The organism is Actinocrinis sp. (assembly GCF_035938995.1).
Classification (GTDB): Bacteria; Actinomycetota; Actinomycetes; order Streptomycetales; family Catenulisporaceae; genus DASZGI01.
The window spans coordinates 1-44,902 of record NZ_DASZGI010000228.1 but is presented as its reverse complement, the minus strand read 5'-3'; the positions used below and the strand labels follow the sequence as shown (position 1 = coordinate 44,902).

Sequence of the window (44,902 nt, the reverse complement as noted above, 5' to 3'; positions counted from 1 at the left end):
CCCTCCCACCACCACGGCGCCACGCACGCGCCCTCGCCGACACTGATGAGCGGCTGAACAGCCGCAGCGCTGGAAGCGGCGAGTAGCGGCGCCCCGAGAGCGACGGCCGTCACACCCGCGAACGCGAAGAACTTGCGCATCGGGAACCTCCTGGTTGAACCGGCTGGATGGGCCCGGCTCCCGCACAGCGGGGAGCGGCAGCAGGCCCGCGCTGTTCAACCACGCGAGGCGATATAAGTCACTCATCAGCCCCTATACGGAGCAATCAACACATATTTGCACTGATCGGCTCGCTTCGAATCGGGCGTGCCGGGGGAGGGAGTCCCGTCTAGAGGTCCATCATGCGGACGATAATGTTGGCGGCCACATCGGTGGTGACGTTGCGCCCGACCGTGCTGAGGATCGCCGCGGCGCCGCGCAGGCGCGACTGTATCTCCGGGTCGGACTCGCCGTCGGCCGCCCGTTCGAGGCCGAGAATCAGCTCACTGACGAACTGGTCCGCCTCCGGACCGCTCTGGGCGGCGTCCAACGTCTCGCTCGATTCGCTCATGATTCGACCCTAACGCCGTCACGCCGCCGCACAACAGGAGATCACGGCTCGCGCGTTGGATGAGATCCGCCGCATGTGACGATGGGGTAGTGACGGAGGCTCCCCCGCTGTTCGACCGGGCCTTCATCGATGATCCGTATCCGGCGTATACCTGCGGCGCCTCGTTTCCAAGGCCTTCACCCGCCGTGCGTCGCGGACTTTCGAGCCGCGCGTCGTCGAGATCGCCGATCGGTTGCTCGACGCGTTCGACACAGAACCCGTGGACCTGATTCGGGCGTACAGGTGACGTACGATCAAGGCTGGTGATCACGGCCGCCCACCAGTCCACACATACCAGAGCGCTGCCAAGCCAGGCCTCTCACCTGCGAATTGAGGATGGAAAGTTCTCTATCCGGCACGCTCTGTTAGTTTTGTCATGGAGGTGACTTCGGCTGTGGCATTGACTGCTTCTGAGCGTCTGCTGGTGGCGGCGGACCAGGTCTTCTATGCCGAAGGCATCCACAACGTCCCCGTCGACCGTGTCATCGCCGAAGCCGGCGTAACCCGGGCGACTTTCTACCGCCACTTCCCGGGGAAGGAAGACCTTGTCGTGGCATATCTGAAGCGACGCGACGAGCAGATCCGCGCAGCCGCCGCGCGGGAGGCCGACGACAGCGCCGGACCCAGGGATCTGCTCGCCGCCTTCGTTCAGGGCATCATCGACGACACCTGCCGACCAGGTTTCCGGGGCTGTCCGTTCATCAACGCCGCAGCGGAGTACCCCGACCCGGAACACCCGGTACGCATCGTGATCGCCGAACACCGCCGCTGGTTCCATGGCGCCCTCGTCGACCTCGCCACAGCCCTGCAACATCCCGATCCGCAAGGCGCCGCCGACGGCTTGGCCATGCTGCGCGATGGTGCGATGGTCGCGGGATACCTCAACGACGCCGACCAGCTGGGCAAGCGCCTGACCTCGGCGATGAACGACATCCTGAGCTGACTATGCGCTCGAGGCCGACGACTGCCGGGAGTCAGGGCCTCCTGTCCCGAAGCCGAGCGGGCGCTGTCGGCCTGTGATCAGCGTTCGGCGAGCCAGTTGAGGGCGTAGTCGGCGACTTCTTCCCAGCCGTCCTGATTACAGATGAAGTGCGAGCGGTTCTGGAAGGCTTTGAAGTCGGCGACGCCAGCACTCGTCTTGTAGGCCTTCGCGTTTCTCTTGACCAAGCCGAGCGGTGTCAGGTGGTCCCTGTCCGCGGCGATGAGCAGCAGCGGGACATGCGGCTTGGCGAAGTCGACTGCCCCCTGCCGGGTCAGAGTGCTGCGCGGAACGTTGCGGCTTTCCGGCACGGCATAGCGCTCGAACGCCTCGTCGCTGGCCTGTCGGCTCATGGTGTTGCAGAAGGTGTACTGGAAGCGCTTTGGGGTCATCCGGATCGGGCGGTTGCCCGCTAGCGGATTGGCGTGCGGGAAGTTGGCCCGCAGGAAATGCGGGCTCGCCGTGACTATGCCCCGTGGCGGCGCCGGGCTGATGGACACGCCGGCGGCGGCGTAGCCGTCGTTGACCAGCTTCTGCACCGCCAGGCCGCCGATCGAGTGCCCGATGAGGATCGGGCGCTCCGGCAACGTGTCGATGAACTGCTTCAGGTACCCGATGACGGCGCCGAAGGTCAGCGATCCCAGTGCCGGATCGACATCGGCGCGAAGAGCTGTCGGCGTGTCCTGGTGGTACGGCCACGACGGGGCGTGGCAGGTGAACCCGTCAGGCCTGAGCCGATCCAGCCACGGCTGCCAGCTGTCCCCGGTCATGTACATACCGTGGATGAACACGATCTGTTTCGAGGGCAACACGGTGCAGCTCCAAAGCGTGAGGTCGGATTCCATGTCGGACGCTCGGATGCTAGACGGAACGTTCTATCTCGTCAACTTTTCCGTATGGACCACAACCGTCGACAGTATCGGTAGTTTTGCCCAGAAGAATCCCTGGAAATCCTGTTCATCGAGCTTGCGACTTTCTTGTGCTGCTGGTCAAAGGGGGCAAAGACTGATAATAACCCCGTACACCGCCGTGTTCCTGTAAGCCTTCATTGACCTGCGACCTGACGCGGTAACTGATTCCTCGCCGATGCACGCACCGTGCCAAAGCATGAATTACCGCAGGATTTCCTCCGGCAAGCCTGGCCGGTCGGACCGCTCGGGTGGTCAGTACGGCCACCGCTCCTCGATGCGCTCCAGGTGCGCCCAAGTTCCGCCGTCGCAGGACTTACACCGTTCTGACGCGTGTGACGATGGGGTTGTGACGGAAGCTCTCCCGCTGTTCGACCGAGCCTTCATCGACGATCCGTATCCGGCGTACGCCTGGCTGCGGCAGCAATCGCCAGTGCACAAGACTCGACTGCCGAACGGCGTCGAGGCGTACCTGGTCACGCAGTACGAGGACGCAAAGGCGGTTCTCGCTGATCCGCGGCTGTCGAAGAATGCGGCGGTGTCCTATCCCGGTTGGCAGCCCGGGCGCACTGGCATTCCGGGGGAGCACCGATCGGGGATCGCGTCCCATCTGCTGAATCTTGATCCGCCGGACCACACTCGCCTGCGTCGCCTGGTTTCGAAGGCATTCACGCCCCGCCGTGTCGCCGACTTCGAACCGCGCGTGGCCGAGATCGCGGATCGGCTGCTCGACGCGTTCGGGGCCGAGCCGGTTGATCTGGTGCGCGCGTATGCATTCCCGCTGCCAGTCATCGTCATCTGCGAGATGTTGGGAGTGCCCGTCGAGGATCAGCCGATCTTCCACGAGTGGGCCGTGGGGATGATCGATCGGAGCGGGCCGCGCGGCGGGGTCGGCCGGTCCGTGAAGCGAGTACGCGGCTACCTGAAGGACCTCATCCACAAGAAGCGGCTTGCCCTGTCGGAAGACCTGGCGACGGATGACCTGTTGTCCGCGCTGGTCCGCGCCTCTGACCAGGGAGAGCACCTGAGCGAGGACGAGGCCGCCGCAATGGCCTTCATCCTGCTTTTCGCTGGGTTCGAGACGACGGTCAACCTGATCGGCAACGGGACGCTTGCCTTGCTCCGCCACCCGGATCAGCTTGCGAAGCTCAAGGCGGACCCCGCTCTGTTGGAGTCCGCCGTCGAGGAGCTACTTCGCTATGACGGGCCGGTCGAGTTCGGCACCTGGCGCTTCACCACGGAGCCGATCACGATCGGTAGAGTGGACATAGCGGCGGGGGAGCCGGTCTTGGCGGTACTGGCCGCGGCGGATCGTGATCCGGCTCGGTTTAGTGATCCGGATGTATTGGATCTGGCCCGGGACGAGGGTGGGAACCTGGCGCTTGGGCACGGGATCCACTTCTGCTTGGGCGCTCCGTTGGCGCGGCTGGAGGGGCGCATCGCGTTCTCGCGCCTCTTCACGCGGTTCCCCGATCTGGCGCTCGCCGTCCCGCCGGAGAGCCTGCGCTGGCACTCGGGTCTGATCATGCGTGGCCTGCACGAACTCCCGCTTCGAACCCAAGGCCCGGCCCACTAGTCTGGACCCGACATCCGAGAGGCTGAAGGAGCAACGTAGTGGCGTCCATCGAAGCAGTCGGCGCGCGGGAGATCCTCGACTCCCGCGGCAACCCCACCGTCGAGGTCGAGGTCGCCCTCGACGACGGAACCATCTCCCGCGCCGCGGTCCCCTCCGGTGCCTCCACCGGGGCGTTCGAGGCGGTCGAGCTGCGCGACGGAGACAAGGACCGGTACAACGGCAAGGGCGTCACCAAGGCCGTCCTCGCGGTGCTCGACGAGATCGGCCCGGCGTTGATCGGCTTCGACGCGCACGAGCAGCGCCTGGTCGACCAGGAGCTGATCGACCTGGACGGCACCCCGAACAAGTCGCGGGTCGGCGCCAACGCAATCCTCGGCGTCTCGCTCGCGGTCGCCAAGGCCGCCGCCGAGTCCGCCGAGCTGCCGCTGTTCCGCTACCTGGGCGGCCCGAACGCGCACATCCTGCCGGTGCCGATGATGAACATCATCAACGGCGGCGCGCACGCCGACTCGAACGTCGACATCCAGGAGTTCATGATCGCCCCGATCGGGGCCGAGACCTTCGGCGAGGCGCTGCGCTGGGGCGTGGAGACCTACCACTCGCTCAAGGCGGTGCTCAAGTCGCGCGGCCTGGGCACCGGCCTCGGCGACGAGGGCGGCTTCGCCCCGAACCTGGACTCCACCCAGGCGGCGCTCGACCTGATCCTCGAGGCGATCGACAAGGCCGGCTACACCGCGGGCACCGAGATCGCGCTGGCCCTCGACGTGGCCGCCACCGAGCTCTACAAGGACGGCGCCTACACCCTCGAGGGCAAGCAGCTCAGCGGCGCGGAGCTCAGCGAGTTCTACGCAGGCCTCGTCGCCAACTACCCGCTGGTGTCCATCGAGGACTCGCACAGCGAGGAGGACTGGGACGGCTGGAAGGCGGCCACCGACCTGCTCGGCGGCAAGGTCCAGCTGGTCGGCGACGACCTGTTCGTCACCAACCCCGAGCGCATCGCCCGCGGCATCGCCGGCGGCCAGGCGAACGCGCTGCTGGTGAAGGTCAACCAGATCGGCACGCTGACCGAGACCTTCGACGCCGTCTCGCTGGCGCACCGCTCCGGCTACCGCACCATGATGAGCCACCGCTCCGGCGAGACCGAGGACACCACCATCGCCGACCTCGCGGTCGCCGTGGGCAGCGGCCAGATCAAGACCGGCGCCCCGGCCCGGTCCGAGCGGGTGGCGAAGTTCAACCAGCTCCTGCGGATCGAGGAGGAGCTGGACGACGCGGCCCGCTACGCCGGGCGCTCAGCCTTCCCGCGCTTCAAGGGCTGACCGTTCTACTCTGGTGGCGCGCCTCGGCGGACCCGGGGCGCGCCATTCTGCATCTCGGGTCCCGGTAAGATCATGTGTTCCGGTGAGGGGGTGACGCGCCGATGGCGGGTTCCGGACCGGTGAAGCGAGACGGAGCCGGACGAGAAGGCGCGCGGCGTCCCGGGCTGCGGATCGCCGGGTCCCGGCTGACCGGCCGCGCGGGCATCCTCGCCCTCGCGCTGTGCGCCGTGATGGTGACGATCGCCTACCCTCTGCAGCAATACCTGGCGCAGCGTTCGCAGATCTCCGCGCTTAACGCGCACAACGCCGCCACCGCGCAGCAGGTGGCGCAGCTCCAAGCCGAGCTAGCCAAGTGGTCGGATCCGGCGTACGTCGCGATCCAGGCGCGCGAGCGGCTGCACTACGTGAAGCCGGGAGAGATCGGCTTCATCGTGCCGAACCCGTCCGCCGACAGCGAGCCGCTCGGCATGCCGACGCCCACCTCCAGCCAGCCCTGGTACGACCGCCTGTGGTCGACGGTCAAGTCGCCCTCCGCGACGCCGTCGCCTACGCAGTAGCAGGTAGCGTGTGAGGGTGAGCGTGCGAAACGAGGACGTCGAGGCGGTGAAAGCCCAGCTGGGCCGCGAACCGCGGGGCTTGCGCGCGGTGGCCCACCGGTGCCCGTGCGGCAACCCCGACGTGGTGGAGACCTCGCCGCGCCTACCCGATGGCACCCCGTTCCCGACGCTCTACTACCTCACCTGTCCGCGAGCCGCTTCAGCGATCGGAACGCTCGAAGGCAGCGGCGTCATGACTGAGATGACCGAGCGGCTGCAGAAGGATCAGGAGCTTGCGGCGGCGTATCGCGCCGCACACGAGGACTACCTGAAGCGCCGGGACGAAATCGAGGTGCTGGAAGGTTTTCCTAGCGCAGGCGGAATGCCTGACCGGGTCAAGTGCCTCCACGTGCTGGTCGCTCACGCACTTGCGGCCGGTCCCGGGGCCAATCCGCTCGGCGACGAAGCGTTGGCGATGCTCCCGGAGTGGTGGCGCAGCGGGCCGTGTGTGACCGTAGAGCCCTACAGCGCACCGGCTCCAGAGGACGGCGAGAAAGCATGACGAACAGCACAGGGACAGGATCAAACGCGGGCACGGTGCGCGTCGCGGCGATCGACTGCGGTACCAACTCGATCCGCCTCCTGATCACGGACGTCGACCCCGAGCGCGGCACCGCGTCGGAACTCGACCGCCGGATGGAGATCGTCCGCCTCGGACAAGGCGTGGACGCCACCGGTCAGTTCGCTCCTGAGGCACTACAGCGCACGTTCGCGGCCTGCGACCAGTACGCCGAGGCAATAAAGCAGCTGGGCGCCGAAAGGATCCGCTTCGTCGCCACCAGTGCCACCCGCGACGCCTCCAACCGCGACGAGTTCATCGCCGGAGTCCGCGCACGCTTCGGCGTCGATCCCGAGGTGGTCAGCGGTGACGAGGAGGCTCGCCTTTCGTTTGCCGGAGCTACTCAAGCCGTGACGTCGGACGGTGCGGGTCACCCGACGCCTTACCTCGTGGTGGACATCGGCGGCGGCTCGACCGAGTTCGTCCTCGGCGCCGGCTCGGTCGAGGCGGCCCGCTCGGTGGACATCGGCTGCGTGCGGCTGACTGAGCGTCACTTGACCGATGACCCGCCCACCGCGTCCCAGATCGCCGCCGCGACGCTGGACATCGACGCGGGGATCGACCTGGCCGCCAAGGCCGTCCCGCTCGAGAAGGCCAGAACGCTCGTCGGAGTCGCCGGATCGGTCACCACGGTCGCCGCGATCGCCCTCGGCCTCGAGGGATACGACCGCGATCGGGTGCATCTGTCCCGGATCTCGGCCGAGACCGTGCGCGCGGTCGCCGACGGCCTGTTGCGCTCGGATCACAGCGAGCGCGCGGCCAATCCGGTCATCCACCCCGGCCGGGTCGACGTCATCGGCGCCGGCGCGCTGATCCTGTCCCGGATCACGATCCGCTTGGGTCTGCCCGAGGTGGTCGTATCCGAGCACGACATCCTGGACGGGATCGCGCTCAGCCTGGTCTGAACGACCAGAAGCGGCACCTGGGCACATCCCCGGTCACCCGCCCATCGGCGTCCGGGCACGTAATGCCGTCCGCGTACTGTCGTTGGACTCGCGCATTCGCTTACGATGGGGTATCGGCCGCGGCGAGCCCATTCTGCCCGCCAGAGTGGATTGGCCGTCCACATTCGCTAAGTCGTCATGGATGTCAAGGAGCCGTTCCCAAAGTGCCTGCCCTCTTCGACAAGGTCCTGCGTGCAGGCGAGGGGAAGATCCTTCGCAAGCTCGCCAAGACGGCCGAGACGATCAATCTGCTCGAGGAAGACTATGTCGGCCTCTCCGACGCCGAACTGCGCGAGGAGACCGACAAGTTCAAGCAGCGCTACCAGGACGGCGAGACTCTCGACGACATCCTCTGGGAGGCCTTCGCGGTCGTCCGCGAGGCGGCGAAGCGGACCATCGGCCAGCGCCACTACGACGTCCAGCTCATGGGCGGCGCCGCGCTGCACTGGGCGAACATCGCCGAGATGCGCACCGGTGAGGGCAAGACCCTGGTCGGCACCCTGCCGGCGTACCTGAACGCCCTGGCCGGCAACGGTGTGCACCTGGTCACCACGAACGACTACCTGGCCGAGCGTGACGCCGAGTGGATGGGCCGCATCCACCGGTTCCTCGGCCTCGAGGTCGGCGTGATCCTGGCCAGCATGACCCCGGCCGAGCGGCGGGTCCAGTACGGCATGGACATCACCTACGGCACCAACAACGAGTTCGGCTTCGACTACCTGCGCGACAACATGGCGTGGTCGAAGGACGAGCTGGTGCAGCGCGGCCACAACTACGCGATCGTCGACGAGGTGGACTCGATCCTGATCGACGAGGCCCGTACCCCGCTGATCATCTCCGGCCCCTCGGACCAGGCCACCAAGTGGTACACCGACTTCGCCCGGATCGTGCAGCGGCTGGCCAAGGACAGTGACTACGAGGTCGACGAGAAGAAGAAGACCGTCGGCATCCTCGAGCGCGGCGTCGAGCGGGTGGAGGACCTGCTCGGCATCGACAACCTGTACGAGTCGGTGAACACCCCGCTGGTCGGCTACCTCAACAACGCGATCAAGGCCAAGGAGCTGTTCAAGAAGGACCGCGATTACGTGGTCATGAACGGCGAGGTGCTGATCGTCGACGAGCACACCGGCCGCATCCTGGCCGGGCGCCGGTACAACGAGGGCATGCACCAGGCGATCGAGGCCAAGGAGGGGGTGGTCATCCAGAACGAGAACCAGACCCTGGCCACGATCACCCTGCAGAACTACTTCCGGCTCTACAAGAAGCTGGCCGGGATGACCGGTACCGCGCTGACCGAGGCGGCCGAGTTCCACCAGATCTACAAGCTCGGCGTGGTCCCGATCCCCACCAACAAGCCGATGATCCGCGCGGACAAGCAGGACCTCATCTACATCTCGGAGGAGGCCAAGTTCCGCGCGGTGGTCGACGACATCGAGCACCGCTACGGCGCGGGCCAGCCGGTGCTGGTCGGCACGGTCTCGGTGGAGAAGTCCGAGTACCTCTCGCAGCAGCTGCGCAAGCGCGGCGTCCCGCATGAGGTGCTCAACGCGAAGTACCACGAGCGCGAGGCGCAGATCGTGGCGCAGGCCGGGCGCAAGGGCGCGGTCACCGTGGCCACCAACATGGCCGGCCGCGGCACCGACATCATGCTCGGCGGCAACCCGGAGAACCTGGCGATGGGCGAGCTGGCGCAGCGCGGCCTGAACCCGGGCGAGACCCCGGAGGAGTACGAGGGCGCCTGGCCCGCCGCGCTGGAGAAGGCGAAGAAGGCCGTCGCCGCCGAGCACGACGAGGTCGAGGAGCTCGGCGGGCTGTACGTGCTGGGTACCGAGCGGCACGAGTCCCGCCGGATCGACAACCAGCTGCGCGGACGTGCCGGCCGCCAGGGGGACCCCGGCGAGAGCCGGTTCTACCTGTCCCTCGGCGACGACTTGATGCGGCTGTTCAAGGCCAACATCGTGGAGCGGGTGCTCGCGGTGGCGAACGTCGGCGAGGACATCCCGATCGAGTCGAAGATGGTCACCCGGGCGATCCAGTCCGCGCAGACCCAGCTCGAGCAGCAGAACTTCGAGATCCGCAAGAACGTCCTCAAGTACGACGACGTGATCAACAAGCAGCGCGAGGTCATCTACGCGGAGCGGCGCCGCGTGCTCGACGGCGAGGACCTGCGCGACCACGTGCGCCACATGATGGAGGACACGGTCCAGGCCTACGTGGACGCGGCGACCGCCGAGAGCTACGCCGAGGAGTGGGACCTGGACAAGCTGTGGTCCGCCCTGGCCACGCTGTACCCCGTGTCGATCACCGTCGAGGAGGTCGAGGAGGCGGCGGGCGGCCGCACCGGGATCACCCGGGAGGTGCTGCTCGAGGAGATCAGCGCGGACATCCTCGGCGCCTACGACAAGCGCGAGGCCAACCTCGGCGACTCCATCACCCGCGAGCTGGAGCGGCGGGTCGTGCTCTCGGTGCTGGACCGCAAGTGGCGTGAGCACCTCTACGAGATGGACTACCTCCAGGAGGGCATCGGCCTGCGGGCCATGGCGCAGCGCGACCCGCTGGTCGAGTACCAGCGCGAGGGCTACGACATGTTCAACGCCATGATGGACGGCATCAAGGAGGAGTCCACCGGCTACCTGTTCAACCTCGAGGTCCAGGTCGAGACGAACAGCGAGGACCCGGAGGACCAGGCCCGGGCCGAGGCGGCGACCGCGCAGCTCAACGCGAAGGGACTGGACGCCCCCCAGCGTCCGGCCCGTCTCAACTACTCCGCCCCGACCGTCGACGGCGCCGCTGGCGTGGTCGAGCGGCAGGAAGTGAACCCCGCAGCAGCGGCCGGTCCGCAGGACGCCAAGCCCGGTGCCGGCGGGCAGGGCGCCAAGCCGAAGGGCCGTCCCCCGGCCCCCGGCGGCCGCCGTCGCAAGAAGTAGGCCGCCGCAAGAAGTAACCGGACGACGAAACGATAATCAGACAGCAGCGTTAGCTCGTCTCTTCTTGGCGCCGGAGCGCTCGCCCAGCCGGGTGATCTTCGGCGCCGAGCCGTTTCCCCGGGCAACTTCGCGCCCTGCTCGGGAGTCTGACGCAACGTCAAAGAGTCGGTGCCAGGAGCCGAAGCAGGTCCTGAGGACGCCGGGTCACGTCGTCATGAAGCGGGGTGTGTGATGGGCAGGGACCGCGAGTCTTCGGGCGTGCCGGCAGGCGGCGGCGCCGACCCGGACGGCTACGACGGCAGCCTCTGGGGCAGCGCGCTGATTAGAGCGGTCGGCACCTTGGACGGAGCGGGCCGCCGGGGATCGACCGGCCCGCTGCGCTCGTGGGTGATCGGCTGGACGCACCGGTTCGACGCTCGCGCCCGCAACGGCACGGGCACTGGAACGGGTACTGGCACTGGCGTCGCCGAAGGCTTCGATCATGCTGTCGGCGACGCTGGCGTCCGCGCTGCGGGCGATATCGGCGACAGCAGCGGTGGCATCCGCGCTGTGGGAGACGTCGGCGTCAAAGCTGCTCCGGACGCGCACTCCCACGCTCAGTCGGAGGGCCTGCTCGGCCCCGCCCGAACCGGGTCCGCGTCGTTCGAGCGGGCGGCCGAGCAGGCCCCACCGCCCGCCGTCGTGCGGCGGCTGGTGGAAGCAGTGGTCGACGTGCTCTTGGAGCGGAGGTCCGCCGAGCAGGTGCGACGCTGGGTCTCGCGCGAAGTGTTCGGCCTGTTGAGCACGGTGGCGCAGCGCCGTGCCAGCATCCGCTTCGCCTCGCGCTCGACCGTGCGGTCCATCCGGATGCACATCCCGGCGCTCGACGCGGTCGAGTCCACGGTGCTGGTCCAGGACGGTCCGCGGGTGCGGGCCGTCGCGCTCCGGTTCGAACGCTCCGCGCTGCCGACGGCGGCGCACGCCACGTGTGAACCGGAGCGCTGCGAACCGGTCCGTCACGACCCAGATCGGCTGGAGTGGCGCTGCACTGCCCTCCAGTTCGCCTGATCGGCCAGCGTGCGGGGTGGTCGGCCAGAGTCGTTCGGCGGCATGGAGGTGATGGCCCGATCGCTTAGCCCGGAGGGCGGCTAGCCGTGGCGCTCAGGCGGCACCGACGGAGCGATGCCACCCGCCTGTCGGCGGGCGGAGACACGCTGCCTGCGGGTGCGGAAGGTGCTGAGCCAGGTCAGCCGTCGCGTTCAAGCGACACCGCGGGAGCGATAGCGCCGGGCTGTCGGCGGCTGGGGATGCGACGGCGCGCGGGTGTGGGCGGTGCGCTGAGGCGGCACTGCGGGAGCGATAGCGTCCGGCTGTCGGTGGGCGGTGGTGCGACTGCTTGTGGGTGCGGGCAGCGCTGGGCTAGGTCAGTCGTGGCGCTCAGGCGGCGCCGCGGGATGGTGGCGTCCGGCTGTCGACGGGCGGGGATGCGACTACCTGCGAGTGCGGGTGGTGATGCGACGGCCTGCGGGTGCGGGTGGTGCTGGGCCGGGTCAGCCGTGGCGCTCGGAGGACTCCGAGAACATCGTCGAGACCGGGCGGTCCGCCGGGCGGCTGGCGTGGGCGCGCTCCAGCTGGCCGAGCACCGGGCCGGACACAGAGCCGCCGGGCTGGTGGATCACCGAGTTGGGCAGGCCCGGGCGCAGCTCGCCGGGCCTGCTGTGCCGGCGGTCGTACGGCAGCGCGAACTCCAGGCCGAAGGCCGCGATGGCGAACGCGGGCAGGTCCAGCCACGACCGCACCAGCACGGCCCGGGGCAGCCAGCCGGGCTTGAACTTGGCGTTGAACCGGTACAGCGACTCGACCTGGATCAGCGGGTCGAGCAGGTGGATCGCCCGGTGCGTCAGGCGGGCGCGGCGGCCGAGCGAGTGTGGGTTGCGCCGGTACGCCTCCAGCAGCGTCCGGAACGCCGCGAAGTTCAGCGAGACGGCCGCGTACCCGTTCGTCGCCGCGTAGTCGATGGTTGCCACGATCAGCCGCTCGTTGACTCCGTTCGGGGCAAGCCGGTCGCGGGGCATCACGTCGAGTGACAGCACGGGAGCGGTGCCCGCCGTCCCTGCGGGAAGGTAGCGCTGGAACGAGATCGCGTAGCCCTCGGGGGCGAAGGCGATCGCCAGCAGCGCGTCCGGGTGCCTACCTTCGGCCATCGCGTCGAGGTTCATCGCGAACCCGTGCTCGCGGCCGTGGTGCCCAGTGCCGCGGCCCAGCCAGTCGCGGTAGATGACCCGCAGCTCGGCGGACAGGTCGACGCTGAGTTCACGCTCGGGGACGACCAGGACCTGAACGCCCGCGTTCTCCGTTCGCTTGACCGCCTGCCGCACGTTCCGCATCACCCTGCCGCGGTCGCTGAACGTGCCGACGTCGACGAGTACCTCGTCGCCTATGCCGAAGCCGCAGCGCATGCCTCGTTCGCTCCACAGCTGCCGCGCCGCTGTCCCGGCACCGAGCACTGCTGGGCGCCAGCCTCGGCGCTCGGCCTCATCGAGGAAGGCGTCGATTGCCGCTGGCCAGGCGTCGCGTGCGCCGACCGGGTCTCCGCCGACGACCGCGGCCCCGGCCAGTACCCGGTAGCCGACGGCTGCTCGCCTGCCCGGCTCGAAGGCGTACGTCTTGTCGTAGCGCAGCGCGAATGGCGCCAGGGTGCCGGAGTCGGGGTGTGCCACCAGGGAGCGCACGGCGGCCCGCTCGGAGGGCTTGGCGGGTTCCGGGGGCGGGGCGGCCGCGAAGAGCGTGAGGATCACCGCGATAAGCGCCAGGCCACCGGCGAGTGCGAGGCCCGACAGCATCCAGGACGGCCCCTGGAAGTCGCCCGGCCCGGTGTTGGCCGCCACGGCCGCCAAGAACTCGCGGCCGAGGTCGGTGGTCGAGAGCGGGGCGGCGAACCGGCCGCGCATGGCGAACAGGCCTCCGCCGCCGATGACCAGCAGCGTTACGCCGGATGCGGCCGCCACGGCCGCGGTCTGCCGTATCCGATGCGGGTCCGGCAGCACGGGGAACGCGTCGCGCGCCCCGATCAGCGAGACGGTCGCGAGCGCCAGCGGGATGAGCCGCCACGGCTCTCCGGGCACCCGCATGACCAGGGCTTCGATCTCGGTCAGGCTGCTCCACACGACGAGCGCCATCACGAGCAGCCACGCGGTCCGGCGACGTCGGCCGAGACCGTGCGCGAGGCCGAGCAGGACTAGGCCGAGCAGGACGGCGTGGGCGGCGCTGACCGTGGTGCCGCACACGGTCACGACGATGCGCTCGAGCCATGCGGTCCTGGCGGTGGCGGCGTAGACCATCAGGAATACGCTGGAGGCCGCAAAGAGCGCGGCGAAGGGCCACGCCGCCGGTCGGCTTCGGTGTGACACAACCATCACCCCCGTACGATGGAAACGCTTAACCGAACCTGAGAATTCCGCCGGGCACTGTGTTCGAGTGAAAGGCGGCCATCGTGCCCTACACCGACGCCATGTCTGACTTCTCTGACTTCACCGCCAACGTTCTGCACGGGACGACCACCCGCGCGGCCGAGGCCACCGAAGCCGCGGGCGCGACGCGGACCACCGACGTGGACGCCGCGCCGGACACCAGGACGGACACAAGCCGGCCCAACGCGCTGATCGTCGACTGGGGAGGAGTATTGACCTCCCCGCTGGAATCGGCCTTGCACGACTGGTACGCGGCCGAGGGCATCCCCGCCGACGCGTTCGCGGCCGCCATGCAGGACTTCCACGACGGCGCCCTGGCTGCCCTCAGCGTCTTCGACCCGGTGGCCGCGCTGGAACGCGGTGAGCTCAAGGTCGAGCGGTTCGAGCAGGAGCTCGCGGTCCGGATAGAGCGCCGGTGTGGCGTCCCGGTGCCGGCGGAAGGGCTGATCAACCGGATGTTCGCCGGCTTCGCCGCCGCCCCCGCGATGGTGAACGTGGTCCGCCGGGCGAAGGCGGCCGGGATCACGACCGCGCTGCTGTCCAACTCCTGGGGGAACGAGTACCTGCGCGACGACTGGGAAGTCTTGTTCGACGCGGTGGTGATCAGCGGCGAGGTCGGGATGCGGAAGCCCGAGCGGGAGATCTACGAGTTCACGCTGCGTCAGATCGACCGCCGCCCCCGGGAGGCGGTCTTCGTCGACGACATGGAGCGCAACGTGCGCGCAGCGGCGGCGATGGGCCTGATCAGCATCCAACACCGCTCCTTCGACGAGACGCTCATGGAGCTCGAGGCACTGTTCGGCGTCGAGCTTGGCGCCCCCTGACAGCGCGGCTCGACGGATCTCCGATCTCCCGTTTGCGAAACTGGCGATGCTCGGGCTGCGTTCGCGCGCCTTCGCCCCGTCGCTTTCGCACTATCCAGTGTGCGTCTAAGGCGGGCATCGCGCACTCATCAGCGGCCTCGGCCTTTTCCACGCGCTGACCGTCTTCTGAACCGCGCGACCCGCGTCGCTCGTGCCAGGCGGTGACCCGGGAATCAACCAGGAGGCGACGAGCGTATCTATAGAAAGTGAACATACGCTCATCGATGGGAATGACTTAGGAGCGGGCGACGCCTGTAGGGACGGTGAACTGGGGTGTTGAGCGGGAACTTGCGACGGGGACTCGTGCTGGGCGGGGGCGGGACCCTCGGCGCCGCCTGGATGATCGGCGCGCTCGTCGCCCTGCAGGAGGACACCGGTTTCGACCCCCGCGACGCCCACATGATCGTCGGGACGTCCGCCGGCTCCCTGCTCGCGGCGCTCTTCGGTGCCGGTGCGAGCCCGGAGGACCTGTGGCGGCACCAGCATGGTGAGCTGCCCGAAAGCGGTCCGCTCGCCGGACGGATCTTCGACTATGACCATGCAGCGGGCGGAGCGGCTCCGCCGCGGCCGCAGGCGGGCATAGGTTCCCCGCGCCTCATTGCTCGCTCCGTGCGCCACCCGCGGCGCTACCCCACCATGACCGTGATTTCCGCCTTCCTTCCCACCGGACGCGGGTCCCTCGGCGACATCGGCCAGATGGTGGGCGACGCGATCCCCCTGGGAGCTTGGTCGCCGCACCCCGGCGTGCGGGCGGTGGCGATGGACTACGACACCGGCGAGCGCGTCGTATTCGGCGAGCCCGGCGCGCCGCAGGCGAGCCTGGCGGAAGCAGTCGTCGCGTCGTGCTCGATTCCGGGATGGTTCCCGCCCACGGTCATCGGCGATCGGCGCTACATCGACGGCGGCACCTTCTCCAACACGAACATCGACCTGCTGACCGCAGACCGGATGCCCGGCGGCGAACCGCTGGACGAGGTGTACGTGCTGGCGCCGATGGCGGCCCACAGCTACGACCGGCCCCGGACCGTGTTGGGACGGATCGAGCGCAGCTTCCGGCACCGGGTCACCCGCCAAATGCTGGTGGAGGCCAAGGAGGTCCGCCAGGACGGCACCCGGGTGGTCATCCTGTGTCCTGGGGCCGACGACCTCGAAGTCCTCGGCGCGAACCTGATGGACCCCTCCCGCCGGGCCGAGGTTCTCGTCACCGCGCGCCGCACGACCACGGAATTCCTGGACTCGCGCGAAGCGGCGTAACGGTCCTTGGTCGGCAGCGCCATCCGGGGCACTTCGCACCGCTGGTCGCGTATCAGCTACGTCAGGACATTAGGAGAAGCTCTGCAGGCGCGACGATACTTCTAAGGCAGGTCGCCTAGGAGCTAAGGGAAAGCCATGCGCGTCTACATCCCCGCCACGCTGCCGATCCTCACCGAGCTGAACAAGCGGGGAGACCTGGGCCCCGCACCTCTGACGGCCTACGCGGTGACCCCTGCGCTGCGCGAGTGGTACACCGAGGGCGACGAGGAAGAGCTGGAGTACGCCGCGCTTACCGAGGCCGCCCGCGCGTCGCTCCGCCTGCTCGCCGCCGACTCGCTCGCTCCCCGCCGCCGGACCGTGATCGCCGCCGACGTGGCCGACCCGGCGGCCGTCCCGGTCGGCACCCCCTTCTCCCGCGACCAGGGCATCGCCCCCGCCGAGGTGCGGATCGACACCGTGGTCACGCTGCGTGACATCGCCGCCTTCCATCTCGATGACGCCTCCGCCGAGCCCACCGTCGGCGAAGCGGCGCTGGTGGTGCGCGCGGCGGACGCAGGCGACGAAGACGCGCGGTTCACGGTGGACGGAGCGGAGGACTACGACCTGCTGTGGTACGCGACCCAGGAACTGCCCGACCTCCTCTGATCGGGCACGGCGCGGCTCCTGCCGCACATGGCATGATGCGGTCGTCACACGAGTGTTAGTCCGGTACCTGATCGTCGGGACTGGAACGGAACCTCTTCGCCGCAGCTCGCTCGGGATGTGCCACGCCTGGAGCGAATCGGTGCGCCACGGCTGCCGTCAGCCGGGAGTCGGTCGCCCGATTCGCGGGTCCTCCAGCGCGGCTCAAGGGCGGCGCAGGGCGGAGGGTAGACAACTCAGGAGTGGTAAGCATGTACCGCACGATGCTCAAGTCGAAGATCCACCGGGCCACGGTGACGCAGGCCGACCTGCACTATGTGGGATCCGTCACAGTCGACGCCGACCTGATGGACGCGGCCGACCTGCTGCCCGGCGAGCAGGTCGCCATCGTGGACGTCACCAACGGGGCCCGACTCGAGACATACGTGATCGAGGGCGAGCGGGGTTCCGGGGTGATCGGGATCAACGGGGCGGCTGCGCACCTGGTCCACCCCGGTGACATTGTCATCCTGATCAGCTACCAGTCGGTGGAAGACCGCGAGGCCCGGGTCCTCAAGCCCCGAATCGTCCACGTCGACTCCGATAACCGGATCGTCGACCTGGACGCCGACCCCGCCCGGCCGGTGCCCGGCTCCCCGACGCGGCGCCCGCCGCTGTCGGTGGTTCCGACGTCAGGCGCCTGATCGTCCCAGGTTGTAGGAACTCACAACCCACTTGTAACAGCTTGGTCGGGCTATCCGTCCATCGGCTTTCACCGTGACGGGTAGCCTGGCAAACGTAGACAGGGACCGGCTGCGGTGGGGTGACCGGTCCGCCATGCACGAGCCGGGCAAGGGTGCGCGGCTGTAGGAGCGAGCACACGATGGTGACGCAACTGGACGAGGCGAAGGCGGAACTGCTCGACGAGGTGGCGCGGCTCGCGCAGGCCTCGGACGCGCAGTCCGGCGAGGGGGCGGGACCCGGCGGTGGCACCGGCGCTCCGGACGAGGGCGGCGAGGACCCCCTCGCGAAGATCTCGGGCGCGGATGGTGCCCGCGGCCTCGATTCCGACGGCGAGAGACTGAGAACCGCGGCGAGTCTGCTGCCGCGCTACTACCGCCACGTGCCCTACGACGACGTGGCCGACCGATCCCCGGCCGACCTGCTCGGCGCGGTGGTCTCCAGCGTGGAACTGGCCGGCGGCCGGCCTCAGGGCACCGCCAAGATCCGGGTGTCCACGCCGACCGTCGAGCGCGCGGGCTGGACGACCGGCCCGCATCAGCACACCGTCGTCGGCGTCGTCACCGACGACATGCCCTTCTTGGTCGACTCGGTCACAGCCGAGCTGACTCGCCTCGGCTACGGCATCCACCTGGTCATCCACCCGGTGGTCGTCGTGCGCCGGGATCTGGCCGGGCGGCTGCTCGCGGTCCTGGACACCGATCCCGCGCAGCAGTTCGAGCAACCGGCCGAGCGCGCCGCCGCGGGTTCGGCCGAACTGGTCGAGTCCTGGATGCACATCGAGATCGACCGGCAGCCCGACGACTCCGCCCGCCTGGTCTCGATCGAGGGCAACCTGCGGCGGGTCCTGCGCGACGTGCGCGAGGCCGTCGAGGACTGGGGCAAGATGCGCGCCGCCGCGCTCTCCGTCGCCGACAGCCTCGACGCCGAGCAGGGCCGCGCCGCCCAGCAAGCCGGCATCACCGATGACGAGCTGACCACCGGTCAGGAATTCCTGCGGTGGCTGGCCGATCATCACTTCACCTTCCTCGGCTACCGCGAATACGCCCTGGTCCAGGAGGACGGCGAGGACACCCTGCGGGCCGTGCCCGGCACCGGCCTCGGCATCCTGCGCTCCGACCCGGCCCCCGGCCCCGGCTCCTTCGCCCGGCTGCCCCCCGAGGTGCGCGCCAAGGCCCGCGAGCCCCGCCTGCTCGTGCTGACGAAGGCCAACTCCCGGGCCACCGTCCACCGCCGCGGCTACCTCGACTACATCGGGATCAAGAAGTTCGACGCCGACGGCCGGGTGATCGGCGAGCGCCGCATCCTCGGGCTCTTCTCCGCCGCCGCGTACTCCGAATCGGTGCAGCGCATCCCGGTGATCCGGCAGAAGGTCCGGCAGGTCCTCGACTTGCACGGCTTCCTGCTCACCTCGCACAGCGGGAAGGACCTGCTCGAGATCCTCGAGTCGTACCCGCGCGACGACCTCTTCCAGATTCCGGTGGAGGAACTGGCCGAGATCACCGGCGCGGTGCTTTACCTCCAGGAGCGCCGCCGCGTCCGGCTGTTCCTGCGCAAGGATGCTTACGGGCGCTACTTCTCCGCGCTCGTGTACCTCCCGCGCGACCGCTACAACACCGACGTGCGCCTTAAGCTCCAAGAGATCCTTCTGGAGGAGCTGAACGGCAGCGTTCTGGACTACACCGCGCACTCCACCGAGTCCGTGCTGACCCGCATCCACTTCGTGATCCGCGTCAATCCGGGGACCGACCTGGCCGACGTCGACGCCGAGCGGGTCGAGCGCCGGCTCGCCGCGGCCGTGCGCACCTGGGAGGACGGCTTCTCCGAACTGGTGACCGACACGGTCGGACCCGATCAGGCCGACACGCTCCTGCGCGCCTACGCCGACGCGTTCCCCGAGGGCTACAAGGCCGACTTCCCGCCCGAGAACGCGGTCAAGGACGTCTGCCAGCTCGAGGCCATCCACGCCGACGACACCACCGACTCCTCCCTTAAGGTCTACCGCCGCCCCGGCGCCGCGCCGCAGGAGTACCGGCTCAAGATCTTCCGGATCGGCCGGGCGATCTCGCTGGCCGAGGTGCTGCCGATCCTGCAGCACTTCGGCGTCGAGGTCCTCGACGAGCACCCGTACGAGCTGAGCCGCCGCACCGGGGACTCGGCCTGGGTCTACGACTTCGGGCTGCGCGTCGCCGACCCCGAATCGCTGCGCGACGAGACCGCGCGCGAGCGCTTCACCGCCGCGTTCGCCGCCGCCTGGTCCGGGCAGATCGAGAACGACGGTTTCAACGAACTCGTCGTGCGGGCCGGGCTGACCTGGCGTCAGGTCACCGTGCTGCGCGCCTTCGCCAAGTACCTGCAGCAGGGCGGCACTCCGTTCAGCCAGTCCTACATCGAGCAGGTGCTCAACCGGAACACCGCGCTCGCCCGGCTGCTGGTCAAGTTGTTCGAGGCCTCCTTCAACCCGGCGCGCGCCGCGGCCCGCGAGGAGTTGGTGGACGGCCTGTACGAGGAGACCGAGGGCGCGCTCGACGCGGTCGCCTCGCTCGACGAGGACCGCATCCTGCGCTCGCTGCGCGCGGTGATCCGGGCGACGCTGCGCACGAACTTCTTCCAGCGCGCCACAGCGCCGAACGGCGGCCAGGGCGGCTACAAGCCGTACACCTCGTTCAAGATCGACGCCGCCGCGGTGCCCGACCTGCCCGCCCCCCGCCCGAAGTACGAGATCTGGGTCTACTCGGCCCGGGTCGAGGGCGTGCACCTGCGGTTCGGCGCCGTCGCCCGCGGCGGCCTGCGCTGGTCCGACCGCCGAGAGGACTTCCGCACCGAGATCCTGGGCCTGGTCAAGGCGCAGATGGTGAAGAACGCGGTGATCGTGCCGGTCGGCGCCAAGGGCGGCTTCGTGGTCAAGACCCCGGTCGACCCGGCCGACCGCGACGCGTTCCTGGCCGAGGGCGTCGAGTGCTACAAGACCTTCATCCGGGGCCTGCTGGACATCACCGACAACCTGGTGGACGGCAAGGTCGTGCCCCCGCCGGACGTGGTGCGCCGCGACGGCGACGACACCTACCTGGTGGTCGCCGCGGACAAGGGCACCGCGACCTTCTCCGACATCGCCAACGGGGTCGCCGCCGAGTACGGGTTCTGGCTCGGCGACGCGTTCGCCTCCGGCGGCTCGGTCGGCTACGACCACAAGGCGATGGGCATCACCGCGCGCGGCGCCTGGGAGTCGGTCAAGCGCCACTTCCGCGAGCTCGGCGTGGACACCCAGACCCAGGACTTCACCGCCGTCGGCATCGGCGACATGTCCGGCGACGTGTTCGGCAACGGCATGCTGCTGTCCGAGCACACCAAGCTGGTCGCCGCCTTCGACCACCGGCACATCTTCGTCGACCCCGACCCGGACCCGGCCCGCTCCTACCGGGAGCGCCGCCGGCTGTTCGACCTGCCCAGCTCGTCCTGGGGCGACTACAGCCGCAACGCGATCTCGCTCGGCGGCGGGGTGTTCCCGCGCACCGCCAAGTCGATCCCGCTGACCCCGCAGATCCGCACCGCGCTCGGAATCGACGCCTCGGTCAACCGGATGACCCCGGCCGAGCTGATGCGCGCGGTGCTTCTGGCGCCGGTGGACCTGTTCTGGAACGGCGGCATCGGCACCTACGTCAAGTCCTCCGCCGAGTCGAACGCCGACGTCGGCGACAAGTCGAACGACGCGATCCGGGTCAACGGCGCGGATCTGCGCGTCAAGGTGGTCGGCGAGGGCGGCAACCTCGGCTTCACCCAGCTCGGCCGGATCGAGTTCGCGCTGTCCGGGGCGGGCGGCTCCGGCGGCCGGATCTGCACCGACGCGATCGACAACTCGGCCGGCGTGGACACCTCAGACCACGAGGTCAACATCAAGATCCTGCTCGACCAGGCGGTGGCCGCGGGGGACTTGGCGGCGAAGGACCGGGCGCCGCTGCTGGCCGAGATGACCGACGAGGTCGGGCATCTGGTGCTGGCGGACAACTACGGCCAGAACGTCGCGCTCGCCCGCTCGGTCGCGCAGGCGCCCTCCCTGCTCAACGTGCACGTGCGCTATCTGCGCAGGCTCGTCGCCGACGGCCGCCTCAACCGGGAGCTGGAGTTCCTGCCGGGCGAGCGGGTGCTCACCGAGCGCCGGCAGGCGGGGCTCGGCCTGACCCAGCCCGAGCTGTGCGTGCTGCTCGCGTACACGAAGATCACCCTCGAGGACGAGCTGATCGCCTCGGACCTGCCGGAGGACCCGTTCCTCAAGTCCGAACTGTTCGGCTACTTCCCCGCGGCGCTGCGCGAGCGGTTCCACGGCCAGATCGGGGCGCACCCGCTGCGCCGCGAGATCATCACCACCCAGGTGGTCAACAACCTGGTCAACAACGCCGGCACCACGTTCGTCTTCCGGATGCGCGAGGAGACCGGGGCGTCGGCCGAGGAGATCGCGCGGGCGCACACGGTGGCGCGGGCGGTGTTCGACCTCGAGTCGTATTGGGCCGGGATCAACGCGCTCGACAACGTCATCCCGGCGGCGATCCAGACCCAGATGGGCCTGGCCGGGCGGCGGCTGACCGAGCGCGGCGCCCGCTGGTTCCTGATGAACCGCAGGCACCCGCTGGACATCGCGGCGCAGGTCGAGGCGTTCCGGGCGGGCGTCGGCGAGGTGGTCTCGCAGCTGCCGAAGCTGCTCAAGGGCTCCGACCTGGACCACCTGATGACGGAGAAGGCCGAGCTGACCGCGGCCGGCATCCCGGAGGAGCTGGCGGCCCGGGCCGCGTCGGTGTTCGCGGCCTACTCGGCGCTGGACATCGTCGAGGTGGCCTGGGACAGCGGCCGGGCCCCGGTCGAGGTGGCCGAGTGCTACTTCGACCTGATGGACCGCCTGCGCATCGGCGGGCTGCGGGACGGCATCACTGCCCTGCCGCGCACCGACCGCTGGCATTCGATGGCGCGCTCGGCGATGCGCGAGGAGCTGTACAGCATCCAGGCCGGGCTCACCTTCGACGTGCTGGCCGCAACGCCGGTCAAGGCGCGGGAGTTCGGCGTCGGCGACGAGTTCGGCGCGGAGTCCCAGGCCGACGCGGACGAGCGGTTCGCCGCCTGGGTTGCGAAGAACCGGATGGCGGTGGACCGGGCCCGCTCCGTGATCGAGGAGATCTTCACCGCCGACACCCACGACCTGGCGATCCTCTCCGTCGCGCTGCGGACCCTCAGGACGATGCTCCGCACCGGTTCGCTGTCTTAGAACGAATGCCTTAGCTGAGAGCAAACGCGAGCGGCTCTCTTACCGGAACAGTCCGGTAAGAGAGCCGCTGGCCGTTCAGGCGCTGATCAGTTCACCGTGAAGTAGTAATAGCTGGTATCGAAGACAGTGCCGTCCGCTCCGGTGGTGTAGACGTAGAGGCTGTGGAAGCCGCTCGCCGTCGGCGTGTACGTCACCTGCGCCGTTCCGTCGGCCGCGACGGACACCGTGGTCTCCGGGGCGTAGTCGAACGAGTAGGAGAATGACGCCGCGTTTGAGACCTTCGAGGCGAAGGTGAAGGTCCCGGTCACCCCGACTCCGCCGCCGCTGCCATCCGCCGGGTAGACGTCCGAGGTGATGGTCGGTGTGGTGTCCACGAACGCGAACCAGGTGGCTTGCGAGCTCACCCAACCGTTCACGCTGTGGCTGGTCACCCTCACCACGTTCCCGCCAGAGCTGTTCAGCGTGAGCGTGGGTGTCGCCGTGCCGTCCGGCGCCGCGGCCACCGTCTGCGGCGGGTCGTTGTTCACCGTGTAGGTGTAGGAGTCGACCTTCTGCACGATCGGATTCGGCGTGAGGTGGATCGTGAACGGGACGCCGTATTGCGGGCTGGTCGTGCTCGGCGTGAGGGCTGGCTCGGTGTCCCCCACGGTGAACTGATAGGTAGAGACCCGGGAGATGTTGTAGGACCGGGTGATGCTCTCCACAGTCAGCGTCTGGGGTCCCCAGGACGGCGGCGGGACGAGCGAGAGCGTCACCGACCCGCCCGGGTGGTCCGCCCGCACGAAGCCCGGCTGGGTGAACGGATCCGTCCACTGCGGCACGCCGTGCGGACCGATCGAGTATCCGAACACGGACATGTCGCCGTTCCAGCTGTACTGGAAGCCGATCACGTCCTTGGCGCCGTTCGCGCCGATGTCGAAGATGACCGGCACGCCGCCGGAGCTGAACTTGTTCTGCGGGTAGTTCGGCGAGGCGATGGCCGGACCCGAGGCCGGGACGGAGTTGTCGACCCGGAAGTAACACGGCGCCGACCAGGGCGATTGGTCGATCCCGTCGTCGCCGCGCGCCTGCCAGGCGTAGGTCTCGCCGTTCACGAGCACGCCGCTCGGCACGGCCGCTCCGCCCTCGTTCCCGTCGATGACGTACTGGTTGGTGAACACCGTCCGGTTGTCCGGGTTGTCGAGCGGCCAGATGGCGAAGTCCCCGTGCAGCTGAGCCGTGCCCGGATCGGTGTCGTGGAACATCGCCTCAAGCAGTGGGGTCGTCTCGCCCAGGTACGGGTATGGGCCGGTCGTGGCGCAGGCGCGGCCGTCGTTGAACAGCAGCGTCGGGACGGTGGGCGGAATGTTGGAATTGACGTCCAGGCCGAAGCTCGACGGGTCCAGCCACCGGCCGTACGAGACGTTCTGCTGCTCGTCCGCCGGCACCTGCAGGACGAGCGAGAGCTTCGACTTGCCCTCGGCCACCGCGTGGTGCACGGCAGTGGTCAGATCGAGGTGCAGGTAGTAGGCCGGGCAAAAGGAGGCGGGGGTCGCGATGGCCCCCAGCAGCGTCTCCGGGTCTGGGGCCCGGTGCCAGGTGATCGGCTGGGTCGGCTCCCGGCTCTGCCAGACCTCGAGGGAACGCGCCTGGCACTGCGTTACCTGCGACTCGGCGGCGTACAGGGTCGCGCCGAGCACGTCCGTACCGCTGAACGAGGACAGGTCGAACGTGAGGTACACGCGGGACTGGTGCGTGGCGCCCGAAGCGTCCACCCACGATCCCACTGGCACAGGTCCCGACGGATTGGTGAAGCTCTGCTTGGGCGCCAGCGAGTCGGTGTAGGCGATGGACGTGAGCGGCGCCTGCTGATAGGTCGCAGCGGCCGCTGGTCCAGCCGTGGCGGCGGTGAGCGCACCCCCCGCGAGCACCGCGGCCGCGACCACGGCGAACGATCTGAGACTTCTGATTTTCCGCACCCCGAAATCCCTCCCCGAAAATGACTGAAAACCCCGATGCCCTTGTGGCAGGGCGTCCAAAAAGGTAGCACCAGTGTTCTGTTTCCCGCGGGGCGGGTGCCCGCGGTGCGGTGGGCGGTCGCGCGGGTTTAGCGACTGGCGGCGCGGCGCGCGGTCTCGACGAAAAGGGCCAGGTCGGTCGGGCCCTGGCGGGGCGCCGGCGATTCCACGGCGCGGCGCGGGAGAGGGGCGCCGAGTTCGGTCCAGGGCGTGCGCACCACCGACGCGCGGGCGGTCGAGCTCGACGCCATGCGACCGCTGATGCGCGGCGTCTGGATCGTCAGCACTCGACCGTCCGGCAGCGCCAGGTGGCCCCGGCCCGGGGTATCCGCGCGCACGGCGGCTGCGGCCGGCAGTGAGATCAGGCGGCGCGACTCCTCCGGGCCGCGGGTGCGCAGGGCGATCCGAATCTGGGCCTCGTCGCAGACGTCGCACTCGAGCAGCCGTACCGCCTGCGCGTCGTCGAGCGCTACTCCTGTCGCGATGTGGACGTCGTGTGCGCGGCCGTCCCGGGCGATCGCCGCGAGTCCCTTGGCGAACCAGGGGTGGTCGGCGGCGAGCCGGTCGAATCCGTCCACGACCACCAGCAGGCATGGCCGCTGCTCATCCGAGGCGGCGTCGGCCGCCTGGGTGCGTTCCTCGGCTTCGGCCTCGAGCCGGTCCAGGAACGCCCGCAGCGCGTCCGGCGCGCTGTCCCGCTCCAGATGCGCGTCGACGTGGGGCAGGTCCGCGCAGTCGCCGAGCGACGGACCGCGGCCTCCCGAGAGCAGCATGAGACGCAGGCGCTCCGGGCGGTTCACGGCGGCCAGCGCGCACACGATCGACCGCAACACCTCGGAGACGCCAGAGCCGGACGCGCCGCCTACCAAGACGTGTTGTCCGGTCAGGTCGACGCTCACCGCTCCGTGGTCATCTGCGCCGAGCGTCAGCTCAGGTCGCGGCTGCGGCTCGGCCCAACGCGCGGAAAGCTTCGCCGGGGTCAGCAGATCCAGGTCGAGCAGCGCCAGCAGCCGTGCCTCCTCAGGCAGTTGCGGCGCCCCGAAGCCGTCCGACTCGCGCAGCGGGGCGAGTGCTCTGGCGAGCCGCTCGGCCCAACCCGCCGAGGCCAGGTCGGCGATCACCCCATCCAGTGCCGGCTGGTCCGGCCGCTCCAGGCGCAGCCGGGTGTTCACCTCCCCGCCGAGCACGACCATCGCGCCTGTCGCGTCGGGGAGTTGAGCAGGCCGCGAGGCGAGCACGAGCGAATAGACGCCGACGCGTGGCCCGTCCTCCAGGAGGCGCCGCATCCCGCGCTCACTGAACAGGCCTGCCGCCGGGTCCAGCACCACCACGGTCCGCCGGCCGCTCCGCCGCTCCCGCGCATCTTGGTCGGTCGCCGCGTGGCCCGGGTCCCGAGCGGCGATCCGGTCGCTCAGCTCGGCCAGCCGGGCGGCCATCTGTCCGTGGTCGAGCCCCACGAGGGCGCGGCAGTCCTGCCCGTCCCGCGGCGTCAGATGTGGCAGCCAGCGGGTCCACGCCCAGCCGCTGGACGCGTCGGAATCCGGCCCGCACAGCACCACCAGCTCGAGGTCGCCCGGCGCACAGGCCGCTCCGAGCTGCCCGACCAGCGCCCGGGCGAGCCCGTCGAGGCCCGGACCGCCGGACCCGGGGCGCGGGCCGACCAGCCCGAGCACCCCGGCCTCCTCCAGGTCCACGGTGATCGGCGCGGCGGCCACCCGGGGCCGGAACGTCTTCGGGCCGGACACCACGGACACCCGGGAGGGCACGCGCGCCGTGCCCAGCCTCAGCTCCAGGAAGCCAGGCTGCGCGGGGTCCCGGGTCCACAGCCCGGGTCCGGGCCGGATCGCGGCGGTGAGGAGGGCCGCCAGGTCGGGGTGCCGCTCGCGGCGCAGCGCGGCTTCGGCTGCGAGGGCCGCGCCGATCCGCGTCTCCGCCTCGGCTTTCGCCTGCTCGAACGCGACCACCGCGCGTCTGCGGGCGGCGGGCAGGCCGCGCACGCCCGGACGCGGCGGCAGCTCGATCCGTGGCGCCGGGATCGGTGTCGCTGGAACGCGCTGAGTAGACACGCGCAGGCGCCCTAAACGGTCAGGCTCGGCCTCCAGCGGGCGCCGTGAGGGACGCAACATCAGGGTCGTCTCGCCGACGCGCACAGGCGTGTCCGGCGGCAAAAGCACCGCGTCGGTACCTACGGGCGCACCGTCCAGCGTCGTGCCGTTGGTCGAGCCTATGTCGCGCAGGCGCACCCAATCCGCGGTCACCAGCAGCTCGGCGTGTAGGCGGGACAGGTCGGGGTCGTCGATGCGGATCGCCGCGTCCGTGCCGCGGCCGATCGGGATTCGCACCGGAGGCGAGCCCGGTTCAGGCGGCGCGAGCAGGTGCACTCCGCCCGCGTCCGGACCGCCCACGACGTGCACCTCAGGTGCCTCGGCCGGCGCGACCGGCCCGGCTGCGGCTTCGGTGCTGAGCACCGCGCCGTCCAGCAGCGGAGGCAGCCCGAGCACCGAGTCGTCAGCCACCGGGTCCCCACCGCAGGAGAACCGCGCCTCAGGCAGCCCGACCAGCGTCCGCAGCGATCCCGCAGCAGCGCCGAACGTGGTCCCGGCCGCCGCACTCACCGTGACGTCCACCGCCGCGGCGTCCGCGACGTCAGCGCCGCGCGACGAGGTGACGGACAGTCGGATTTGCATGAGCGCTGCCTTCTGCTGGGGCTGCTGTGTTCGATTCTCAGCGCCGCCCCGGCTGGCTCTGAGAATCCCGCAGCGAACAACGGTATCCGAGAGCGCCCACAGCCCGGCCCTCCGTCCGGCGGCCGGGAGCGGGCCACGGAGGCCGAAACTCTGCCCTAAGTGCCCGCATGGCGATGCTGGTAAAAGCCGCGATCCTGTAGCAGCTTGGGTACGAACAGGCCGCCCGATGCTCGTCGCGTGACACGGCGGCACTAGGGTGACCATGCGCCGCAATGCGCCCCTGCGGCGGTATGGGCACGAGTGCGTCCGAAGGACTGGGGGAGAGGTATTCGTGGGTCAGCCCATCGGCAGCCGTTATGAGCTGGAAGAACAGCTGGGCCGCGGCGCCTTCGGGTCGGTGTACCGGGGGCGGGTGCGCGGAACCGGCGAGTCGGTCGCGGTCAAGGTGCTGCTCGAGGAGCTCGCGGCCGACCCGGACGTGGTCACCCGGTTCCTGCGCGAGCGGACCGCGTTGGTGGGGTTGCGGCACCGCTCGCTGGTGGCGGTGCGCGACCTGGTGGTCGAGGGCGACGTTCTCGCCCTGGTCATGCAGCTGGTCGAGGGCCCGGACCTGCGGGCCTACCAGCGCGGCCGGGGCACGCTCGGCCCCGAGGAAGCGGCGCTCCTGGTGGCCGACGTGGCCGACGCGCTGTCGGTCGCCCACGCGGCGAACATCGTCCACCGCGACGTGAAGCCGGCCAACGTGCTCCTTCAGCCCGAGGCCGGGGGATTCCGCCCGCTGCTGACCGACTTCGGTATCGCGCGGCTGGCCGACGCGCCGTCGGTGACCCGTACCAGCCAGGTCGTCGGCACGCCGTACTACCTGTCGCCCGAGGTCATCTCCGGGCGCAAGGCCACACCCGCAGTCGACGTCTACGCCTGCGGGATCATGCTCCACGAGCTGCTGACCGGCCATCCGCCGTTCCGCGGCCGGGACGCCATGGAAGTTTTCCGGGCGCACCAGACCGCGATGCCGCAGCGGCCCCCTGGGCTGTCCGAACAGCTCTGGGCCGTGGAGTTGGCCGCGCTCGCCAAGGACCCCGACCAACGCCCGAACGCCGGCGACCTGGCCGCACGGCTGCGCGCCGCGGTGCGCGCGAACGACGGCCCCACCGTCCGGCTGCCGATGAACCCGACCGACGGAACCGCGATGCTGCCGAAGCTGGCCGGCGGCGGGGCCATTCCGGGTTACGACGGCGGCGGGAAGATCGCGGCCGGGGGTGGCGCCACACCCGCGCCTGCCGCGTGGGCCGCGCCCCAGGCGGCGGCGATCACGGCTGCACCGCCGCCGATGCCGATGTCGAACGCTCACAGTCCCGCGCCGCTCGTCCAGGCGGCACCGACGCAGTCCGCGCCGATGCAGGCGCCGCCCCAGCGGCCACAGCTCTCGGCAGCTCCGCCGATGGCGCCGCAGAACCGTCAGGCGCCGCCATTCGGTCCGCCGCGGACGACCAATCAGGCCCAACCGATAGCCCAGCCCCAGCGTCCGGCGCCGTACCCGACCCCTGCGCCCTACCAGCAGGGTGCGCCTTATCCGGTGACGTCTCGTCAGGCGCCGCCCGCGCCGCAATACCGGCCGCCGCAGCAGCCTCAGTCGTACACAGGTCCGCGCAGCCAGGCCCCCAGGCATCCGCAGACGTACAGCGGCACGGCTTCGAACAAGTCCAACGGCCTTAGCTGTCTCAGCAAGCTCGCGATCCTCCTCATCGTGCTCGCGATCGCCATCACCATCGGGGTGACCGTGGGCCGCCAGCTCGCCAAGCACAACAGCGGCACCGGCAACCGCAGCGGCCTCGGCTACGACGAGAATCCGGGTCGGCCCCCCGCGGCGGTGACGGTCCTGCACGCCGGACCACGCCTGATCGGCCGCTGACGTAAAGCCCGGCACACCGTCGCGGTAGTTGCCCACGGTGTGCCGGACCGGCACAGTTGCATGCGGGATAGCGGGTCCGACTGACGGGCCGGCGGAAACCTCACGGAGCGACGGTGACACGCAAGATCGGCAGCAGGTACACGGTCACGCGGGTGATCGGCCGGGGGACCTGCGGCACCGTCTGGGAGGGCACCGGCCCGGACGGTCCGGTCGCGGTCAAGCTGCTGCGCGAGGATCTGGCGGCGGATCAGACCCTGATCGCCCGGTTCGTGCAGGAGCGCACGGTCCTGACCAGCCTGGCGCACCCGAACGTGGTGGCGGTGCGGGACTTGGTCGTGGACGGCGCCGATCTCGCGCTCGTGATGGACCTCGTGAGCGGCACGGACCTGCGCGAACGGCTCGAATCCGGCCGCATCGGCACTGTCCAGTCCGGGAACGCCGCCGGCCTCGCTGCGGCGGCCTCCTTCTCCTTGTCCGATGCGGGCGCGGAAAGCCCACTTCGCGCCGCGCCCACCGGCGGCCTGCCCCCGGCCGAAGCTGCGACGCTGGCCGCCGACATCGCGGCAGGACTCGCGGCAGCGCACGCGCGCGGCGTCGTGCACCGCGACGTCAAACCGGAGAACGTCCTGATCGAGGCCGGCTCCGGGACGGCCCGGCTGACGGACTTCGGGATCGCGCGGATCGTCGACGGACCGCGCCGCACCCGCGCGACCCGGATCGTCGGCACGCCGGACTACCTCGCGCCCGAGGTGATCGAGGGTTGCCCGCCGGGGCCGCCGGTCGACGTCTACGCGCTCGGCACGCTGATGTTCGAGCTGTTGACGGGGTGGACGCCGTTCGGCGGCGGGCACCCGGGCGCGGTGCTGCGGCGGCACGTGACCGAGACGCCGCCCGAGATCCCGGGAATGCCGGAGCCGCTGGCCGAGATCCTGCGCGCGTGCCTGTCGAAGGCGCCAGCCGCGCGGCTGACGGCGGCGGAGGTGGCCGGGCGGCTGCGCATCCTCGTTCCCGACCTGGCCGGGCTGCCCGCGCTCCGGGTCGCCGATCCGCGCACGGCGATCGACCCGGCGCACTCCGGCACCTCGAACGGGGCGGGCCGTCCCGTGCCGATGACCGTCGGCTCGGTGCCCCTCGTGAACGTCGCGGCAGACGCGGCGGACGACTCCCGCTCGACGCACATGAACCTGATGCGGCCGATCCGCGAACCGCTCGGCCCCTCGGCGCCCGTCCCCGGCGTCCCGTCGGCTGACCGCAGCCGTTCTGACGTCGACTCAGATGAGGAGGCGCTCGGCGAGGCCGACCGGAGCCCCTCGGACGGGCGAACGTCGCGCAGGAGGGGGTTCGCGGCGCTGGCTGCGGTCATCGTGGTCGCGCTCGTCGCGGCAGGCGGATACGTCTGGTGGCATTACCACCGCAGCCACCCGGCTGGGCTCTCGGTCGGCTCTGCCAGATCCGCCGATGCCTTATCCGGCGGTAGCACCTCTGCCGCGCCGCCGAGCGCCGCCGCTGGCGAGCGGTCTGTGGCGGTCGGCCCGCTGGGCCTGGTGACCTTTGGCACGGTCGCGGCGCCCGAGGCCGGGCCCGTGGGTGCGGTTCACGTCGCCGCGGCCGGGAACGCGCTCCTCCTCGCGATGACCGGGACCGACGGCACCGTCCGCTACGCCGTCGCCCCCGCCGTTTCCGGCACTGCTGCGTTCGGCCAGCCGCCGCAGTTCGGCGTCTGGCACACCCTGCCTGGCGTCAGCTCCGCCGCGGAGCCCGCGCTTGTGGGACGCACGTCCGGCGACGCGGAGCTCTACGTCGTCTCCTCCGCGGACTCCCAGATCCACCGCGCCGTCTACGACCCGGCCACAGCCACGTGGTCGTCGTGGTCTGCCCTCGCGGGCACGGGGACGACACGGGTCGCCGGCGCTCCCGCGGCCCTCGCGCTGGACGGCGGCCGCACCGAACTGCTCGTCGCCTCGGCGGCGGGTAGTCTCCTGACGACCAGCAGCGGCTCCGGCGCGGCGGGCGCCGCATGGCAGACCTGGCACGCGATCTCGGCCGCCGGATCCGTCAAACCTGGCGTCGCCCTGACCGCCCGCGCCGACGGCGCCCAGGCGGCATTCGCGGTGCGTGCCTCCGACCAGGCCGTCCTCAGCCTCCTCAACGCGGGTGCGTCCCCATACGCATGGGGTCCCGCGTACTCGACCGGCGCCGTCGGACAGCCCGAGGCATCGTTCGTCGCCAATGGCGCGCCCGACCTGTTCGTCCGGTCGGCTTCCGGCGACGTCCAGGTCTACGTGCTGTCCGGTGCCAACGCGCACAGCCCGCGGACCGCCGCGTCGGCGGGTGTCACCTCGCGCAACCCGCCGGGCGTCGCGGTGACGCTGCCCGACCAGCGGCTGATCCTCGCGGTCACCGCCGACGACGGCTCCGTCCGGCTCTACGCCGAGACCGTCTGAACCTACTCGCGCGGTCGCGTACCCTTGAGATTTGTGGCGTTAGACGTACCTGAAGAACTCAAGAAACTGAAGTCGACCATGGCCTCGATCGAGGCGGTCGTCGACCTCGAGTCGCTGCGCGGCGAGATCAAGCGGCTGAACGAGGAGGCGGCGGCCCCCGACCTCTGGGACGACCAGGCCAAGGCCCAGAAGGTGAACAGCCGGCTGTCGTACGTGCAGGGCGAGCTGAGCCGGGTCGAGACGCTGCGCCGCCGGCTGGACGACCTCGAGGTGCTGGCCGAGCTGGCCGAGGCCGAGAACGACGACGCCACCCGGGTCGAGGTCGAGAGCGAGCTGCCCGCCCTCACGAAGGCGGTGAGCGAGCTCGAGGTGCGCACCCTGCTGTCCGGCGAGTACGACTCGCGCGAGGCGCTGGTGACGATCCGGTCCGAGGCGGGCGGCGTGGACGCGGCCGACTTCGCCGAGATGCTGATGCGCATGTACCTGCGCTGGGCCGAGCGCCACGGCTACCCGACCGAGGTCTACGACACCTCCTACGCGGAAGAAGCGGGCATCAAGTCGGCCACCTTCGCGGTGAAGGTCCCCTACGCCTACGGCACCCTGTCCGTCGAGCAGGGCACCCACCGCCTCGTACGCATCTCGCCCTTCGACAACCAGGGCCGGCGGCAGACCTCCTTCGCCGGCGTCGAGGTCGTCCCGGTCGTCGAGCAGACCGACCACATCGAGATCCCCGAGGACGAGATCCGGGTCGACGTCTACCGCTCGTCCGGGCCCGGCGGCCAGGGAGTGAACACCACCGACTCGGCCGTCCGCCTCACCCACCTGCCCACCGGCATCGTCGTCTCCTGCCAGAACGAGCGCTCGCAGCTGCAGAACAAGGCCTCGGCCATGGCGGTGCTCCAGGCGAAGCTGCTGGACCGCAAGCGGCAGGAGGAGCAGGCGAAGATCGACGCGCTCAAGGGCGACACGTCCGGCTCCTGGGGCAACCAGATGCGCTCCTACGTCCTGCACCCCTACCAGATGGTGAAGGACCTGCGCACCGAGTACGAGACCGGGAACACCACCGCCGTCCTGGACGGCGAGATCGACCAATTCATCGAGGCCGGGATCCGCTGGCGTCGCACCGGCGAGCACAGCCGCGCGGCGTCGTAACCCTGGCGACACCGGCAGCCCGCTCATCGATCACTGACTTACCCGATGATCCACTGATTACGAACCGGTGACGCTTTAGCGAGCCTCAAGCGCGCGCAGAGACGCAGAACGGCCGGGGCGGCACCCGTCCCGGCCGGATTGTGACTCAGTTCACGCGAAGCGGGCTTGGAGCGCGAACGCGCCTATGACCGCGGCCAGCACCGCGAGTAGCAGCCACAGCGGTGCGTAAAAGCGCTGAGCACCGCGTCCGTACTGGTCACGGGCCGCGCGACAGACCGGACACCGGGCCTCGGACACCGGCCCGGAACAGTTGGCGCACACCAAGTCGTCGCGTCGCATCGATTCTTCCTCGTTACCGTAGAGAACGCCGCGGTGCGCCCGTTCGTTCCCTCCTACCCCCGCCGAGCCTCGTACACTCCAGGGAAGCTCGCTCCGCGGTCGGCCGGACCGCGGCGGCGGACCGGCCGGCGCTCCCCCGTCATCCGGTCCACGGCCGCCGCGCACCCGCCGTCCGCGGAGACCGAACTCCTCGCGCGCGGCCACCCACAGCCGCGCGCGAGATCGCGGAACCGGCCCCACGCCGGGGCCGTTCTGTCTAGACTGCCGCCGGATGGTGATGAAACCGTGATTCGCTTTGAGAACGTCAGCAAGACATACCCCAATCAGGCGCGCCCCGCGCTGCAGGAGATGTCGCTGGAGATCGAGCGCGGCGAATTCGTCTTCGTGATCGGCTCCTCCGGGTCCGGCAAGTCCACGTTCATGCGGCTGATCCTGCGCGAGGAGCGGCCGTCCACCGGCCGCGTGGTCGTCGCGGGCAAGGACCTCAACAAGCTCTCCAACTGGAAGCTGCCGCACCACCGCCGCCTCATCGGCACCGTGTTCCAGGACTTCCGCCTGCTGCCGAACAAGACGGTCTATCAGAACGTCGCGTTCGCGCTCGAGGTGATCGGCCGACCCAAGGGCCAGATCGCGAAGGTCGTGCCCGAGGTGCTCGAGCTGGTCGGCCTGGCCGGCAAGGAGGACCGGATGCCCAACGAGCTGTCCGGTGGCGAGCAGCAGCGCGTGGCGGTCGCCCGGGCGTTCGTGAACCGGCCGATGATCCTGATCGCGGACGAGCCGACCGGAAACCTGGACCCGGAGACCAGCGTCGGCATCATGAAGCTGCTGGACCGGATCAACCGGACCGGCACCACCGTCGTCATGGTCACCCACGACCAGGCGATCGTGAACCAGATGCGCAAGCGGGTGCTCGAGCTCGACTCGGGCAGCCTCGTGCGCGACCAGTCCCGCGGCGTCTACGGCTACGTGCGCTAGCCCGCCGGCAGCCGGCAATTCCACCCGAGGACTTTCGGTAGGTACCCACGATGCGTGTCCAATACGTGCTCCAGGAGATCGGCCAGGGGTTGCGCCGCAACCTGACGATGGTCATCGCGGTCGTCGTCTCGACCGCGGTCGCGCTGGTGATGCTCGGCTCCGGCCTGCTCATGTGGCAGCAGACGCTGCACATGCAGGACTACTGGTACAGCAAGGTCGAGGTCAGCGTCTTCATGTGCAACCAGGAGGACGTGAACAAGTACGCCAACTGCAAGACGGCGGTCACCACCGACCAGCGGCAGACCATCCTGGACACGCTCAACAAGACCCCGCACGTCCAGAACGTCACCACCGAGTCCCAGGATCAGGCGTACCAGCACTACCTGCAGATCGCCGGCAACTCGGCCCTCGCGCAGACCGCGACGCCGCAGGACATGGAGCAGTCGTTCCGGGTGAAGCTGGACGACCCGAACCAGTGGCAGGTGGTCGAGGGCGCGGTGGTCGGCCTGCCCGGCGTGCAGTCGGTCCAGGATGAACAGCAGCTGCTCAAGCCGCTGTTCACGTTCATCCACATCGCCGAGTACACGGCGGTCGGCGTGGCCGTGGTCATGCTCGTCCTGGCGTTCCTGCTGATCTTCAACACGGTGCGCCTCTCCGCGTTCAGCCGGCGCCGGGAGACCGGCATCATGCGGCTGGTCGGCGCCTCGAACTTCTACATCCAGATGCCGTTCCTGCTCGAGGGGGCGGTCGCGGGCCTGCTCGGCGGCCTGTTCGCGTCGCTGATCCTGGTCGCGGTCAAGGCGTTCTTCATCGACCACGTGGTGGCCCCGCACCTGAGCTCGATCCAGTTCATCGGCTGGAACCCGTTCGTGTGGATCGTGCCCTGCCTGCTGCTCGTCGGCATCCTGATGTCCGTCCTCGCCTCGGCGTTCACCCTGCGAAAGTACTTGCGCGTTTAGGCGAGAATGGATCCCATGGTCAGGGAACGCGGCGAGAAGAAGATCGCGCAGAACAAGAAGGCGCGGCACGACTACTTCATCGAGGACACCTACGAGGCGGGCCTGGTGCTCACCGGCACCGAGGTGAAGTCGCTGCGTGAGGGCCGCGCGTCCCTGGTCGACGGTTTCGCCCAGATCAAGGACGCCGAGGTCTGGCTCTACAACGTGCACATCCCCGAGTACAACCAGGGGACGTGGAACAACCACGCGCCGCGGCGCATGCGCAAGCTGCTGCTGCACAAGCAGGAGATCCAGAAGCTGATCGGGAAGTCCAAGGAGTCCGGCCTCACCCTCATCCCCCTCTCCCTCTACTTCAAGGACGGCAAGGCGAAGGTCGAGCTCGGCCTGGCGCGCGGCAAAAGAGACTACGACAAGCGGCAGGTGCTGCTGGAGAAGCAGGCGAAGCGGGAGGCCGACCGGGAGATCTCGGCTCACCGCCGCCGCATGCGCTGACCGCGGGGCCAAGCCAAGGCCCGGGACCAGGGCCAGGACCAGGACCAGGACAGCGGACACGCCGCGCGGTCGGCGGGAGATCAATCGGCTGTACCGACCGACGCCGCGCCGGGTATCCTGGAACAAGCAGGCGTGACCAGGCGTTCCACAAACGGACATGCGCTGTTGTTGTTTGAGAACCGCATACACTGCACCACTGCCGTGCCGCTGGGAACACCCGGTGGCGCGTCCGTTGTGCTCCGTTGCGGTTCACGCACGGGGGTGAACGGTTTCGACATCGGACGTCGAAGCAGGGGAAGCGGGCCGAGGAAGCTGTGATGATCTCGTTAACCACACGCAGCGAAAAAACAAATGCCAACTCTAATGTTGCGCGTTCCCGTAGCGCCGTTGCTCTCGCTGCCTAATCATTCGATGAAGCGCGAGATCCCGGCGTAGGGATCTGTCGGTCCAGGATCGCCCCCGACCTGGAGTCCGGCATCGTCAGGGGGCTCAACCTCACGAACAGGCCACGGGTGAGTGAGGGAAATTCACGTGGCTGAGCTCGTCGGAGACTCGTCTCAGGGATCTTCGGAGCTGAGAAAAGCGCACTGAGACTACGCCCGTAGAAGCCCTGGTTGGTCGCCGATGGACCCGGGTTCGATTCCCGGCACCTCCACCATGGGATGTTTACATAAACATCCCGATTTCCTTTACAAAACCCCTGGCCGAGAGAGTCCTCGGCCAGGGGTTTGCTGTTGGCAGCAGTCTGCGGCGACAAAAAGGTCCGTTCACCACCGGGATGGGTAGTCAGCGGACCAAGAGCTCGGCGATGCGGCCCGTGAGCAGGTATTCAGCGGTTTTACTGAGATGAGGTTGGCCTGGTTGGGCGGAGATGTGGTGCGTTCCACCCAACCAGGACGGGGAGAAGTAGGTGCGCGCTGGTGTGCTGTGATCACATCCAGCTGTTGCTCAGGCTGCCTACCTTGGCCCAGGGGTTGCCGTTGGAAATGACGCTGATTACAGGGCCGTTGTTGGGATCGATGGCCAGCGCGAGCTGATCGGCGCCGCCGGCCCATACGGTCACCCAGTTGGTGGCGTTCACACTTTGCTTGACGTAGGTGTTGCCGTTGTCTATGACGCCGATCAGGGTGCCGTTGGTGGGGTCGCTCGCGAGTGCGAGCTGAGTGTCCCCGCCGTTGTTGTCTTCGGCTACCCAGTTGGCGCTCAGGCCGCCTTGCTTGACGTAGGTGTTGCCGTTGTTTATGACGCCGATCAGGGAGCCGTTGGTGGGGTCGCTCGCGAGCGCGAGCTGACTGACGCCGGTCAATTCGAGCACCCAGCCGGTGCTCAGGCCGCCCTGCTTGACGTAGGCATTTCCGTTGGAAAGGGCGACGCCGATCAGGAGGCCGTTGGTGGGGTCGCTGGCCACCGCGATCTGCCTGGCGCCGCCGGCCCACTCATAGACCCAGTTGCTCGCGTTGGTCACGCCGCTTCCGGTGCCTTGGTAGGCGTATACGTTGCCGTTGACCAGGACAGCGATGAGCGGGCCGTGGGCGGAGTCGGTGGCCACTGCGATCTGGCTGACCCCGGCGAACGGCACCTGGGACCACGTGGCGGCCGGGTCGACTCCTGAGACGTAGGAGGTGCCGTTGGCAGTCAGTTCGCCGGTCACGGAGCCGTCGCTGGCGATCGACATCTGCGTGGTGGAGGTGTTGGCGACCGGCGGTGAGCCCGGCTGTAGGTATACCTGGTACCACTCCATCGCTGTGTCGTCGACGCCGGCGGGGCTGGTGGTGAGGGTCGCGAATGGAGTGGTTCTCGATTGGCCCGCGGCGCTGCCGTTGAGGTACAGGCGGGGAATAATGGGACTGTTCACGGTAGCGGTCGGGCTGATCCCGAAGCCGAAGCCCGTGGAGGGCCCTGTTTTCCACGTCTGCAGGTAGGTGTCGTAGGGGGTGTAGTTGGAGAGCGTGGCTTGCGCGCCGTTGGTTGTGCTGCCGGTGAGCACGAGCCCGTCCCCGGCGTTGTACAACACCGCACCGCTTTGCTGCCACACGCAGTCCGGGTCGACCGACAGCGGGTTGCGCTCCAGGATGGCCTGGCCGTCGGGTTGGGCGCACAGGACATAGTCGGAGTAGAAGGAGTTCTCGAGCAGGAACTGTGCTCCGAGGTTCGCCGGGACGGGCGGGGCGATGTTCCACTGCTGGCTGGCGCTTCGGTTGCAGGTGCTCAGGCTGATGCCCGGATAGTTCGGGCCCAGGCTTTGGCCCCCGGCGGTGGTGGGTGGGGTGGAGTCCAGGCACATGTTGGTCGCCGAGTTGACGATCTCCCCGAACGAGTACGACCACTGCTGGTTGGTTTGGCCCGCTGCGCAGGGGTAGGTGCTGACCCGGTTGCCGTCGGTGGCTGCGGCATAGTTGTTGTCCAGGCACGTGCCGATGGCGTTGCGCGCGGTGCCGTTCGACCCGAGCGTCCAGTACCCGCCCTGGTTCTGGGAGTTGCACGCGGTCACGGTCAGGTTGAAGGTGCCGGTCGGCCAACCGCCCGGGACCGGGGCGGCGGTCTGCAGGCAACTGCTGGGATCGTTCGCGGGGGTGATCTGCCCGAATATCCCCGGTGTCGGCGCGCCGGGTACGTCGAACTGCTGGGTGGCGCCTCCGGTACAGGTGCGCAGGCTCGCCCCCGCGCTGCTCGATCCCGGTGGCGGGGTCGGGGGGTTGACCGGTGGGGTGGCGTCCAGGCACTTGCCACTCGCCGGGTTGACGACCGTGCCGTTGGGCATGAGCACCCAACTCTGGGCCGCGTCCAGGTAGGTGCACGGCCACAGCTGTACCAGGTTGCCCTCAGTGCTGGAACCGTTGTAGTTGTCCAGGCAGAAGCCGGTGCCGTTGACGGCGATTTTGCCGTCGGACGTCGTGGTCCACACCTGGGTGGCAGACCCCTGATCGCATGGGTTGAGTTGCAGCGGCGTGCCGCCGGTGATCGTCCCGCCGGAGGGCACCGCCGCATCGAGGCACTTTCCGGGCTGGGTTTGTGAGCTGATCTGTCCGGTGGCCGCCGCGGTGATCTGGTAGCCGATCCCGACCGGGACATGATCGCCGAAACCCGGCCACTGCTGCCGCACAGCGTGATATCCGTCCGGAAGCCCGGCTTGGTTGGTGACGGCATAGTCCCACTCACCCATGTGGTCCCCCCGGAACTGGGTGGGCTGCCCGGTATTGATAATGGTCGTCCCGGCCGGAGCAGTCAGCGCGGCGGGCGCGACGTTAAGGTCCCCGGCGAAAATCCAGTTCGGCGGTGTTCCCGCGGCGGCACCGGGCATTGCGGCCGTGGCTGCCGCGACCGCGTTGAGGATGTTGGCGGCGTCGTTGCCGGCGAACGGGCGGGCGTGGCCAGTCCAGAAGTCCACGTCGTTAGCCAACCAGACCCCCAGGGTCGGCCGGTTGACCACCGCACCGGCAGCGTTGACCGGCAGGGTCCCGTTGGCTATCGGCTGGGGTGCCACGACGAACACCTGTCCGGCCCCGGTAAGCCGGTTAGCAGTTACGATCGCCATGCCCTCGTGCCCGCCCGCGGGGCCGGCCAGGTAGTAGACCCACCGGTTGATGGGCCTGCCTGCGGAGCCCAGGTTCCACTGCCACTCCTGCACGGTGTATGTCGCCGGAGGGGCCGGGGCGACGGCACCGCCTGGCGCGACGAGGGTGCCGGCCGGCGGCGGCTGCAACGTCGGGATAAACCAAGTGTTGAGATGTGTGTACCCGACCCCGTCAGGCATCTGCCCTACCTCCTGCAAGCCGATGGCATCCCAGTACGGCGTCCCGGCTGTGGTCTGCCTCATCGCCAGGGGCCTGACCGCGTAGTAGAACTTGTTCTGAGCCTCGGTTCCTCCGCCGCCGGTCGTATAGGTGCCCTCGATATTCATCGTCACAACGTCGAAATTCTGCACCGCCGCGTGCGCGGCACCGGTCGGCAGCACCACCAGCCCGACGGCGAGCAGCACCAGGGCCAGCAGGCGTGCCGTGCCGGCGCGCAACCAGCGCACCGCAGGCAACCCGCGGCCAGCTCTTGCGAACATCAGCGATTCCGTTCCCCTCGACCAGATCCGGGACAGGACGACCCGGCCCCCGGAAAACCTCACCTCGTGGTGCGCGCCGAGCAGCTCGGCGCGATATTCCAAGTCTGACAGGTCGTCTCAATACCGTCTATGAACGACAGGTAAAGGCTGGGATATCTGTAGGCGCATGAGCCTGCGCCACACCCTCCTCGGCCTGCTCGCCCAGTCACCCAGCAGCAGCTACGACCTGACCAAACGGTTCAACCAGACCCTCGCCCTGCTCGAGCACATGCGCGCCCAGCGGCAAAAGGTCCACCAGAACGTGACACGCCTGCTGCCGGAGCGGAGCGGGGCAGCAGGCGTTCTTGTCGTTTACTGCGGGGCCGGCTCCCGTACCCCAGGCCAGGGGGCAAACCCCCCGGGACCCCCGGCACCATTTGCACTGTCGTTGGTAACGCTGGCCGCTGGCGGTCCGCAAGCGCAGAGTGCGAGTCGGGCGCAGGGGGGCCACTGACTTGGCCGACTCGCCGAGCGCGCTGCGCTCGCCGGGTCGGCCGTCGTGTTTTCTGAGTGGCGAACTCGGTCGTGCGAGAGGCCCGGACCGGGTGATTCCCGGTCCGGGCCTCCTTGCGTCGCGACTTGCCTGCTCGGCCCCGTCGGCGTCGGCGGTGCGGTGCCGCTTAGCGCTCTTCGCGGAACTCCACGACCTTGCGCGCGACCGGGTCGTACTTGCGCAGCGTCAGGCGGTCGGGGTCGTTGCGGCGGTTCTTGCGCGTCACGTATACATAGCCGGTTCCGGCGGTGGAGCGGAGCTTCACGACCGGGCGGAGTTCACTGCGGGCCATGGTCGTCCTTCCTGGTGGTGCGGGTGGCGTGCTCGCTGCATGCCAAGCCGCCTGTGGAACGTGGCGGGATGTGGTGGTATTCCGCATGGCTCGGCCTTACGACTCCCTGCCGGGTGGCATGAATGGGCCGCTTTCCTGAAGCTTTGCCTTGCCGAGCGGTTCGCTCGACTGTGCGGGCTCGGTTGATGCGGCCGATTATTGGCGTAGCTGCTCTCAGGGCTATGGACTGTGACGACGCACCGCACGGATGTTGCCAGAGCCCGAATTCGGGCGTCGTCGGGCACCTTCTTCGGCGAATGCTTCGGGTCGCAAGGTTTTGCGACGGACCTTTGACAGCTCCACCGGCACCTGACAGGGTGGCGAGACGCAGGATCATACGTGCGACGGTCATGGGAGCAGATTCGTGATGGCCTCGAGGGGAAACAACTCTCGCGACCGCTCCTCCGGCGCCACCTCCGACCCTCGGGAGGCTCCGCGCCGCCGACGCGGGTTATTCCGCCGCTCGAAGCCGGTCGAGAGTCAGCATGCTGACATATCAGGTGGCGAGGTCGGGGCGGAAAGGTCTCTGGTCGTCGCTGGCGTTACCGTGGCCGGTATCGCTGCGGGTGGCGGCGCGGTCGATGCCGCGGAAGCCCCCGCCACTCCCGCATCCGCATCCGCGCCCGCCCCAGCTCCCGTCGAGCCGCTGAGTGACCCGCACGCTGACCTGCTTGCGAACGTCGCCTTGCGTGACCTCACCCTGATCGAGTCGCTGCTGGCCATCGTCGAAGAGGCCGAGCGCGACGAGCAGGACCCCGACCGGCTCGCCTTCCTCTTCCGCCTCGACCACCTGGCCACCCGGCTGCGCCGCAGCAGCGAGAACCTCTTGGTCCTCGCCGGGCGCGACGCTCCCGACGGTCCCGGCGAGCCGGTCGCGCTGCTCGAGGTGGTGCGGGCCGCGATCTCCGAGTCCGCCGACTACGCCCGGGTCGACATCGGTCGCCTGCCCCCGGTGGCGATCGGACCGCACGCCGCGGACGACCTCTCCCACCTGCTCGCCGAGCTGATCGACAACGCGCTGGCCATGTCGCCCGCGCACACCGTGGTCACCGTGTCGGGCTCCGGCGCCAGCGATACCGTTCTGGTCGCCGTCGACGACGACGGGATCGGCATCCCGGTCCAGCGGCTGGCCGTATTCAACAACCGGCTCGCCCGGCCGCCCGCGCTCGACGCCGCGGCCGCGCGTCAGATGGGCCTCTACGTCGTGGCCAGCCTCGCCCACCGGCACGGCGTCTATGTACAGATGCAGGCGCGCCCGGGTGGCGGTACCTCAGTCGTGGCCGCCCTCCCGCTGAGCGTTCTCGCCGCGATCCCGGGGCCTCCGCCACCCCCGTCGCCGAGCGCTGTCCCGGTTCGTGCCCCTGTTCCGGTTCCAGTGGCGGCGGCTGTCTCGGCCGGCGGGACGGTTGCGGAGCCGGTGCGCGCGGTTCAGGGCCCTGTTGCGTCCGCACCGGGACCTGCTCCCTGGTTCGGCGTCGAGATGCGCGCTCAGGAACGTGTCACCGACGTGTGGACTCCGCCGATGCAGGGGTCTGCGCCCGGCGCCGCGCTGCCGCCGGTCGGCCACCTCGAGGACGACGCGCCGCGGATCACCGCCACCGGACTGCCGCGCCGCAGTCGGCCGACCGGCTGGGCCGAGCCCCCGCCGCCCGCGCCAGACACCGCCCCCGCCGACCCGCAGTCGGTGTTCGACGATCTCGCCGCGTTCGACGCTGGGCAGCGCGCCGCGGCCGACGCCCCCGCCTGGGAGGGACCTTGGGAGAGCTGAGCGCTCAGGCCCGCGAGATGGCCTGGCTGGTCGACAACTTCGCCGCGGAGGTCCCCGGCATCGAGCACGCCGTCGTGCTGTCTTCCGACGGCCTGCTGCTGACCGGGTCGGCCGGCCTGCACGCGGATGTGGCCGAGAAGTTCGCCGCCCTGGCCAGCGGCGTGCTGTCGCTCGCGCACGGCTCGGCCCGGCTGTTCGAACTGGGCGGCTGCGAGCAGGCGGTGATCCGGCTCGAACGCGGATTCCTGTTCGTCTCCGCGATCAGCGGCGGCTGCGCGCTCGCGGTGCAGGCCGCCAAGAACTGCGACATGAAAGTGGTCGGCTATCAGATGGCGCTGTTCGCGGACCGCGTCGGCCACCGGCTCACCCCCGAGGTCCGCGGCGAGTTGAGAGCGGTGTTGACGCCGTGACCATGTCCACCATGCCCCATCCGGGTTTCGGCCCGGGGCGGCCGGGACCGGGCGAGCCGCCGCTCGCCGGATCCGGCCGCGACGAGGTACCGCAGCGCAGGCGTTCGGCCCGGGTTCGGCCGTACGCGCTGACCGGCGGCCGTACCCAGGCCCGCCACCCGCTGCTCGTCGAGACCCTGGTCACGGCCAACCCCCGAGAACCGGGCCAGGACGCGACCCTGCCCCCGGAGGCGCGGGCGATCCACGCCTTCTGCTCCACCCACCGGTCGATCGCCGAGATCGCCGCGGTGCTCTCCCTGCCGCTGGGCGTGGTCCGCGTCCTGGTCGGCGACCTGGCAGACGCGGGACGGGTGCGCATCCACCCGGTCGCCGCCGTGGTGCCGCGGCGCGAGCTGCTGGAAAGGGTTCTGCGTGGACTCAAGGCCGCGTGACGCCTCCGCCGCCTCGCTGCACGCGGGTCCGGCACTGTCCGCAAAGATCCTGGTCGCCGGTGGTTTCGGCGTAGGCAAGACGACGATGGTCGGCGCCCTGTCCGAGGTGCCGCTGCTGGCCACCGAGGCGCTGATGACCGAGGCGTCCGTCGACGTCGACCAACTCGGCCACACCCCGGCCAAGACCACCACCACGGTCGCGATGGACTTCGGGCGCCTCACCATCGACCCGCAGCTGGTGCTGTACCTGTTCGGCGCTCCCGGGCAGAGCCGGTTCTGGTTCATGTGGGACGACCTCGCCCGCGGCGCCCTCGGCGCGGTGGTGCTGGCTGACACGCGCAGGCTCGCCGACTGCTTCCCCGCGCTCGACTATTTCGAGAGCCGCGGTGATTTGCCCTACCTGCTCGCGGTCAACCGCTTCGAGGGGCAGCTGACCCACCCGCTCGAGGAGGTCCGGGACGCACTCGATCTGCCGGACTACGTCCCGCTGGTCCACTGCGACGCCCGCGACCGCATGGAGGGCCGGACGGTGCTGCGCGAGCTGATCGGCCATGCGCTCAAGTCACTGGCGGATTCGGAACCCTGACGACCTGCCGCCGCGATAACCCAGCCCTTAAGACGACCCGACGATCTGACGAGGACGCATGCGCAAAATCCTGATAGTCGGCTCCGGCCAGTCCGGCCTCCAGCTCGCGCTGGGGCTCCAGGCCGGCGGCTACGACGTGACCATGATGACCGTGCGCACCGCCGAGGAGATCCGCGACGGCCAGGTCATGTCGACCCAGTGCATGTTCGACTACGCGCTCAATCTGGAGCGGACGCTCGGACTGGACCTGTGGGCCGACTCCGGGCACCGGATCGACGGCATCGGGGTCTCGGTGCCGGCGCCGGACGGCGCGCGGGCGATCGACTGGCTCGGGCGCCTCGACGGCTACGCGCAGTCCGTCGACCAGCGGGTCAAGATGTCCGCCTGGCTTGAGCTGTTCGAGCAGCGCGGCGGCCGGGTCGTGGTGAACCCGGCGACCGTGTCCGACCTCGACAAACTGGCCGGGATGTACGACCTGACGGTCGTCGCCGCCGGAAAAGGCGAGATCACCGCGCTGTTCGACCGCGACGACAGCCGGTCGCCGTACTCGGAGCCGCAGCGTTCGCTGGCGATCGCGTACGTGCACGGCATGGCTCCGCGCCCAGAGCACCCGGACGTGGCCGGCGTGCGCCTGGACCTGATACCCGGCGTCGGCGAGCTGATCTGCATCCCGGCCTACACCACCAGCGGGGTGTGCGACATCCTGTTCTGGGAGGGGATCCCCGGCGGTCCGCTGGACGTGTTCGACGAGGTCTCCCGCGACCCGCAGGCGCAGCTCGACCTCATCCTCGAGCTGATGCAGCAGTTCACGCCCTGGGAGTACGAGCGCTGCGCGAACGTCGAGCTGACCGACGCGCGCGGCACCCTGGCCGGCCGGTACGCGCCGATCGTGCGGCGTCCCGTCGCCGACCTGCCGTCCGGGGGCATCGTGCTGGGCATGGCCGACGTGGTGGTGGCGAACGACCCGATCACCGGTCAGGGTTCGAACAACGCGGCCCGGTGCGCCGACAGCTACCTGAACGCGATCGTCGAGCAGGGCGACCGGCCCTTCGACCGCGCGTTCATGCAGCGCGCCTTCGACAACTATTGGGAGCGCGTCGCGATCTGCACGGCGTGGACCAACGCCATGCTCGCCCCGCCGCCCCCGCACGTGCTCGAGATCATCGGCGCGGCCGGGCAGTTCCAGGCGGTCGCCGACCGCTTCGCCAACGCGTTCTCCACCCCGGACGACTTCGCGGACTGGCTGCTCGACCC

General features: G+C 69.5%; 32 protein-coding genes and 1 other RNA gene. 25 read left to right on the top strand and 8 right to left on the bottom strand.

Annotation, left to right across the window (positions count from 1 at the left end; translation table 11 throughout):
- Positions 1-328: 328 nt before the first annotated feature.
- Entirely contained in the window at positions 329-550 is a 222-nt protein-coding gene (locus VGZ32_RS16465; RefSeq protein WP_326886930.1) for a hypothetical protein, read from the bottom strand.
- A gap of 415 nt (positions 551-965) precedes the next feature.
- On the opposite strand from VGZ32_RS16465, the gene VGZ32_RS16460 reads away from it, so the two are divergent.
- Positions 966-1,532: a TetR/AcrR family transcriptional regulator gene (locus VGZ32_RS16460; RefSeq protein WP_326886929.1), complete on the top strand. Its 567-nt coding sequence runs from the start codon at positions 966-968 to the stop codon at positions 1,530-1,532.
- A 77-nt stretch (positions 1,533-1,609) separates the two neighbouring features.
- Here the strand turns inward: VGZ32_RS16460 and VGZ32_RS16455 are convergent, their stop codons facing one another.
- A complete protein-coding gene (locus tag VGZ32_RS16455) occupies positions 1,610-2,380 on the bottom strand; it encodes an alpha/beta hydrolase (RefSeq protein WP_326886928.1) in 771 nt (256 codons plus the stop codon).
- Between the two features lie 295 nt (positions 2,381-2,675).
- Here VGZ32_RS16455 and VGZ32_RS16450 point away from each other — a divergent pair, with 295 nt between their 5' ends.
- The 7 genes from VGZ32_RS16450 to VGZ32_RS16420 all read left to right on the top strand — a co-directional run bounded on the left by VGZ32_RS16450 (position 2,676) and on the right by VGZ32_RS16420 (position 11,444).
- The gene (locus VGZ32_RS16450; protein ID WP_326886927.1) at positions 2,676-4,052 is read left to right on the top strand and encodes a cytochrome P450; all 1,377 of its coding nucleotides are present in this window, start codon (positions 2,676-2,678) and stop codon (positions 4,050-4,052) included.
- 38 nt (positions 4,053-4,090) lie between these two features.
- Positions 4,091-5,371, top strand: coding sequence for a phosphopyruvate hydratase (gene eno, locus VGZ32_RS16445; RefSeq protein ID WP_326886926.1), 1,281 nt, complete (start codon positions 4,091-4,093; stop codon positions 5,369-5,371).
- Between the two features lie 119 nt (positions 5,372-5,490).
- A complete protein-coding gene (locus tag VGZ32_RS16440) occupies positions 5,491-5,928 on the top strand; it encodes a septum formation initiator family protein (RefSeq protein ID WP_326886925.1) in 438 nt (145 codons plus the stop codon).
- 10 nt (positions 5,929-5,938) lie between these two features.
- Positions 5,939-6,469 carry a DUF501 domain-containing protein gene (locus VGZ32_RS16435; protein WP_414642554.1) on the top strand — a complete coding sequence of 177 codons (531 nt, stop codon included), beginning with the start codon at positions 5,939-5,941 and terminating at the stop codon, positions 6,467-6,469.
- Positions 6,466-7,431 carry a Ppx/GppA phosphatase family protein gene (locus VGZ32_RS16430; protein ID WP_326886923.1) on the top strand — a complete coding sequence of 322 codons (966 nt, stop codon included), beginning with the start codon at positions 6,466-6,468 and terminating at the stop codon, positions 7,429-7,431. Before VGZ32_RS16435 ends, VGZ32_RS16430 begins: the two co-directional genes overlap by 4 nt.
- 203 nt (positions 7,432-7,634) lie before the next feature.
- Positions 7,635-10,397 carry a preprotein translocase subunit SecA gene (gene secA, locus VGZ32_RS16425; RefSeq protein ID WP_326886922.1) on the top strand — a complete coding sequence of 921 codons (2,763 nt, stop codon included), beginning with the start codon at positions 7,635-7,637 and terminating at the stop codon, positions 10,395-10,397.
- 231 nt (positions 10,398-10,628) lie between these two features.
- Positions 10,629-11,444 (top strand): Rv3235 family protein, encoded by an 816-nt coding sequence (locus tag VGZ32_RS16420; protein WP_326886921.1) that lies wholly within the window; start codon positions 10,629-10,631, stop codon positions 11,442-11,444.
- Between the two features lie 482 nt (positions 11,445-11,926).
- On the opposite strand, the gene VGZ32_RS16415 is transcribed toward VGZ32_RS16420, so the two are convergent.
- Positions 11,927-13,717 carry a bifunctional lysylphosphatidylglycerol flippase/synthetase MprF gene (locus VGZ32_RS16415; RefSeq protein ID WP_326886920.1) on the bottom strand — a complete coding sequence of 597 codons (1,791 nt, stop codon included), beginning with the start codon at positions 13,715-13,717 and terminating at the stop codon, positions 11,927-11,929.
- 170 nt (positions 13,718-13,887) lie between these two features.
- Here VGZ32_RS16415 and VGZ32_RS16410 point away from each other — a divergent pair, with 170 nt between their 5' ends.
- The 5 genes from VGZ32_RS16410 to VGZ32_RS16390 all read left to right on the top strand — a co-directional run bounded on the left by VGZ32_RS16410 (position 13,888) and on the right by VGZ32_RS16390 (position 22,579).
- A complete protein-coding gene (locus VGZ32_RS16410; RefSeq protein ID WP_326886919.1) occupies positions 13,888-14,670 on the top strand; it encodes an HAD family phosphatase in 783 nt (260 codons plus the stop codon).
- 327 nt (positions 14,671-14,997) lie between these two features.
- Positions 14,998-15,963, top strand: coding sequence for a patatin-like phospholipase family protein (locus VGZ32_RS16405; RefSeq protein WP_326886918.1), 966 nt, complete (start codon positions 14,998-15,000; stop codon positions 15,961-15,963).
- 135 nt (positions 15,964-16,098) lie between these two features.
- The gene (locus VGZ32_RS16400; RefSeq protein WP_326886917.1) at positions 16,099-16,608 is read left to right on the top strand and encodes a DUF6912 family protein; all 510 of its coding nucleotides are present in this window, start codon (positions 16,099-16,101) and stop codon (positions 16,606-16,608) included.
- 248 nt (positions 16,609-16,856) lie between these two features.
- Positions 16,857-17,288 carry an aspartate 1-decarboxylase gene (gene panD / locus VGZ32_RS16395; RefSeq protein ID WP_326886916.1) on the top strand — a complete coding sequence of 144 codons (432 nt, stop codon included), beginning with the start codon at positions 16,857-16,859 and terminating at the stop codon, positions 17,286-17,288.
- 179 nt (positions 17,289-17,467) lie between these two features.
- Positions 17,468-22,579, top strand: coding sequence for an NAD-glutamate dehydrogenase (locus VGZ32_RS16390; protein WP_326886915.1), 5,112 nt, complete (start codon positions 17,468-17,470; stop codon positions 22,577-22,579).
- Positions 22,580-22,665: 86 nt separating this feature from the next.
- Here VGZ32_RS16390 and VGZ32_RS16385 read toward each other — a convergent pair whose 3' ends face one another.
- Positions 22,666-24,537 carry a DNRLRE domain-containing protein gene (locus VGZ32_RS16385; protein ID WP_326886914.1) on the bottom strand — a complete coding sequence of 624 codons (1,872 nt, stop codon included), beginning with the start codon at positions 24,535-24,537 and terminating at the stop codon, positions 22,666-22,668.
- Between the two features lie 128 nt (positions 24,538-24,665).
- Positions 24,666-27,263, bottom strand: a complete 2,598-nt coding sequence (locus tag VGZ32_RS16380; RefSeq protein WP_326886913.1) for an FtsK/SpoIIIE domain-containing protein — start codon at positions 27,261-27,263, stop codon at positions 24,666-24,668.
- A gap of 331 nt (positions 27,264-27,594) precedes the next feature.
- On the opposite strand from VGZ32_RS16380, the gene VGZ32_RS16375 reads away from it, so the two are divergent.
- The 3 genes from VGZ32_RS16375 (at position 27,595) to prfB (ending at position 32,771) form a co-directional block, all read left to right on the top strand.
- Positions 27,595-29,175: a serine/threonine-protein kinase gene (locus tag VGZ32_RS16375; protein ID WP_326886912.1), complete on the top strand. Its 1,581-nt coding sequence runs from the start codon at positions 27,595-27,597 to the stop codon at positions 29,173-29,175.
- A gap of 113 nt (positions 29,176-29,288) precedes the next feature.
- Positions 29,289-31,619, top strand: a complete 2,331-nt coding sequence (locus VGZ32_RS29065; protein ID WP_326886911.1) for a protein kinase domain-containing protein — start codon at positions 29,289-29,291, stop codon at positions 31,617-31,619.
- A gap of 33 nt (positions 31,620-31,652) precedes the next feature.
- Positions 31,653-32,771: a peptide chain release factor 2 gene (gene prfB, locus VGZ32_RS16365; protein WP_326886910.1), complete on the top strand. Its 1,119-nt coding sequence runs from the start codon at positions 31,653-31,655 to the stop codon at positions 32,769-32,771.
- Positions 32,772-32,921: 150 nt separating this feature from the next.
- On the opposite strand, the gene VGZ32_RS16360 is transcribed toward prfB, so the two are convergent.
- Positions 32,922-33,110: a hypothetical protein gene (locus VGZ32_RS16360; protein WP_326886909.1), complete on the bottom strand. Its 189-nt coding sequence runs from the start codon at positions 33,108-33,110 to the stop codon at positions 32,922-32,924.
- A gap of 285 nt (positions 33,111-33,395) precedes the next feature.
- Here VGZ32_RS16360 and ftsE point away from each other — a divergent pair, with 285 nt between their 5' ends.
- The 4 genes from ftsE to ssrA all read left to right on the top strand — a co-directional run bounded on the left by ftsE (position 33,396) and on the right by ssrA (position 36,194).
- Positions 33,396-34,085 (top strand): cell division ATP-binding protein FtsE, encoded by a 690-nt coding sequence (ftsE, locus tag VGZ32_RS16355; protein ID WP_326886908.1) that lies wholly within the window; start codon positions 33,396-33,398, stop codon positions 34,083-34,085.
- Between the two features lie 50 nt (positions 34,086-34,135).
- A complete protein-coding gene (gene ftsX / locus VGZ32_RS16350) occupies positions 34,136-35,044 on the top strand; it encodes a permease-like cell division protein FtsX (protein ID WP_326886907.1) in 909 nt (302 codons plus the stop codon).
- Between the two features lie 15 nt (positions 35,045-35,059).
- Positions 35,060-35,536: an SsrA-binding protein SmpB gene (gene smpB, locus VGZ32_RS16345; protein WP_326886906.1), complete on the top strand. Its 477-nt coding sequence runs from the start codon at positions 35,060-35,062 to the stop codon at positions 35,534-35,536.
- Positions 35,537-35,793: 257 nt separating this feature from the next.
- Positions 35,794-36,194: a transfer-messenger RNA gene (gene ssrA, locus VGZ32_RS16340) on the top strand.
- 273 nt (positions 36,195-36,467) lie between these two features.
- On the opposite strand, the gene VGZ32_RS16335 is transcribed toward ssrA, so the two are convergent.
- Together VGZ32_RS16335 and rpmG are read right to left on the bottom strand one after the other, a co-directional pair.
- Positions 36,468-39,590 carry a ricin-type beta-trefoil lectin domain protein gene (locus tag VGZ32_RS16335; RefSeq protein WP_326886905.1) on the bottom strand — a complete coding sequence of 1,041 codons (3,123 nt, stop codon included), beginning with the start codon at positions 39,588-39,590 and terminating at the stop codon, positions 36,468-36,470.
- Positions 39,591-40,249: 659 nt separating this feature from the next.
- Positions 40,250-40,414 carry a 50S ribosomal protein L33 gene (rpmG, locus tag VGZ32_RS16330; RefSeq protein WP_326886904.1) on the bottom strand — a complete coding sequence of 55 codons (165 nt, stop codon included), beginning with the start codon at positions 40,412-40,414 and terminating at the stop codon, positions 40,250-40,252.
- 586 nt (positions 40,415-41,000) lie between these two features.
- Between rpmG and VGZ32_RS16325 the strand changes: the two genes are divergently transcribed.
- The 5 genes from VGZ32_RS16325 to VGZ32_RS16305 all read left to right on the top strand — a co-directional run.
- Complete coding sequence (locus VGZ32_RS16325) at positions 41,001-42,221, top strand: sensor histidine kinase (RefSeq protein ID WP_326886903.1); 1,221 nt, start codon at positions 41,001-41,003, stop codon at positions 42,219-42,221.
- A complete protein-coding gene (locus VGZ32_RS16320) occupies positions 42,209-42,631 on the top strand; it encodes a roadblock/LC7 domain-containing protein (protein WP_326886902.1) in 423 nt (140 codons plus the stop codon). Before VGZ32_RS16325 ends, VGZ32_RS16320 begins: the two co-directional genes overlap by 13 nt.
- Before the next feature lie 11 nt (positions 42,632-42,642).
- Positions 42,643-43,062, top strand: coding sequence for a DUF742 domain-containing protein (locus VGZ32_RS16315; RefSeq protein WP_326886901.1), 420 nt, complete (start codon positions 42,643-42,645; stop codon positions 43,060-43,062).
- A complete protein-coding gene (locus VGZ32_RS16310; protein WP_349263628.1) occupies positions 43,043-43,648 on the top strand; it encodes a GTP-binding protein in 606 nt (201 codons plus the stop codon). Before VGZ32_RS16315 ends, VGZ32_RS16310 begins: the two co-directional genes overlap by 20 nt.
- 58 nt (positions 43,649-43,706) lie before the next feature.
- On the top strand, positions 43,707-44,902 hold a 1,196-nt coding region (locus tag VGZ32_RS16305), incomplete at its 3' end, for a styrene monooxygenase/indole monooxygenase family protein (protein ID WP_326886900.1).

Bases quoted from the DNA above. Each gene is read 5' to 3' on its own strand.
- VGZ32_RS16465 (WP_326886930.1), bottom strand. From the start codon at position 550: ATGAGCGAATCGAGCGAGACGTTGGACGCCGCCCAGAGCGGTCCGGAG.
- panD (WP_326886916.1), top strand. From the start codon at position 16,857: ATGTACCGCACGATGCTCAAGTCGAAGATCCACCGGGCCACGGTGACG.
- VGZ32_RS16460 (WP_326886929.1), top strand. From the start codon at position 966: ATGGAGGTGACTTCGGCTGTGGCATTGACTGCTTCTGAGCGTCTGCTG.
- VGZ32_RS16430 (WP_326886923.1), top strand. From the start codon at position 6,466: ATGACGAACAGCACAGGGACAGGATCAAACGCGGGCACGGTGCGCGTC.
- VGZ32_RS16420 (WP_326886921.1), top strand. From the start codon at position 10,629: ATGGGCAGGGACCGCGAGTCTTCGGGCGTGCCGGCAGGCGGCGGCGCC.
- VGZ32_RS16335 (WP_326886905.1), bottom strand. From the start codon at position 39,590: ATGTTCGCAAGAGCTGGCCGCGGGTTGCCTGCGGTGCGCTGGTTGCGC.
- rpmG (WP_326886904.1), bottom strand. From the start codon at position 40,414: ATGGCCCGCAGTGAACTCCGCCCGGTCGTGAAGCTCCGCTCCACCGCC.
- ftsX (WP_326886907.1), top strand. From the start codon at position 34,136: ATGCGTGTCCAATACGTGCTCCAGGAGATCGGCCAGGGGTTGCGCCGC.
- smpB (WP_326886906.1), top strand. From the start codon at position 35,060: ATGGTCAGGGAACGCGGCGAGAAGAAGATCGCGCAGAACAAGAAGGCG.
- VGZ32_RS16360 (WP_326886909.1), bottom strand. From the start codon at position 33,110: ATGCGACGCGACGACTTGGTGTGCGCCAACTGTTCCGGGCCGGTGTCC.
- VGZ32_RS16400 (WP_326886917.1), top strand. From the start codon at position 16,099: ATGCGCGTCTACATCCCCGCCACGCTGCCGATCCTCACCGAGCTGAAC.
- VGZ32_RS16390 (WP_326886915.1), top strand. From the start codon at position 17,468: ATGGTGACGCAACTGGACGAGGCGAAGGCGGAACTGCTCGACGAGGTG.
- VGZ32_RS16415 (WP_326886920.1), bottom strand. From the start codon at position 13,717: ATGGTCTACGCCGCCACCGCCAGGACCGCATGGCTCGAGCGCATCGTC.
- VGZ32_RS16315 (WP_326886901.1), top strand. From the start codon at position 42,643: ATGCCCCATCCGGGTTTCGGCCCGGGGCGGCCGGGACCGGGCGAGCCG.
- VGZ32_RS16380 (WP_326886913.1), bottom strand. From the start codon at position 27,263: ATGCAAATCCGACTGTCCGTCACCTCGTCGCGCGGCGCTGACGTCGCG.
- VGZ32_RS16410 (WP_326886919.1), top strand. From the start codon at position 13,888: ATGTCTGACTTCTCTGACTTCACCGCCAACGTTCTGCACGGGACGACC.
- VGZ32_RS16450 (WP_326886927.1), top strand. From the start codon at position 2,676: ATGAATTACCGCAGGATTTCCTCCGGCAAGCCTGGCCGGTCGGACCGC.